Annotated in this window: 42 protein-coding genes and 2 pseudogenes (1 of these 44 running past the window's edge); 15 read left to right on the top strand and 29 right to left on the bottom strand. The window is 66.4% G+C overall.

Annotated elements, in window-relative coordinates; all coding sequences use genetic code 11:
* The 5 genes from ybeY to hrcA form a co-directional block, all read right to left on the bottom strand.
* Positions 1-325 carry the 5' portion of an rRNA maturation RNase YbeY gene (ybeY, locus tag ACLQI9_RS18155; protein ID WP_442383558.1) on the bottom strand. 209 nt of this gene lie to the left of the window's left edge, so only the first 325 of its 534 coding nucleotides appear in the window; its start codon is at positions 323-325; its stop codon lies beyond the left edge, outside the window.
* Positions 326-409: 84 nt separating this feature from the next.
* Positions 410-1453: a PhoH family protein gene (locus tag ACLQI9_RS18150; protein WP_442383556.1), complete on the bottom strand. Its 1044-nt coding sequence runs from the start codon at positions 1451-1453 to the stop codon at positions 410-412.
* A gap of 197 nt (positions 1454-1650) precedes the next feature.
* A complete protein-coding gene (locus ACLQI9_RS18145; RefSeq protein WP_442383554.1) occupies positions 1651-2415 on the bottom strand; it encodes a 16S rRNA (uracil(1498)-N(3))-methyltransferase in 765 nt (254 codons plus the stop codon).
* Positions 2416-3555 (bottom strand): molecular chaperone DnaJ, encoded by a 1140-nt coding sequence (dnaJ, locus tag ACLQI9_RS18140; protein ID WP_442383552.1) that lies wholly within the window; start codon positions 3553-3555, stop codon positions 2416-2418. It lies immediately after the preceding gene.
* 79 nt (positions 3556-3634) lie between these two features.
* A complete protein-coding gene (gene hrcA, locus ACLQI9_RS18135) occupies positions 3635-4678 on the bottom strand; it encodes a heat-inducible transcriptional repressor HrcA (protein WP_442383549.1) in 1044 nt (347 codons plus the stop codon).
* A gap of 321 nt (positions 4679-4999) precedes the next feature.
* Here hrcA and ACLQI9_RS18130 point away from each other — a divergent pair, with 321 nt between their 5' ends.
* The 3 genes from ACLQI9_RS18130 to ACLQI9_RS18120 all read left to right on the top strand — a co-directional run bounded on the left by ACLQI9_RS18130 (position 5000) and on the right by ACLQI9_RS18120 (position 6869).
* Positions 5000-5311: a type II toxin-antitoxin system VapB family antitoxin gene (locus ACLQI9_RS18130; RefSeq protein WP_442383547.1), complete on the top strand. Its 312-nt coding sequence runs from the start codon at positions 5000-5002 to the stop codon at positions 5309-5311.
* Positions 5312-5385: 74 nt separating this feature from the next.
* Positions 5386-5982 (top strand): carboxymuconolactone decarboxylase family protein, encoded by a 597-nt coding sequence (locus ACLQI9_RS18125; protein WP_442383545.1) that lies wholly within the window; start codon positions 5386-5388, stop codon positions 5980-5982.
* Positions 5979-6869: a sigma-70 family RNA polymerase sigma factor gene (locus ACLQI9_RS18120; protein WP_442383543.1), complete on the top strand. Its 891-nt coding sequence runs from the start codon at positions 5979-5981 to the stop codon at positions 6867-6869. The genes ACLQI9_RS18125 and ACLQI9_RS18120 overlap by 4 nt, the downstream gene beginning before the upstream one ends.
* 6 nt (positions 6870-6875) lie before the next feature.
* Here the strand turns inward: ACLQI9_RS18120 and ACLQI9_RS18115 are convergent, their stop codons facing one another.
* The 10 genes from ACLQI9_RS18115 to ACLQI9_RS18070 form a co-directional block, all read right to left on the bottom strand.
* The gene (locus ACLQI9_RS18115) at positions 6876-7403 is read right to left on the bottom strand and encodes a hypothetical protein (protein WP_442383541.1); all 528 of its coding nucleotides are present in this window, start codon (positions 7401-7403) and stop codon (positions 6876-6878) included.
* A 138-nt stretch (positions 7404-7541) separates the two neighbouring features.
* On the bottom strand, positions 7542-9281 hold the full coding sequence (locus ACLQI9_RS18110) for an ABC transporter ATP-binding protein (protein ID WP_442383539.1): 1740 nt from the start codon (positions 9279-9281) through the stop codon (positions 7542-7544).
* On the bottom strand, positions 9278-11899 hold the full coding sequence (locus ACLQI9_RS18105; RefSeq protein WP_442383537.1) for an ABC transporter ATP-binding protein/permease: 2622 nt from the start codon (positions 11897-11899) through the stop codon (positions 9278-9280). Before ACLQI9_RS18105 ends, ACLQI9_RS18110 begins: the two co-directional genes overlap by 4 nt.
* Positions 11899-12111, bottom strand: a complete 213-nt coding sequence (locus ACLQI9_RS18100; protein WP_442383535.1) for an MbtH family protein — start codon at positions 12109-12111, stop codon at positions 11899-11901. Before ACLQI9_RS18100 ends, ACLQI9_RS18105 begins: the two co-directional genes overlap by 1 nt.
* The gene (gene mbtG / locus ACLQI9_RS18095) at positions 12089-13381 is read right to left on the bottom strand and encodes an NADPH-dependent L-lysine N(6)-monooxygenase MbtG (protein WP_442383533.1); all 1293 of its coding nucleotides are present in this window, start codon (positions 13379-13381) and stop codon (positions 12089-12091) included. Before mbtG ends, ACLQI9_RS18100 begins: the two co-directional genes overlap by 23 nt.
* The gene (locus ACLQI9_RS18090) at positions 13378-17742 is read right to left on the bottom strand and encodes an amino acid adenylation domain-containing protein (RefSeq protein WP_442383531.1); all 4365 of its coding nucleotides are present in this window, start codon (positions 17740-17742) and stop codon (positions 13378-13380) included. Before ACLQI9_RS18090 ends, mbtG begins: the two co-directional genes overlap by 4 nt.
* A complete protein-coding gene (locus ACLQI9_RS18085; protein WP_442383529.1) occupies positions 17739-22940 on the bottom strand; it encodes an amino acid adenylation domain-containing protein in 5202 nt (1733 codons plus the stop codon). The genes ACLQI9_RS18090 and ACLQI9_RS18085 overlap by 4 nt, the downstream gene beginning before the upstream one ends.
* Entirely contained in the window at positions 22933-25986 is a 3054-nt protein-coding gene (gene mbtD, locus ACLQI9_RS18080; protein WP_442383527.1) for a mycobactin polyketide synthase MbtD, read from the bottom strand. The genes ACLQI9_RS18085 and mbtD overlap by 8 nt, the downstream gene beginning before the upstream one ends.
* Positions 25976-27307, bottom strand: a complete 1332-nt coding sequence (locus ACLQI9_RS18075) for a polyketide synthase (protein ID WP_442383525.1) — start codon at positions 27305-27307, stop codon at positions 25976-25978. The genes mbtD and ACLQI9_RS18075 overlap by 11 nt, the downstream gene beginning before the upstream one ends.
* The gene (locus ACLQI9_RS18070) at positions 27297-31568 is read right to left on the bottom strand and encodes a non-ribosomal peptide synthetase (RefSeq protein WP_442383523.1); all 4272 of its coding nucleotides are present in this window, start codon (positions 31566-31568) and stop codon (positions 27297-27299) included. The genes ACLQI9_RS18075 and ACLQI9_RS18070 overlap by 11 nt, the downstream gene beginning before the upstream one ends.
* A 78-nt stretch (positions 31569-31646) precedes the next feature.
* Between ACLQI9_RS18070 and ACLQI9_RS18065 the strand changes: the two genes are divergently transcribed.
* Positions 31647-33290 (top strand): (2,3-dihydroxybenzoyl)adenylate synthase, encoded by a 1644-nt coding sequence (locus ACLQI9_RS18065; RefSeq protein ID WP_442383521.1) that lies wholly within the window; start codon positions 31647-31649, stop codon positions 33288-33290.
* On the opposite strand, the gene ACLQI9_RS18060 is transcribed toward ACLQI9_RS18065, so the two are convergent.
* Positions 33287-33553, bottom strand: coding sequence for a hypothetical protein (locus ACLQI9_RS18060; protein WP_442383519.1), 267 nt, complete (start codon positions 33551-33553; stop codon positions 33287-33289). The two genes, ACLQI9_RS18065 and ACLQI9_RS18060, sit on opposite strands and share 4 nt — an antisense overlap.
* On the bottom strand, positions 33535-34227 hold the full coding sequence (locus tag ACLQI9_RS18055; protein WP_442383517.1) for an SDR family NAD(P)-dependent oxidoreductase: 693 nt from the start codon (positions 34225-34227) through the stop codon (positions 33535-33537). Before ACLQI9_RS18055 ends, ACLQI9_RS18060 begins: the two co-directional genes overlap by 19 nt.
* Positions 34228-34354: 127 nt before the next feature.
* On the opposite strand from ACLQI9_RS18055, the pseudogene ACLQI9_RS18050 reads away from it, so the two are divergent.
* A pseudogene (locus ACLQI9_RS18050) lies at positions 34355-34636 on the top strand (MmyB family transcriptional regulator); the annotation flags it as partial.
* 3 nt (positions 34637-34639) lie between these two features.
* On the opposite strand, the gene ACLQI9_RS18045 reads toward ACLQI9_RS18050, so the two are convergent.
* The 4 genes from ACLQI9_RS18045 to ACLQI9_RS18030 form a co-directional block, all read right to left on the bottom strand.
* Complete coding sequence (locus ACLQI9_RS18045; RefSeq protein ID WP_442383577.1) at positions 34640-34930, bottom strand: thiocyanate hydrolase; 291 nt, start codon at positions 34928-34930, stop codon at positions 34640-34642.
* 108 nt (positions 34931-35038) lie between these two features.
* Positions 35039-35749, bottom strand: coding sequence for a thiocyanate hydrolase subunit gamma (gene scnC, locus ACLQI9_RS18040; protein WP_442383515.1), 711 nt, complete (start codon positions 35747-35749; stop codon positions 35039-35041).
* Positions 35750-35761: 12 nt separating this feature from the next.
* Positions 35762-36601, bottom strand: a complete 840-nt coding sequence (locus tag ACLQI9_RS18035; RefSeq protein ID WP_442383513.1) for an SH3-like domain-containing protein — start codon at positions 36599-36601, stop codon at positions 35762-35764.
* A 133-nt stretch (positions 36602-36734) separates the two neighbouring features.
* The gene (locus tag ACLQI9_RS18030) at positions 36735-37574 is read right to left on the bottom strand and encodes an MBL fold metallo-hydrolase (RefSeq protein WP_442383511.1); all 840 of its coding nucleotides are present in this window, start codon (positions 37572-37574) and stop codon (positions 36735-36737) included.
* Between the two features lie 542 nt (positions 37575-38116).
* On the opposite strand from ACLQI9_RS18030, the gene ACLQI9_RS18025 reads away from it, so the two are divergent.
* Together ACLQI9_RS18025 and ACLQI9_RS18020 are read left to right on the top strand one after the other, a co-directional pair.
* A complete protein-coding gene (locus ACLQI9_RS18025) occupies positions 38117-38929 on the top strand; it encodes a cytochrome P450 (protein ID WP_442383509.1) in 813 nt (270 codons plus the stop codon).
* Positions 38930-39038: 109 nt separating this feature from the next.
* Positions 39039-39734, top strand: a pseudogene (locus ACLQI9_RS18020) (MerR family transcriptional regulator); the annotation flags it as partial.
* Here the strand turns inward: ACLQI9_RS18020 and ACLQI9_RS18015 are convergent.
* Positions 39731-41092: a salicylate synthase gene (locus ACLQI9_RS18015; protein WP_442383507.1), complete on the bottom strand. Its 1362-nt coding sequence runs from the start codon at positions 41090-41092 to the stop codon at positions 39731-39733. The pseudogene ACLQI9_RS18020 and the gene ACLQI9_RS18015 overlap by 4 nt on opposite strands.
* Before the next feature lie 338 nt (positions 41093-41430).
* On the opposite strand from ACLQI9_RS18015, the gene ACLQI9_RS18010 reads away from it, so the two are divergent.
* A complete protein-coding gene (locus ACLQI9_RS18010; protein ID WP_442383505.1) occupies positions 41431-41643 on the top strand; it encodes a hypothetical protein in 213 nt (70 codons plus the stop codon).
* Positions 41644-41839: 196 nt separating this feature from the next.
* Positions 41840-43021, top strand: coding sequence for a sodium-dependent bicarbonate transport family permease (locus ACLQI9_RS18005; RefSeq protein WP_442383503.1), 1182 nt, complete (start codon positions 41840-41842; stop codon positions 43019-43021).
* 12 nt (positions 43022-43033) lie between these two features.
* Here ACLQI9_RS18005 and ACLQI9_RS18000 read toward each other — a convergent pair whose 3' ends face one another.
* From ACLQI9_RS18000 to ACLQI9_RS17975, 6 genes are all read right to left on the bottom strand, one after another.
* Complete coding sequence (locus ACLQI9_RS18000; RefSeq protein ID WP_442383501.1) at positions 43034-44260, bottom strand: cytochrome P450; 1227 nt, start codon at positions 44258-44260, stop codon at positions 43034-43036.
* Complete coding sequence (locus tag ACLQI9_RS17995; RefSeq protein WP_442383499.1) at positions 44250-45986, bottom strand: N-acyl-D-amino-acid deacylase family protein; 1737 nt, start codon at positions 45984-45986, stop codon at positions 44250-44252. The genes ACLQI9_RS18000 and ACLQI9_RS17995 overlap by 11 nt, the downstream gene beginning before the upstream one ends.
* Positions 45987-45995: 9 nt before the next feature.
* Positions 45996-47186, bottom strand: a complete 1191-nt coding sequence (locus ACLQI9_RS17990; protein WP_442383497.1) for an amidohydrolase family protein — start codon at positions 47184-47186, stop codon at positions 45996-45998.
* A gap of 85 nt (positions 47187-47271) precedes the next feature.
* On the bottom strand, positions 47272-47466 hold the full coding sequence (locus ACLQI9_RS17985) for a ferredoxin (RefSeq protein ID WP_442383495.1): 195 nt from the start codon (positions 47464-47466) through the stop codon (positions 47272-47274).
* The gene (locus ACLQI9_RS17980) at positions 47463-48635 is read right to left on the bottom strand and encodes a cytochrome P450 (RefSeq protein ID WP_442383493.1); all 1173 of its coding nucleotides are present in this window, start codon (positions 48633-48635) and stop codon (positions 47463-47465) included. The genes ACLQI9_RS17985 and ACLQI9_RS17980 overlap by 4 nt, the downstream gene beginning before the upstream one ends.
* A 46-nt stretch (positions 48636-48681) precedes the next feature.
* Positions 48682-50157 (bottom strand): aldehyde dehydrogenase family protein, encoded by a 1476-nt coding sequence (locus tag ACLQI9_RS17975; RefSeq protein ID WP_442383491.1) that lies wholly within the window; start codon positions 50155-50157, stop codon positions 48682-48684.
* A gap of 74 nt (positions 50158-50231) precedes the next feature.
* Here ACLQI9_RS17975 and ACLQI9_RS17970 point away from each other — a divergent pair, with 74 nt between their 5' ends.
* Positions 50232-51308, top strand: coding sequence for a Zn-dependent alcohol dehydrogenase (locus tag ACLQI9_RS17970; RefSeq protein ID WP_442383489.1), 1077 nt, complete (start codon positions 50232-50234; stop codon positions 51306-51308).
* Positions 51309-51396: 88 nt separating this feature from the next.
* Complete coding sequence (locus tag ACLQI9_RS17965; RefSeq protein WP_442383487.1) at positions 51397-52671, top strand: HNH endonuclease; 1275 nt, start codon at positions 51397-51399, stop codon at positions 52669-52671.
* Here ACLQI9_RS17965 and hemW read toward each other — a convergent pair.
* Positions 52668-53840 carry a radical SAM family heme chaperone HemW gene (hemW, locus tag ACLQI9_RS17960; protein ID WP_442383485.1) on the bottom strand — a complete coding sequence of 391 codons (1173 nt, stop codon included), beginning with the start codon at positions 53838-53840 and terminating at the stop codon, positions 52668-52670. The genes ACLQI9_RS17965 and hemW overlap by 4 nt on opposite strands.
* Positions 53841-54043: 203 nt before the next feature.
* Between hemW and ACLQI9_RS17955 the strand changes: the two genes are divergently transcribed.
* The 4 genes from ACLQI9_RS17955 (at position 54044) to ACLQI9_RS17940 (ending at position 57464) form a co-directional block, all read left to right on the top strand.
* A complete protein-coding gene (locus ACLQI9_RS17955) occupies positions 54044-54139 on the top strand; it encodes an Ms4527A family Cys-rich leader peptide (RefSeq protein WP_414686797.1) in 96 nt (31 codons plus the stop codon).
* Between the two features lie 112 nt (positions 54140-54251).
* A complete protein-coding gene (locus ACLQI9_RS17950) occupies positions 54252-55919 on the top strand; it encodes a nitrite/sulfite reductase (protein WP_442383483.1) in 1668 nt (555 codons plus the stop codon).
* Positions 55916-56659, top strand: coding sequence for a phosphoadenylyl-sulfate reductase (locus ACLQI9_RS17945; RefSeq protein ID WP_442383481.1), 744 nt, complete (start codon positions 55916-55918; stop codon positions 56657-56659). Before ACLQI9_RS17950 ends, ACLQI9_RS17945 begins: the two co-directional genes overlap by 4 nt.
* Before the next feature lie 106 nt (positions 56660-56765).
* On the top strand, positions 56766-57464 hold the full coding sequence (locus tag ACLQI9_RS17940) for a sirohydrochlorin chelatase (RefSeq protein ID WP_442383479.1): 699 nt from the start codon (positions 56766-56768) through the stop codon (positions 57462-57464).
* Positions 57465-57671: the final 207 nt, after the last annotated feature.

Here is a 57671-nt window from a genome sequence, read left to right as displayed (position 1 = left end):
CCAGCGAATGACCGGCAGCCGCGGCCTGCTCGGCGGCGAATTCGGGGCACAGCACGATGTCGCCGAGCATCGCCGGTCCCGGCTCCGGAGCGTCGGGGCGGCCGCCCGGCTCGAGCTCGTCCATCGGAAAGCTCATCACGTCGGTCGGTCCGGGCAAATCCATCCAGCGCATGTGGAGATCAGCCATCGCCGCGGTGTCTAGCAGCACCATCGACAGCTCGGCGGCCGGGTTGACGTCCATTTGGGCAATGACGAACCTTGCGACGCTGATTAATTCGGATTCGGAGACGTCGACTCCCGATTCGTTGGCGACCTCGATACTCACGAGCGCCCCTCTCCCCCGCGAGCGGGAGGTGCCCCCACCTCATCACTCGGCGTTGATTCGTCGCCGGCGCGACTCACGGCGCTGTCACCGGCGGCTGCGGGCACTCGACGCCCGCCGCGCTGCCCGGTTCATGTTCAGACCGGGTTCCTCGTATCGTGCATAGGCATCCACGATTTCGGCGACCAACCGATGCCGGACGACGTCGGCGCTGGTCAATTCGGCGATGTGAATGTCGTCGATGCCATCGAGGATGTCGACCGCGGCCCGCAGTCCCGACCTGTTGCCGCCCGGCAGGTCGATCTGTGTAACATCGCCGGTTACAACGACTTTCGAGCCGAATCCCAGTCGGGTGAGGAACATCTTCATCTGCTCGCCGGTGGTGTTCTGCGCCTCGTCCAGGATGATGAACGCGTCATTAAGGCTGCGACCGCGCATATATGCCAGCGGCGCGACCTCGATGATCCCGGACGCCATCAGCTTGGGGATCAGCTCGGGATCCATCATGTCGTGCAGCGCGTCGTAAAGTGGACGCAGATACGGGTCGATCTTCTCGCTCAGTGTGCCGGGCAGAAAGCCAAGCCGCTCACCGGCTTCCACTGCCGGTCGGGTCAAGATGATGCGGGTGACCTGTTTGCGCTGCAGCGCGTTGACCGCCTTGGCCATCGCCAGGTAGGTCTTGCCCGTTCCTGCCGGGCCGATCCCGAAGACGATGGTGTGAGCATCGATCGCGTCGACGTAGCGCTTCTGATTCAGGGTCTTGGGCCGAATCGTCCTGCCGCGACGCGACAAGATGTCAAGGGTCAGCACCTCGGCCGGAGACTCGTTGCCGGTGCCGATCAACATGGCCACACTGTGGCGCACCACCTCGGGCGTCAACGGCTGGCCACCGGCGACGATCGCGACGAGTTCGGAGATCACCCGTTCGGCGAGCGCGACGTCGGCGGGCTCACCGGAAAGCGTCACCGCGTTGCCACGTACATGCAGATCAGCGGCCAGAATGCGTTCGAGCGCACGCAGGTTTTCGTCAGCGGAACCCAGCAGGCCCACCACGAGGTCGGGCGGAACGTCGATGCTGCTGCGAACCTGGGATGTCGGCGAACCAGCAGCGTTGGTTTCGCGGGGCGTCACGTGGTCTCTAATGCCTGCTTTCTGCGGTGTGTTCAGCGGGTTGCTCGGACGGTTAAGTCTACCGCCGGTAGGTTTGCGAACCCAATGGTTAGCCGCGCTGCGGCCACCAGTTCGGCGGCGTCGAGATCGACGCCAGCGCGGAAAAATCGCGAAAAAGACGCGCTGACGTCAATCTCGAAACGCATGCAGCGTGCCTTTCACGGGCTCGCGTCGCCTGGTTGCTCCCACCGCGGGGTCAGCACACCCAGCGCGCCCAATGCGACCGCGGCCGCGGTCGATGTGCGCAGCACGGTCGGGCCAAGCCGGACCGGCACGGCACCGGCGTCCGTCAATGCAGTGAGCTCGTCGGGAGCGATGCCGCCCTCGGGGCCCACCACCAACATCACCGACTTCGCTTGCGCCAGGCTGAGATCCGTCAGCTGACCGGTAGCCGACTCGTGCAGAGCCAACACCGTGCCCCCGGACGCCACCACGTCGCCGATCCGCTGGGTCAGCGCCGCGGTGGACAGCACACCGTCGACCGACGGGATGTGCGCCCGACGGGATTGCTGTGCCGCAGCGCGAGCGACCGCGTGCCAGCGCCGCAGGCCCTTATCGGCGCGGGCGCCCTCCCAACGGGCCACGCACCGCGCGGCCTGCCACGCCACCAGGGCATCAGCTCCGGCTTCGGTGGCCAACTCGATCGCCAGCTCGGAGCGCTCGGCCTTGGGCAACGCCTGGATGACGGTGACCGGCGGCTGGACGGGCGGTACCTGCCAGCGGTCCAGCACCCTGGCCTGCACCCCGTCGCGGCCGGCGTGTTCGACCACGCAACGGGCCAGGCCCCCGTCGCCGTCGCCGAGAATGAGCTCTTCGCCGCGCCGGATGCGCCGCACGGTAGCGGCGTGAAAGCCTTCGTCGCCCTCGACGACGGCCAGCTCACCGGTCGCGGGCAGCGCGTCGATGTAGAACAGGCCGGGCAATTAGCGCCCGGTAAAGGTCTCACGCAGCCGGCTGAACAATCCGCCGGTGCCGGCGGCGTGCGTCGAACGGACTTCGGCCACGTCACGACCTCGGCGGCTCTTGAGCTCGCCCAGCAGTTCGGTGTCGCGATGATCGAGCCGATCCGGCACGACCACCTCGACATGCACGTGCAGATCACCGCGCGCACCGGAACGCAGGTGGGGCATCCCGTGGCCCCGCCGGGTCGTCACCGAACCGGGCTGGGTCCCCGCGGGGATGGTGATCTCGGTCAGGCCGTCGAGGATCGCGTCCAGGGTCACCGTGGTCCCCAGGGCCGCGTCGACCATCGGCACCGAGATCGTGCAGTGCAAATCGTCGCCGTCGCGCACGAAGATGTCGTGAGGCTGTTCGTGGACCTCGACGTAGAGATCGCCCGCCGGTCCTCCCCCAGGCCCAACCTCGCCTTGCGCAGCCAGCCGGACCCGCATGCCGTTGCCGACGCCGGCGGGGATCTTCACGGTGATCTCGCGACGAGCCCGCACCCTTCCGTCGGCACCGCACTGGTAGCACGGGTCGAGAATGACTTCGCCCACGCCGCGGCAGGTCGGGCACGGTCGCGATGTCATCACCTGACCGAGCAGGGAGCGCTGCACCGTCTGCACCTCCCCGCGACCACCGCAGGTGTCGCAGGTCACGGGTGCCGAATTGCCGTTGGTGCCGCGGCCCTGGCACCGGTCGCACAGCACCGCAGTGTCAACAGTGACCTGTTTACTGACGCCGGTCGCGCATTCGGTGAGGTCGAGCCGCATCCGCAGCAACGAGTCCGAGCCCGGTCGGACCCGTCCGGTCGGTCCGCGCGAGGTTGAGCCCCCACCGAAGAACGCCTCGAACACATCGCCCAGACCACCGAAGCCACCGAATCCGTTCGCAGCCGAGGCCGCGTTCTCCAGCGGGTCGCCGCCCATGTCGACGATGCGTCGCTTCTCTGGGTCCGATAACACCTCGTAGGCGACGCTGATCTCCTTGAACTTCGCCTGGGCGACCTCGTCGGGGTTGATGTCGGGATGCAGCTCACGCGCCAGCTTGCGATAGGCGCGTTTGATCTCCGCATCGCTCGCCTTCTGGCTCACGCCGAGCAGACCGTAGTAGTCGCGTGCCACGCCTGACCTTTCTTAGGCCCTTAGGCCTTTTCAGACCGCACTACCACGGCCATCCATAAATTCTGCAATGAGTGGGCGCTCATCGCGCACCTAGCACTTCGCCGATATACAGAGCAACCGCTGCGACGCTGGCGATAGTTCCCGGATAGTCCATTCGGGTGGGCCCGAGCACACCCATGCCGCCGTAGACGGTGTCGGTGGTGCCGTAGGTGGTGGACACCACCGATGTGCCCACCATCTGCTCGGCCTCGGTTTCGTGCCCGATGCGCACCGTCACTTTACCGGCTTCTTGCTGGGCAGCCAGCAGCCGCAGCACCACGACCTGTTCCTCGAGTGCTTCCAGGATCGACCGCAGCGAACCGCCGAAGTCGGCGGTATTGCGGGTCAGGTTGGCGGTGCCGCCGAGCAGCAGCCGCTCCTCGGTGTGCTCGACCAGGGACTCCAGCAGCACCGTCGCCGAGCGTCCGACGGCGTCGCTGAGGCTGGTGCGCTGCCCGCCGCGGCCGTCGAGCTGCACGGCCAGATCCGCGACCGCGATCGATGCCGCCGAAAGCCTTTTACCTTCCAGCGCTTGGCCGAGCATCTCGCGCAGCTGGGACAGCTGGTGGTCGTCGATGACATCACCGAGTTCGACGATGCGCTGGTCGACCCGGCCGGAGTCGGTGATGACGACCATCAGCAACCGGGCGGGGGTCAGCGCAATCACTTCCAGATGCCGCACGGTCGACGTGGACAACGTCGGGTACTGCACGATAGCCACCTGGCGGGTCAGCTGCGCCAGCAGCCGCACTGCGCGTCGCAGCACGTCGTCGAGGTCGACACCCGATTCCAGAAAGCCTTGGATGGCTCGGCGCTCAGCCACCGACAGCGGCTTGACGTCGTCGAGCCGGTCGACGAATTCGCGGTAGCCCTTTTCGGTCGGCACGCGTCCGGAGCTGGTGTGCGGCTGGGTGATGTAACCCTCGGCCTCCAGCACGGCCATATCGTTGCGGACCGTGGCGGAAGAGACACCGAGGTTGTGGCGCTCAACCAGCGACTTCGACCCGATCGGCTCCTTGGTGGAGACGAAGTCGGCGACGATCGCACGCAGCACCTCAAAGCGACGGTCGTCGGCACTAGCCATCCGGATCCACCTTTCCAACCTGACCCATTTTACGGTGATCATCGGCCGCGACCGCTGCTCGCACCCACACCCGCCAGCCGTTCCGGCCCGTATCGTCGCTCGCGCTAGCCAACGGCGCGCTCCTCCTCGCGCCGTTCCGGCCCGCATCGTCGCCGCGCTAGCCAACGGCGCGCTCCTCCTCGCGCCGTTCCGGCCCGCATCGTCGCCGCGCTAGCCAACGGCGCGCTCCTCCTCGCGCCGTTCCGGCCCGCATCGTCGCCGCGCTAGCCTTTCCTGCATGGCCACGTCGAGCCGCGGCGACGCGCCGGAGACGGTCTGCGGATGATCTTCAAGGGCGTGCGAGAGGGCAAGCCGTACCCCGAGCATGGGCTGTCCTACCGGGACTGGTCGAAGATTCCTCCGCGGCAGATCCGACTCGATGAGATAGTCACCACCACGACAGTGCTGGCACTTGATCGCCTGCTGTCCGAAGACTCCACGTTCTACGGTGACCTTTTCCCGCACGCGGTGAAGTGGAAGGGCATCGTCTACCTCGAGGACGGCTTGCATCGCGCGGTGCGTGCGGCGCTGCGCAATCGCACAGTGCTGCATGCCCGGCTGCTCGATTTGGATGCGGTCACCCAGCAGGCGTAGCGCTCGGTCACATTCTTGCCCCGCCCGGTGTCGAGGTAGGTAGGAACGCCCGAAAGGCTTTGAGGAGGACCGCCATGCCACGACTCACCGGAGTTTCCGACCGCGACGCCGGACTCGGCGCCAAGATCGCTTATTTCTTCACCAAGCGGCGCTTCAAGCAGATGACCGGACTCGAAACCGCAACGATGCTCGAGCCGCTGCGGATGTATGCGTATATCCCCAAGCTGCTCAACGCCTATGGCCGCTTGGAACTGGCAGAGTCGAAAATGGATATCCTCAGCCCCCGGCATCGCGCGCTGGCCGAGCTCAAGTCGGCGGCGACGGTGCGCTGCGAGTACTGCATCGACCTCGGTTCGGCGATCGCGCGCGGCTGGGGGCTTACCGACGAGGAACTGCTGGCGTTATCGGACTACCAGAACGCCACCTGCTTCTCCGACCTCGACAAGCTCATCCTCGAATACGCCACGGCGATCAGCCGCACACCGGTCGAGGTGAGTGACCATCTGTTCGACGGCTTGCGCGCGCATTTCGACAACGCGCAACTCGTCGGTCTGACCCACATCATCACGCTCGGCAATCTGCGGGGGCGCTTCAATCTCGCGTTGGGTATCGGGGCATCGGGTTTCAGCGACGGCAGGGTGTGCGCACTGCCCGACGCCGGTGGACGGTGACCACCAACACGGACCTGGCAGCACGTTTCCAGGCGGCCCGGCCGCATCTGGGCGCGCTGGCCTACCGCATGCTGGGTTCGGTCGACGACGCAGAGGACGCCGTACAGGAGGCCTGGCTGCGGCTGACCGGCGGCGACCACCGGGATGCTCGGGAGATAGCCAACCTCGACGCCTGGCTGACCACGGTGGTGGCCCGGATCTGTCTGAACACGCTGCGCAATCGCCGGGCACGACCCCGCGAAGAACTCGTCGCCCGAGTGCCGGACCCCATCGTCGACGGGGTCGGCGACGTCGATCCAGAGCATCAGGCGATGCTGGCCGACGGGGTGGGGTTGGCGTTGTTCGTGGTGCTGGACACCTTGCCGCCGGCGGAGCGGCTGGCGTTCGTGCTACACGACGTCTTCGCCGTGCCGTTCGACCAGATTGCGCCGATCGTCGAGCGGTCACCCGAGGCCACCCGCAAGCTGGCCAGCCGGGCGCGGCGCCGCATCCAGGATGCCGCGCCCAATCCCGACACCGACCTGGCGGCCCAACACGCCGTCGTCGACGCCTTCTTTGCCGCGGGGCGTGCCGGTGACTTCGACCGGCTGGTCGCGGTACTGGACCCCGACGTGTCATTGCGCGGCGATTTCGGCCGCGGCCCGGCCGGACTGCGCTCGGTTGAGGGTGCCTCCGCCGTGGCCGGACTCGCCCGAGGCTACGCAGCGCCGGAACGCGAAGTCCGCCCCGCCATCGTCAACGGCGCCGCCGGCGCGGTGATCTTCGTCGGCGGCGAGCCGACCGCCATCATGGGCTTCGTCGTGCGCGGTGAGCGTGTCGCCGCGATCGACGTGCTGGCCGATCCAGAACGCATCGCCCGGATCGACTTGGGCGCAGTTACCGGCTAGCCGGTGTCACGCGGCGGTGGCCGCCTGCACCAGCGCGATCGCGGCGTCGTGCTGCATGACCCAGGTGCCACCTTGATCGATGAACGCGAGTTGCTTGGTGACCGGCCCGGCGAACTTCGGACCCGTGATGGCGACGTCGGCGCTGACCGCGTTCGGAGCGACCGGCTGGATGTTCGTGACGTTGAACTGCTCCGGGAAGTTCCCGTTCCGGAAGGCCTTCCTCAGGTCGTGGTCGGCCACATGGCCCTCGTCTCCACTGATGCCGTTTTCAACCAGACCAAACTTGTTCTCATATGACACGCCAGGGTCGGTGACCTGGTTGCACAGGCTGGACAACTGCTCCGGGCTGGGCAGAGCTGCCGGTGCACCCGGCGGCGGAGGCGGCGGGGGGTCCTGCGCAAACGGCACGCCCAAGGCGGCGGGCTGCACCTCGAAGCCCGGCGTGGCGCCAAAGGCAACCGACGTCAGGCCGGCCGCCGCGGCTCCAATCGCGGCAACGGCTGCCGCCCCGGTGGCGAGCAATTTTACGGTCATGGCTGTCCCTTCGACTCGGACTTCGATATCGGTGTCATTCTGCTGGTCACGGCGTCATCTGTGGCGGCGCCGATGCGGGCGTGTCGTATCAGTGGTTGTCTCAACATACCCGGTGGGTCCGCGACCGAACCGTCATGTCTAGCCAGCATGGATTCGCCACTCGGCGGCGTCCTGCTGCTGTCGCCAGAATTCGTCGAACCGTCCGCCCGCGCTGAGCAACCCGTCGACCGAACCGTCCTCGACCACCCGGCCATTGTCGAGAAATAGGACCCGGTCGGCATGACGAATGCTCGCCAGGCGATGGGCGACGATCACCCGGGTGCGCGATTGCGGATCCGCGGTCAGCGCGTCGACCACGGCGGCCTCGTTCTCGGTGTCTAGCGCGCTGGTCGCCTCGTCGACCAGCAGTATCGGCGCGGGTTTGAGCAGGGCGCGAGCGATGCTGACCCGTTGCCGTTCACCACCCGACAGCGCGGAACCGGCCTCGCCGACGGTCGTCTCGACACCCTCGGGCAACCTGCCGGTGAGCTCGTCGACCCGCGCCAGCGCGACAGCCCGGGTGAACTGATCGTCGGTGGCGGCGGGGTCCCCGGCGTACACGTTCTCGCGAATCGTCCCGTGGAACAGGTAGGGATGCTGAAACACCACGCTGCTTGTCGTGCGCCGAGTTTCGGCATCGAGTGTCGCGGCGTCGACGCCGTCGACCAGCACCCGGCCGCGGGTCGGTTGGTGCAGGCCGGCGATCAGCGCCAAGATGGTGCTCTTGCCCGACCCGGACGGCCCGACTATCGCTGTCGTGGTTCCCGGCTGCAGGGTGAAACTCACTCCGTCGAACACTGGCGCGCTTGCGCCGTCGTAGCTGAACGCGACGTCTTCGAACTCGATTCGTGGTGACGCGGCATGGGCCCGCAGCGTGTCGGTTCCGGCCTCCATGACCGGTGCGGTGAGCACGGCACGAATGCGGTCGAGCGTTGCGCGAGTGCTCTCCAAAGCCGGCGCCAGCTCGCTGATGGTGGTGAAAGGCTCCAGATAGCGGGCGATCACGACGATCAGGGCGATCGCCGCGGGCACGCTCAGCGCGTGCGTTACCGTCAGCGCGGTGGTCGCACCGGCCAGCAGGATGAGAGCCAGCTGGCTGGCGATACTGAACAGCAGCTGGCCCGGGATCTGCATGCCCAGCAACCGCATCGTCGCGCCGTGCTGCGCGGCCAGCGCGTCGCCGACCAGACTTCGAGCCGGCTCGACGCGCCGCGCGGCCCTCAACGCCTGCTGAGTTCGGGCGAACTCGATAATCCGTTCGGTGAGCGCGCTGTTGGCTTCACCGGCCGCAGCATCGGCGCGGCGCGCAAGCCGTACCGAGGCCCACAACGCTCCCAACAGCAGTGGCACGCCACCCATCGCGGCCAGGCCGAGCTGCCAGGAGACCGGCACCAGGGCCAGCGCGATGGCTGCCGGCAGCAGGACCGCGGTGACCAGCGGCGTCAACAGGTTGACCACGAGTCCGACGAGTTCGGGCCCCGTCGCAGCGATCGCCTGCCGTGCCGTCGCGGTCTGGTCGGCGCTGAACCAATCCAGTCGCACATCCGGGAGTCGGTCCGCCACGTCGTGCTGGGTGCGGTCGAGCACGGCGAAGCCCAGATTGAAACCGATCCGCGCGGTCGCGGTGTCGATCACCCATCCGGTCACCGTCGCCGCGGTGAGCCAGCCCAGCCACACCAGCGCGCGTTGCGGTGTGTCGCTGAATAACGCACCCACCAGGGGAACCAACAGCACGGTGGCTACCGCCCGCGCCACCACGGAGACCAACGCGAGCACGGTGTATGCGATCACGTTGCCGCGGCGATCGGCCGGGACGAGGCTCAACCAGGTGCGGATCATCGCGCCGCCTCCTGAGCTGTGGTAACCGTCACCGGGGCGCAATGGCCGCTCTCCCATAACCGTCGATAGCGTCCATCCGCGGCCAGCAACTCCTCGTGGGTGCCGCGCTCGGCGATCCGACCATGGTCGAGCACGACGATCTGGTCGGCTCCGGTGATGGTGTGCAGTCGATGAGCGATCACCAACACGGTGCGCTCCCGGGTCAACCGGTTGAGCGCCTGCTGCACAAGGTATTCCGATTCTGGATCGGCAAACGCCGTGGCCTCGTCGAGGATGAGGACGCCGGTGTCGGCGAGGATGGCACGGGCGATGGTGAGCCGTTGCCGCTCTCCGCCCGAGAGCCCGGTGGCCGCACCCAGCACGGTGTCGTAGCCCTGCGGCAATCGCATGATGCGATCGTGGATTTGCGCTTCGCGGGCGGCGGCCTGGACTTGGGCGGCGGTGGCATCCGGGACGGCCAGCGCGATGTTCTCGCTGACAGTGCCGTGCACGAGCTGGGTTTCCTGCAAGACGAAACCGACTCGCGTATAGAGCTCGTCGGCCGTCATTGACCGGATATCCTGTCCGCCAACGCGTATCGCGCAGTGCGGAATATCCTCGACATCATGGAATCGAGCCAGCAGCGCGGCCAGCGTGGACTTTCCGGATCCTGAAGGGCCGACGAGGGCGGTAACCGTGCCCGGCCGCAGCGTCAGTGAGACGTCCTTGATCACCGGTACGTCGGGGCGGTAGCCGAAGCTGACCTGGTCGAACACGACGGTGGCAGCTGCGTCGTCGTCGGACGCGTCACGCGGCTGTTCACGCACGGAGAGTTCCGGCTCGTCGAGGGTGATCTGCAGGCGCCGGGCGGCCAACATCCCGGCGCGGATGCCGCCGATCCCGTAGGCGATGTTGAGCAGTCGCGCACCGAATGTGGTGCCCAACAACAAGAACGGCAACAGGTTCACCGGATTCATCCGGCCCGTGACGACCAGCAGGGTGCCGGTGACAGCGATGAGCCACAGGAAAGTCGCGGGACGGGTGGCCAGATCCATCAAGGTTTTCTTGCCGGCCAGCGGACGCTGCCAGTCGACCAGGAATCGGATGTAGGAGTCCAGGCGGCGCCGGAAGCTCGACGCGGCGGCACCGCCGAAGACACGGATCACCGGCTGGCCCTCGAGGTAGGCGCCCGCCTCGCCGTTCATCTTCTCGGCCCAGCGCTGCGATTGAGGGATGCGCGGCCCGGACTGAATCGTGATCGACGACGTCAAGAGCAGATAGACCAACACGGGCACGAACAACACCAGCGCTACCCGCCAGTCCACGACGAACAGGTAGACCAGCACCGCCACCGGGGCAACGACCGCGGCAACCGCGTCCGGAATGGCGTGGGTGACCAGGTAATGCAACGACAGTGTGTCGTCCTGCACCAGCTGCTTGATCGACCCCGACCCGCGGGCGGTGAACCAGCCCAACGGCAATCGCGACAGCTTGCTCAACAGCCGCGAGCGCAGGTCGCTGGCGAACCGGGCGTCGATGACGTGCAGCCACAGTGTCAGCGCGGCACCGAGCATGGTGCCGAACCCGAGCAGCGCGACGGCGGCGATTCCGATCTCCCGCAACCGTGCCGCCTCGGCACCACCCGCCAGTAGCCGCGCCAATTCGACCAGCAGCACGAACGGCGCCAGCTGCAGCAGCGTTATCACCGCCTGCAGCACACCCGAGGCGATCAGCGCCGAACGCAACGGCGCGAGCAACCGGCCGGCGGCCTGGGCGCGCCAACTGCCACGAGCAGGCGTCGCAGCTCGTTCAGCGACTGACTCTAGCTGTGCTGCAACGACTTCCGGTTGACCGACGGGCTGCACCACGATGTCGGCGGTATCAGTCTCGTCGCCGCGGCGGGTGCCCATCGCACGCCCGGCGCTCCAGTAGGCCTGGGCGTGTATCTCGGACTTAGGAAAACCGAATTCGTCGCGCAGCCGCGTTCGGATGTGCTTGAGTGTCGTGGCCTCCGGTGTCGCCCACGCGTACCAGTTCGACCAGTCCCGGTTTTCGATCGCCGCTGCGAGTGATTTCTCGTCGCGACGGCTAACCCAGTGCACCTGCAGTCGGGGATGCGCCGCGAGCGGGATCAGTGTGTCGTTGTCGTCGTGTTGCTCCAGATACATCTCGATCGGGACGTCATCGGGGACGACCCCGATGATTCCGTTCATCCCGGGTATCGACGCCGAGTCACCGATCAACAGATATCCGGCGGGCTGCTCGTCGGAAATGTCGAAGCGCGATGAGCCCATCAGCGACATCACGGCGATCGCCGCGCCAGGCGGGACGGTGCGCGCCCACAACGACGCCGGACCGGCCGCGTCGTGCAGCACGACGTCGATCGCGAAGCGGCCGGCGGAAACGTCGGCTTCGGAGATCGTGTATGCGCGCTGGAACTCAGCACTCGACCCTTCCGGGTCGGGAAACCAGAACCGCAGCCACGCCGCGGGTTCGGCCTGCGCGTCGTCGAACAAGGTCGGTGACTGCATCCGTATCCGGATGAAATGCGGTGCGATCCGGACGGTTTCGATGACGCTTGCGGTGTGGTCGCGAGCGCCGAAGCCCCGCAGCATCGCGCCCTGGAATCCGCGTGCCATTAGCGGTCCATCGCCTCGCGGAGGCTTTTGGGCCGTATGTCGGTCCAGTGCTCCTCGACATACGCCAGGCACTCCGCACGACTGGCTTCACCGAAGACTTTCCGCCAGCCCGCCGGAACGTCAGCGAACGCCGGCCACAGGCTGTGTTGGTCTTCGTCATTGACCACCACCGAAAAGGTGCCGGCCTCGTCATCGAAGGGATTGGTGCTCATCGTCTCTCCTGGTCGAGGGGTCGGTACGGGGGCCCAGTTCGGCGCCTAGCACCCGGTCGGACAGCAGTCCCAGACAGCTGAGGTTGGGGAATCCGGGACCCTGGTTGAGTCCGGCGAGGTTGGGCAAGAACAGCTTGGGGGCAACATCGATCACGGCGAGGTCGTGCCCGATGGCCTCCTGCAGGCGATCCCCGGTCAGCGGGCCACCCAACCCCAGCTCGAGCAGGTCGAGTGCGTCCTGGCTGAACAGCGTGGTGAGCCATAGCGGGTCGGCACCCGATCCGTCTATGACCAAGTCGAATCCGTGCACCGTTTCGAGGTTTTCGCTGCCCCTGTTGGTCGACAGCGTCAACCGGATCTGCTCGTCGCGGCCCACCGCATGAGCAACCCGTCCGCGCAGATGACGGATGCGGTCGTCGGCCAGTAAGGCGTCCTGCACGTTGGCAGAGAACACCCCACGGTCGGTGCGGGCGATCGCATCCCGACGTTCGTCCAGCGTCAGCGCGGTCCAGTCGGTGGGGTCGGAGAACAGCGTGTTCTCAAAGAAGCTCTCGCCGCGGGTGAACAGCGTCACCTGCGGCGAGATCACGGTGATGGTCGAAACCCGGTGTCGGAAAAGCTCGTTGAGCATCGCCGCGGCGGTCTCGCCGCCGCCGATGACCGCCACGCGTTCAGCGCTGATCCGCTCGTGCTGGCCGGCGCGATGCCAGAACTGCGCGATCGAGAGCACCCGCGGATTGCCTGGCAGCAACGACCGTTCGGCTTGGCCGGGGCCGGTGATCATCAAACCGTCTGCGTGCACGGTGGTTTCGTTGGTGCGTAGCGCCCAACGGTCACCGTCGACCGCGAGCTGCTCGACGTCGCCGTAAACCACTGTCATCTCGATCTGCTCGGCGACCCAGCGCAGGTACTGGCTCCACCGCCGGTGGGTGGGCGCCGGTCGACCGCGGTCGATCCATTGGGCGAACTGACCGGTGGCGATCAAATAAGACTGCCAGCTGTAGCGAGTCATCAGCTCGTCGAGTTCGGCGTTGCGGCGAGGCACCAGCGACGAGCGGTACGGGAAGCCGACATCCTTTTCCGGGCTCGTCCCCAGCCGCTGCGCACCGTCGGTCCAGCCCCCGCTGGCCTGCCAGTTGGCGCCCACCCCGATCCGCTCGACGGCTACCACCTCGGGTGCGTCAACACCCATCTCGCGCAGTACAGATGCTTTGGCCGCGACGGCCACCGCCTTGGCTCCGGCGCCCAGGACAGCAAGTGTCGGTGTCATCGTGCGATCTCCAATAGCGCTTCTTGGAACAGCGATTGCAGTTCGGCGATGTCGTCAGGAGGGAGGATGTCGGGCAGCGCGCGCCACTGCGTGGCCAGCATGCGGGCATCGCCGGCCCCGAGAATCCCTGCCACCACGGTCAGTTCGTGGCGTGCCGCCTGCTCGGGTTCGGGCAGTCGCCCCACCTCGGCCATGAGTTGGCGGTCGAGCTGCAGGTCGCCGACGCGGGCATGCAGGCTCCCGAAGTAGTTCAGCAGCAGTTGGGGTTCGGGGTGTTCGTGCAGCCGGGTATCGGACCGCAAGTACCGCAGCAGGGCGTAATCGATGGAACTGCCGTGAATCCGGGCCAAGTCGGTGCGGCCGTCGGAGTGAATTCGCAATGGGTAGATCGCGCTGAGGAGTCCGACCGTGTCGCTGGTATCGGTGTTTGCGTCGATGTCGACGTCCGCGCGACCATGCGTCTCCAGCGCCAACAAAGGTGCCGGTGTGTCCTGGCCGCGTCGCCGCCGCCACGCGGTCAGTGTCCGCGCGGCAGCGGTAGCCAGCAGTTCGCCCATCGGCTGCGCCATCGAAAGCAGCCGGGCGGTCAGGTCGGCCCCGCAGGTCGAGATGCTGATCGCCAAATCACCGACCCGGTCGGTCTCCGGCCGCAGCCTGCGGGTGCCCAATGGCGGATCGGTGCCCTGCAGTTCGGCGGCCCAAAATTCTTCGGTATCCAGTGCCCGGGCCCGCTCGGCCAGCAGCCGCGACCACTGCCGGTAGCTGGTGTGCTCACGGGCCGGCATGGGTGTGCGTCCGGCGGCCAGAGCGTGCAGGCCGGCATCAAGTTCACTCAGCACGATTCGCCACGAGGCCGGGTCCATCGCCAGCACGTGGGCCGTCAAAACAAGAACACCGGGCCCGTCGTGCTCGCGCAGCCACACCGCCGACAACAGTCGACCGGCCTGTGGGTCGAGGCTATCCATCGCGCCAAGGGTCTGCTTGGCGACATCGTTGACCAGTTCGCCGCTGACCCATACTTCGCTGAGGATGTCTCCTTTCGGTTGTGCTACAAGCGTCATCGCATCGCGGTCCAGCCGGCATCGCAATACCTCGTGTCCGTCAATGACGGCGTCCAGCAGCGCATCCAGACCTTCGCGGGTGATCGTGTCGGGCAGCCTGATGACTTCGGTCTGCGCGAGCCGCCGCGGTTCGCCGTACTCGTAGAGCCAATGAACGTTGGGCAACACCGGGGTTGGTTCGCCGGCCTCAACTTCGCCGTTCAAGGGCGTGGCATGCGCGGCATCGGAGTCGATCGCCGCGGCGAGTTCACGGACAGTGTCGCACTCCACCATCAACCTCGCCCGCAGCGCGATGCCACGACGGCGGGCGGCCTGCACGATCGACAGGGCCACGATGCTGTCCAGGCCCATTTGCAGAAAGCTGGCCGTGACGTCGACGTCCGCAGTTCCCAAAACGTCGGTGAACGCCTCGGCCAGCGCCATCTCGGTCGGCGTCTCAGGCGGGGTTGCTGGGCCCTCGGCGACATCGTTTGCCGCCAAGGCGTTTTCGTCGACCTTGCCGTGTGGAGTCAGCGGCAGCTCGTCAAGGACGACGATGTAATGTGGAACCAGGTAGCGAGGCAGCCGATCGATCAGCATCGAACGCAGTTCTGCTACGGCCGGCGGGTTCGCTCCACCCGCCACATACGCCGCGAGTCGGGGACCATTGGCATGGCTGCGCGTCGTCACGTAGGCGCCGCGCACTCCGTCGTGACCGTTGAGCACCGCGGCGATCTCACCCGGCTCGACACGGAAACCGCGTATCTTCAGCTGGTCGTCACTGCGGCCGAGGAACTCCAAACCGCCGTCGGGCATCCGGCGCACCACATCTCCGGTGCGGTACATCCGGGCGCCGCGGCCATTCGGGTCGGCGACGAACCTTTCGGCGGTTTCGGCCGCGCGCCCGAGGTAGCCGCGGGTCAGCTGATCGCCCGCCAGGTACAACTCGCCGGCGGCACCCTCAGCCACCGGCCGGAGCCAGGAATCCATGACGTAGGCGCGGGTAGTCCGGGTCGGACGCCCGATGGCCGGCCGCGCGTGCTCGTTGACCGCGGCGACAACCGCCTCGACCGTGGTCTCGGTGGGCCCGTAGCAGTTGAAGGCAGCCATACCCGTTCGGGCGCATTCCTTTTGGATCGCTTGCCACGCGGTGATGCCCAGGGCTTCGCCACCGAGCGCGAGGACTGCCAGTGGCACCCGGTGCAGCAGTCCTACGTTGTGCAGCTGGGCGAACATCGACGGCGTCGTGTCGATCATGTCCAGACCGAACCGGTCGATCGCTTCGACTAGCGCCTCGGCGTCACGCTGGCGGTCATCGTCGACAATGTGCACCGAGTGGCCGTCGAGCAACGCCGCCAACGGCTGCCACGCCGCGTCGAAGGTGAAAGACCAGGCATGCGCAACGCGCAGCGGTCGCCCGATCCGCCCGGCTGCCGGCCGAAGAACGCGCTCGATGTGGTCGTCGAAGTAGGCCGAAAGCGCTCGGTGGGTGCCGATGACGCCCTTTGGCGCGCCGGTGGTGCCCGAGGTGAAGACCGCGTAGGCCGCATGCCCCGGTGGCACCGTCGCCGCCCTATAGTCGGCAGGCGCGGCCAAGGTCTTAGTGGAAGCCGTGAACAATTCCTCGTCGACAACGATCTGAGCCGACGTCTGGCGGAGGATCTCGGCGACTCGCTCGTCCGGTATCGCCGGATCCAGCGGCACGATCATGCCGCCGGCTTTGAGGATTGCCAGCATCGCGACCACATAGCTCGGGCCCCGGGACAGCATGATCGCCACGGGAGTCTCGCTACCCACGCCCGCCCGACTCAGGGCAGCGGCCAGCCGGCCGGCGAGTGCGTCGAGCTCGCGATAGGTCAGCCGACCGCCGGCCCAGCTGATCGCCAGCGAATCGGGCTGCGCCGCAGCGACTTCAGCGACCCGGGTGTGCACCCCGACCGCGGCTGCGCTCACATCCGGCAGGTCGTGGACGGTCGGGTCGTGCTCGCCACCGAGCAGGATGTCCACCTCGCGCAGCGGCCGGTCCCACTTGTCCACCAAACGCTGCACCACCGCCAGCAGCCGCCCGCCGAGGTCCGCGGGCGCCATCGTGCCGAGCGCACCGTCGAGCACCTCCACCAACACCGTGAGCTCCCCCGCACTCAGGTGCGAAGCGATGGTCACGGGGAAATGCGACACACTCTCTAGCGCCACCGGACGGAAGGTCGCCCCGTTTGCGACGAACTCAGTGGCTCCCACCACCTCGCCGGGAGGGAAATTCTCGTACACCAGCAGGGTGTCGAACATCTCACCGACACCGGCGATGGAACGCAATTCGGCGTGCCCCAGGTAGCTGTGGTCCCGCAATGCGGCGGATTCACGTTGCAGGGCAAGGCATTGCGTCCCAACCGTCTTGCGGGGATCCAGCCGTACGCGCGACGGCACGGTATTGATGAACATGCCGACCATCGTCTCCACGCCCGCCAATTCGCCGGGCCTGCCGGACACCGTCACCCCGAACGCCACATCGCCGCGACCAGTTAAAGCCGAAAGCATTGTTGCCCAGGCCATTTGGACAAGCGTGTTGAGTGTGACCCCTCGTGTACGGGCCGCCTCGGCCAACGCAGTGGTGGCATCGCGGTCCAGCCGCAGCGTGGTCTGACGCGGAATGCCCGCCTGTGGCGGGGTGGCGGTCAGCGCCGGCGACAACAGGGTCGGGCCGTCCAGGGCCTTCAGGTGCTCGGCCCACAGTGCCCGGCTGGCCATCTGGTCCCGGCCGGCCAGCCAGCCAATGTAGTCGCGATACGGCCGCGGCGGTGACGGCAGCGCGGCGGTGTCGCCAGCGGCCCGGTACAGGGCAAGCATTTCGGAGACGAAAAGTGGCAACGACCACCCGTCGATGACGATGTGGTGCGCAACGACGGCCAGATGCCAATGTTGGTCCGGCAATTCGATGAGCAGGAATCGAATCAGCGGCCCGCGACCCACGTCGAAACGGCGCCGGCGCTCTTCGGCTTCCAGCACCCCTACCTCATCGGGTACGGCGCGCACACAACGCCAGGGCAATTCGACGCTGCTGGGAATCACCTGCACGGGGCGGCTCAGATTGCCGTGTACAAAGCTTGCCCGCAGGTTCGGGTGCCGGCTCAACATCGTCCCGGCGCACTCGCGCAGCAGGGAGACGTCGAGCGGGCCCACCACGTCGGCGGTCATCGCGATGACGTACGGGTCGGCGTCATCGGATCCGGCATCGGTCAGCGCCGCCATCGAGAACAGCCCCTGCTGCAAGGGGCTGAGCGCCATCACATCCTCGACGGCCGGTCGCTCGTCGGCTCGCGTCACGGCTGATGACCCCATGACGAGGTCAGGGCCGCCAGTTCTTCGGGAGAAAGCCCTGATGTGCTCATCGGCGCGTGATGCGTGTCTGGCCAGTCCTGGGGGTCGGTTTCGGCTTCCGACTTGGCGTCGAGCGCGGCGGCGAGCTCGTGAAGCACAGGCTGTTCAAAAACCATCCGCGGGGTCAGCGGCAATCCGGCGTCGCGCGCCCGTGCGGCTACCCGCACCGCGAGAATGCTATCCCCGCCGAGATTGAAGAATTCGTCGTAACGCCCGACCTCCCCCGCATCGAGCACGTCGGTGAGGACGGCCGCCAGCGCGCGCTCGGTTGCAGTGTTGGGCGGTTCGGCCGGGCTGGTGACCGGTGTTGCCTGCGCCTGCCCGGGTGGTTGCAAGCCGACCAGCAGTTCCAGTTGGCCATCCTCACTCCACACGCCGCGCTCGCCATTGCGGTAGAGCCGCGAACCAGGTTGCGCGGCAAACGGATCGGCAACGAAGCGGGTGGCGGTCAGCGATGGCCGCGCCAACCGGGCGCTGAGGGCCGGACCGCCACCGTAGTAGACGTCGCCCACCACACCGACCGGGACGGGGTTCAGCGACGCTTCCAGCAGGTATACCCGCGCCAGACCGTCGCCCGCGTTGGACCGGTCCAGAATGCGTTGTCTCTCTTGCACACTGCCAATCTCAACCTCGTGCAGCCGTTGATCGGGACGGTCCGCGAACGCCTCAATGACACGGACCAGCCACTCGGCGAACCGTTGCGCGCTGCTGCGCTTATAGAGTTCGGGGCGGTAAATGACGTGACCGCGGTAGCCGTCGCCGGATGCGAAGAAGTTGACCGACATGTCCGCGTGTGCGACGTCGAATGTCGGCTCCAGCGCGGTGAACGTGGTGTCACCGTCAGGCCCGCTGTCGATGACGCGGTCTTGCGGCAACTGCTCGCGAACGTGCACCACCACGTCGAACAGCGGATTGCGCGACAGCGACCGCGCGGGGCGGACCGCGTCCACCACCTGGTCGAACGGCAGGTCCTGATGCGCGTAGGCCCCCAGCGCCATCTCCCTGGTCCGCTGCAGCACCTCACGCAGCGTCGGATTTCCGCGCAAGTCGTTACGCAGCACCAGGATGTTGATGAAGAACCCGATCAGCTGATCCAGGTCGGATTCACTGCGACCGGCCACCGGGGTGCCAATGGGGATGTCCGGGCTGCCGCCGGCCTTGTGCAGTAGCACTGCGACGGCGGCCTGCAGGAGCATGAACTCGGTGATGCCGAGATCACGGCTCAGGGCGGTCAGCTTCTCGCGGGTCACCAACCCGCAACTGAACTCGACCGCATCACCGGCACCGCTGAGCAAGGCCGGGCGCGGGAAGTCCAGGCGCAGACCGCTTTCGCCTGCCAACCCCTCGAGTTGGCGGATCCAATAATTGCGCTGCGGACCGACGATGCCCGCACTGTCGTCCAGCAGGGCCGCCTGCCACACGCCGTAATCCGCGTACTGCACCGGCAGCGGTTCCCACGACGGCTGTTGCCCGTTGCTGCGGGCCCGGTAGGCGGTCAGGAGATCGGTGAACAGCACCCCGGCGGACCAATGGTCGCCGGCGATGTGGTGCACCACCACCGACAACACGTTCTGATCCGGCATGCTCAGCAACGCTGCCCGGATCGGCCAGTCGGTCTCCAGATCGAAGACGTAACGTCGCTCGTTAACCAGTTCGGCTTGCAGCCAGTCCTCGTCGGGCCCGTCGGCACGACGCACCGGCACCTCGGCGGGCGGGTGGATGATCTGGTTTGGCACACTGTCGATTTCGCGGTAGGTGGTGCGCAGGATCTCGTGCCGCGCCACGACGTCGGTGATGGCCGCCGCCAGTGCATCGGTGTTGCAGGGGCCACGCAGTGCCGCGGCGAACGGAATGTTGTTGACAGTGTTGGGTCCGTCGAAACGATAGGTGACCCAGCTACGCAGCTGCGACGACGACAGTCGCGCCGGCCCGTCATGCTTTACCGGCGTCAACCGCGGCCTTGCCGAGCCCGGATCCAACGTGTCGACGTGTCCGGCGATCCGCACTACCGTTGCCAGTTCGAAGATCTCCCGCACACCGATATCGACTCCGAACGTATTACGCACCGCTGCAACGAATTTAGTCGCAAGTAGCGAGTGCCCGCCGAGGTCGAAGAACGAGTCGTCGGCGCCGACCTGGTCCCGGCCGAGCAGCTCAGCGAACAGTTTGGCAACGCGGCGCTCGGTAGCCGTTTCCGGTTCGCGGAACTCGGCGCCGGAACCGACCTCGGGATCCGGCAGTGCAGCGCGGTCGATCTTGCCGTGCGCGGTGATCGGAATCTCGTCGAGCACAACGTACGCCGCCGGCACCATGTATTCGGGTAGTGCTGCCGCCACCCGGGCGCGGATGCGGTCGAGGTCGACCACGGAGACATCAGCCGATCCGTCGTCGCCCACCGCGGGCGTCACGTAGCCAACCAGGCTCTTGCCCAGCCGTGGCAGCTCGCTAACCACCACAACGGCCTGTCCGACCGTGGGATCGACCGAGATGGCCGCCGCGACGTCACCCAGTTCGATTCGGAAACCGCGGATCTTGACCTGTTCGTCGGCACGACCCACAAACTCGACATCGCCGTCCGCATTGCGGCGCGCGAGATCTCCGGATCGGTACATCCGGGCACCCGGATTAAACGGGTCGGCCACAAATCGCTCGGCGGTCAGTTGGGTACGGCGATGGTATCCATGCGCCAGATGCGTTCCACCAAGATAGATCTCGCCGATCACCCCAACCGGTACGGGGTGCAGCGAACCGTCGAGCAGGTACATCGTGGTGTTGATCTTGGGCCGGCCGATGGGCACGATACGAGTGCCTTGTGGGCCCTCCACCTTGTACCGGCTGGCATTGATCACGGTTTCCGTCGGACCGTAGAAGTTGTGTAGCAGCGCGTCGAATGTGGCGTGGAACTTGTCGGCCACCTCGCCGGGTAGCGGCTCGCCGCCGATGGGCACCCGCTGCAACGTCCGCCACTGGTTGACGCCCGGTAGCGATAGGAACAAGCCGAGTAGGGACGGCACAAAATGCATTGCCGTGATTCCCTCGTCGCGCAACAGGGCAGTGAGATAACCGATGTCGTTGAGTCCCCCGGGACGCGGGATCACCATCCGCGCGCCACACGCCAGCATGCCGAAGATCTCGGCTATCGACACATCGAAACTTGGTGAGGCGACCTGCAGCAGTCGGTCGGTGTGGTCGGCACCGTACTCGCCCTTGAACCAGACGAAGTACTCCGCGACGGGGCGGTGCGGCACCGCAACGCCTTTGGGCAGCCCGGTGGTCCCCGACGTGTAAATCAAATACGCGGTGTTCTCCGGCCGCAGTGGCCGGACCCGATCAGCGTCCGTGGGGTCGTCGCCGCGGTATGCGGCCAGATCAGCTACCGGCTCGCGCAGCACCAGCTTCGCTTCGCAGTCGTCGAGGATGAATTCCAGCCGGTCCTGCGGGTAGGTGGGGTCCACGGGCACATACACCGCACCGGACTTGGCAATAGCCAGTGCGGTAACGACCAGATCCGGTGACTTGTCGAGCAGCACAGCGACCCGGTCCTCGCTGCCTATTCCCTGATCAATCAGCCAGTGCGCCAACCGGTTTGCAGCCTCGTTGATGTTGCGGTAGCTGAACCGGCGGCCCTCATAGATGACGGCGATTGCATCCGGAGTCCGGGCGGCCTGTTCGGACACCAGGTCGGCGAGGGTCCGCGGGGCGGTATCGAACGACTCGCCCCGCGACACCTCACGCAGCCACCCGGCGTTGGCCTCGTCCATCAGCGCCAGCCCGGCCAACGGCTTGTCCGGTCCGGCGAGGGCGTCGTCGAGCAGCACGGCGAAGTGATCCAGCATCTGGCGCACCAGGGCAGGTTCAAGAATCTCCACCAGGTGTTCTGCCTCAACCAGCGCGCCGGTGTCGTCGAATTCGACCATGAAACCCAGTGGTAGCTGGGTGAGGTTGCTGCGCAGCTCGTAGCGCTCGCACTCGACGCCGGGCGGGCGGAATCCGCCACCGTCGGGCTCGCGGAATCCGAAGCTGACCCGGGTCATCCGTTCGGAACCGTGTCGGCGATCCGGATTCAATTCGCGCACTGCGCGGTCGAGACTGACCCGTTGGTGTGCGAATGTCCCGGTGGCGATGTCGCGCGTTGCTTTCAGCAACTCACGAAAGCTCATCGCCCGCTGCGGCCGCAGCCGCATCACCACCGTGTTGCCGAAATAGCCGATGGTGTCCTCGGTTCCGGCGCCGCGATTGAGCACCGGTGCGGCCACGAGAAAGTCGTCGGTGTGAGTATAGCGATGCACCAGGACGCCGAAAGCGGCCAGTAGCACCATGTAAGGGGTGCAGCCGGTGTCTCGCGCCACCGCCATCACTCGTTGGGCGGTGTCGCCGGACAGCCGCAGCGTGCTGCGAGCGGCGCGCCAGTTGGTCGGCATACTCGTCCCGGCTGGGCCGGGGAGCTCCAGTGGCTCCGGCGGATCGGCCATGACGGCCCGCCAGTAGTCGAGATCGGCCTCGGTGGTGTCCGGTCCGGACGGGGCCGACAAGTAGCATTCGGGCCCCAGATCGGCGCCCCCGTAGGCCTTGGTGAGATCGGCGAAGAACACCCGCCACGAGCCGTCATCCCAGGCGATGTGGTGGGCCACCAACAGCAGCACGTGTTCTTTGGCGGCCGTGCGCACGATGGTGATCCGCAACGGTGCATCGGTGGAAAGGTCGAAGGGCGCGAAGAATTCGCGCTGAGCCAGCACTTCGAGGCGAAGCCGGCGTGCTTGTTCTGACAAGTCGGTCAAGTCGTGTTGTGCCCACCTAGGGCGGAGATCGTCGTGCACCGTCGGCCGGGGGTCGCCTTCGTCGCTGACGGTGTAGGTGGTGCGCAGTACCCGATGGCGGCGCGAGACGTCGTTGACGGCATCGTGCAGCCGGGCGAGATCGATATCGCCGGTGATCCGATAGGAGACACAGACGTTGAGCAGCGCGCCACTGGGATCGGCCATCTGCACGAACCACATCCGGGCCTGGCCGTCGGAGAGCTGGTCGTCGGCGCGGGGACCAGGTTCCTCGGTGTCAGACGAGAGACCGCGTTCGGCGAGCCTGCGACGAAGTAGCTCCAGTCGAGCCGCATCGAGCCGGGCGCCGGTGTCGGCGATATCAGTCACGCGAAATGTCCACTTTCTGTGCACTGTCGGAGCGCTCGTCGGCGCCCTGAAGTTTTTCGACAAGTTCGTCGCCGGTGATTTCGCCCATCAGCGTCGCCAGGTACACCGTCCGGCCGGTCATTCGTTTGAGGCGTTTGCGCAGGTCCACTGCCAGCATGGAGTCGACGCCCAGATCGAAGAGCGATTCGGTGAGGTTCAGTTCGCCCGCCTGCGCAATTCCGAGCACGGCCGCCAATTGGCTGCGCACCGCGTCGACGACCGACACGGTGGTGTCGGCAGGACTGTGCGCGGCGACTTCCGCTTCCCGGTAACGCGTGCCGGGCGGCTCAGACCGCCTGCTGTTCAGGAAGACCCGCAGCCGGGCCTCGTCGGCCGAGAACACCAGCGGGTCGTCGTGCCACTCGTGCAGGCTCGCCTCGATCGCGTCTCGCGGCGCCATTTGGCGTAGCCCGGAACGCTCGATGTTTGCCATTTCGGCCGCATCCACGATGCCCCGCCCCGATTCGCCGTCGGTCGACGTCTGCCACAGACCCCATTTCACCGCAACGCAGTGCCTGCCCCCGGCGCGGAGCTCGGCGGCCATCACGTCCAGAAGGCGGTTAGCCGCCGAATATGCGACGTGTCCCCGCCCGCCCCACACCCCGGATACCGACGAACACAACAGCATTCGCGCATCAGAGCGGACGGGCCACAGCTCGGCAAGGTGAGCAAGACCCCTGACCTTGGCGGCAAAAGTGTCGGTGATGGCGGCCTTTGTAAACCCCGTCAACCCGGCGACGGTACCGAAGGTGGCGCTGCCCGCCGCGTGCACGATCAACGAGGCACCGGCAGCGCCGTATTCTGCTGCAACGAGCGATAATTGGGCCGGGTCGGTGATGTCGCACGATGCTGACACCAGCTCGGTGCCGTATTCGGCCGCCAAGGCCTTCAGCACTTCGGGATCCGCGCAGCGGCGGCTCAGCAGGATGATGCGCCGCGCGCCATGCTCGGCGAGATAGCGAGCGTAGTGCAGGCCGATGGCGCCGGCACCGCCGGTGATGACGACGTCGTCGAGCACTCCGGAGTCCAGTGGCCAGTGCAAAGCCGCGGGCGCGTCGCGGAATGAGCGCTCGAACAACGCGTACCCGCCCGCGGAGCCACGCAGTGCGGTTTCAGCGACACCGGCTAGCACGGCGTCGACGACGGCGTAGCCGGCGGCGGGCGTCAACTCCCACGACGACAGGTCAAGGTGGGTGAAAGTCTGTTCGGGATAATCGAATCCGATGCTGCGGTGCATCGCGGCCAGCGCTGCGTGGCCGGCTGACGGCAGCGCGTCTTGATGGCCGACCCGCTCAGCGCCCACGGTGACCAGACAGACCGTTTGGCACCGGGGATCGAGCGCATTTGCATAGTCGAGCAGACCGGCCCCGATCGGTCCGGTGAGGGTCTCGGCGGCCCGGCCGGCGTCGGCGCCGTCGAGGGCGGGGGCGATCGCCACGACGATCTCCGCATCCCGCGGTGCACTGAGCTTGGCCGCGGGGTGGGACTCGATCGCCGCGCGCAGCGGTCGAGCCAGCGCGCCGTCGCCGCCGAGATCGACCAACGCGAAATGCACGGGCGGTCCCACGACCGGTGCGGACGGCGCCGTCTGCTCCCAGTGCTCAAGGGCAATCTTGAGTCCTGAGGTTGTTCCGGACACCGGACGCAGCGGCTCTGGGTGCGCCCACATCGGGATTGCGCGCATCGGCGCGTTCGGGAATCCATGCAAACCAACATCGCCGTCGGCCACACCGTCCAGGTGGCCACCCCAGGCGTAGCCAGGGTCAGCCACCGCCGCGGTGACGATATTCGCCGACAGCGCGTCGACGAACGGCTCGTCGCGGCGAGCCGAGCCGACCAGTACCGCCGGGCCTTCCGGCTGGTCCCCCTCGAAGATCTGACCAATCGAGAACAACAGCGCGGGATGGGCCGACAGCTCGATGAACGACCCCGCACCACAACGGATTGCCGACTCAAATGCGCGGTCCAATCGCACCGTGTTACGCAGGTTCGCATACCAGTAGTCGCCGAAGGGCGTGTCCGCCGCCACCACGTCGCCGGTGGCGCCGCCGATGAATTGCACCGGGGCCTCGGCGAATTCCGAGGCGGGCAGCTGCGCCCGCAATTCATCGCGCAGCTGCTCAAGCAAGCTGGTGTGTCCCGGGAAGCCCGCGGTGATCTCGCGGGCGAACTGACCGCTGGAGCGAACCACGTCCACGATGGCCAGCACCGCGTCGCGATCACCCGACACTGCGACGGTCGAGGCGGAGTGGACCACAGACAGCTCCACCCAGCCGTCGGTGGCCGCGATCAGCGCCCCGGCCGCGTGGGCGCTGATGCCCAGCGTTGCCATCGCGTAGCGACCCGGAAGGCGGTCGACCAAACTGGCGCGGGCCGCGACCACGGCGACAGCATCCGACAACGTGATGCCGCCGGCGATGAAGGCCGCGGCGACCTCACCGAGACTCTGACCGATGGTGAGGTCGGGAAGCACACCGCAAGAGCGCCAAACCTCCGCCAGCGCAACGGCATGGACGAATTGTGCGCCTTGGATCTCGATTTCAGAAGAGGTCTGCAAATCGTCCGCAGCTGTCAGGTAGCGCAGCGGCGACTCGATACCAGCGGCCTCGAATGCTGCGACGTAGCTATCGGTCGCAGTCCGATAGCTCGGGAGCGTCTGGTACGCAACAGTGCCCATGCCCGGCCAATGACCGCCCTGACCGGGAAACACGAACGCCTGTCGGGGGGCTGAACTCAGCGCCGACCTGGCGACCAGCGGATGCTCGCGCCCGGCGGTCAGCGCACACAACCCGTCGATGAGCTCGAGCCGGTCCGCGGCGCGGAGCACCGCACGGTACCTGCGGACCCGTCGTTTCCTGCTCAGCTGCCGGGCCACCTGGGCCACAGTCGTTTCCGGAAGGCGGTCGAGGTAGTCGGCGATCGCCCGGGCATCCACGGAAACGAGTTCGTCGGCGTGGGCGCTGAGCAGTACCGGGATCCGCCCGTCGGGCAGACGTTTAAGGGCCATCAGGCGACCTTGCGCCGGATGCGTTCGCGGTGTCAGGCATCGAGATGATCAGATGGGTATTGGTGCCACTCATCCCGAACGCGGATACCGCCGCGGTTCGCCACCCATCGACGGCCTGCCACGGCGTCAGCTTGTCCGCTAACCGCAAACCTTGCCTCTCCCAGTCTATTTCGCGGCTGGGTTCGTCGACGTGCAGAGTCGGAGGTACCGCGGCGTGTTCAGCGGACAGGATGACCTTAGCGAGACCCAGCGCGCCCGCCGCGGCCTGCGCATGCCCGATGTTGGACTTGACCGATCCCAAAAGCGGTCCGTGTCGGGCCGGTGCAGTGCCGTAACTGGCCACCAGTGACAGCAGTTCGGTCCGGTCACCGAGCCGGGTCCCGGTGCCGTGCCCTTCGACCATCCCGACATCGACGGGCTCAACCTTGGCCTGCGCGATGGCGCGCCGGAACAGTCGCAGCTGCGCGTCGCCGCTGGGCGCCGTCAGCCCGTTGCTGCGTCCGTCGGAGTTCAGGCAGCTGGCACGCACCTCGGCGAGGATGCGACGCCCGTCGGCCTTTGCTCTGGACTGGCGCTGAAGTACGAACATACCCGCGCCCTCCGCCCAGACGGTTCCGCTGGCATGCGCGCTGTACGGTCGGCAGTGGCCGTCATCGGACAGCGCATGCTGCTTGGAGAACTCGACGAAATAGCCTGGGGTACCCATCACGCAAACGCCGCCGGCAAGCGCGAGGTCGCAGTCGCCGGCCCCAATCGCCTGGACCGCGGTGTGAAACGCCGCCAGCGCCGACGAGCACGAGGTGTCGACCGTCAGCGCCGGCCCCGCCAGGTCCAGCGTGTAGGCAATCCGCCCCGAGATGACACCCAGCGACGTCCCGCTGATCAGATGCCCACTGTGGTGCGAGAACTCGGAAAGACCGGGACCATATTCGAGCGCAGATGCCCCGACATAACAGCCCACATCGTGGCCGGCCAGATCATCAGGGTTGATCCCGCTGTTCTCCAAGCTGCGCCATGCCAGTCGCAACGCGACTCGCTGCTGCGGGTCCATGGCCGTCGCTTCGCGCGGTGAGATGCGAAAGAACTCTGGATCGAATGTTGTCGCGCTGGAAAGGAATCCACCAAGGTCGTGGATGGGCTTGAATCCGTCCCGCCGCGACCCGTCAAACAGCTCGCGAAGTGCCCAGCCTCGATCGGTGGGGAACGGGCCAAGTCCCTCCCGCTGTTCGGACAGCAACGTCCAGAAATCATCGGCGGTTTCGACCCCACCAGGTGCTTCGACCGCCAACCCGACAATGACGACCGGGTCGTTATCGGACATCGGCGCTCACCATCCGGGCCACCGCGTCGAGGTGATCATTGAGGTAGAAGTGACCGCCCTCGAAATCCGACAGCGTGAATCGGCCCGATGTGTGAGTTTCCCAGCTGGCCAACATCTCCCGGCCGATCCGGTGGTCGCGGTTGCCACCGACCGCATGGATGTCGGCGCTGATGCGTACGTCCGGCCGACATGAATAGGCGTTCAGGGCGCGGTAGTCGGCCTGCACAGCCTTCACCAGGAGTTCGACGAATTCCTCGTCCTCCAGCAGCACGGGATCGGTGCCACCGAGATCTACCATGTCTGCCAGCACGCCACTATCGCTGGTCGGCAGCGGTCCGGACGCGGCGACGGTCGACGGAGCTTGCCCGGCAGAAGCCCACAGTACACGCACCGGCACTCCATTGTGTTCGGCGATGCGAGCGAACTCGAAGGCCACCACCGCCCCCATGCAATGGCCGAACAGACTCAGTGGGGCCGCTGAACCCCAGTCGCCTGCCTCGAACAACTCGAGCGCCAGCGCACCGATGCTGTCTGCTGCAGGGTGATGCCGCCGGTCGGCCCGCTGCGGGTACTGCACCACGAAGGTGTCAACGTCGTTGGCCGACAACGCTTTAGCCAGCGACCGGTACGCTGCGGCGGCACCGCCGGCGTGTGGGAACACGACCACTGAGCCGCGCGCAGTAATACCGGTAAACCGCTTCACCCAGGGCGTGAACTCCCGCTGCGCCGGTTCGGTCGTTGTTTCTTCGCCGGCCGTTGGATCGAGCGCCGACATCACATCGACACTCGGCATTTCCGCGATTTCCAGGTACACGTCGGCCACCTGCTCGAGTCGGTCGCCGTTTGCTTCCCGGCTGATGAGCAATCGGGCCAGCGCGGCGACGGTCCTGGCGGCAAAGACGTCGGGGACCATGAGACTCGGCGAATCGAGCCACTGCCTGATAGCTGCGACGGCCTGCGTTGCATGCACGGAATCGCCACCGAGGGAGAAGAAGTCGTCGTGCACGCCCACGGCGTCGACGTCACTGCCCAGCAGGTCCGCGACAATGTGGCACAGCGCCCGTTCCAGCTGCGTTCGCGGCGCCTCGTAGCTCACTGACGTGTCGCCGGACTGCTCGGCCGACGCCTCGACAAGTAGAGTGGTGACCGCCTTACGGTCGATCTTGCCGTTGTCTGTGAACGGGATGCGCTCTACCAGCGATATGTGGCGCGGAATCATGTGCGCGGGAACGAGATCGACAAGAACCTCGCGAATCCGCTTGGCGGTCAGCCCAGCATCGATGGAGGTCTCCGCGCAGACCGCTGCGGCCAGCACCTCGGAGCCACCAGACGCCGGAAGCAAGGAGGCCACCGCCGCCCGCACACCCGGCACCTGCCGCAGAGCGGCCTCAACCTCGCCGAGCTCGACGCGGTAGCCGCTGAGTTTGACGCGGTGGTCGGCGCGTCCGACGAACTCCAGCGTGCCGTTCGGCGAATACCTGGCCAGATCGCCGGTGCGATACCACGTCCTGCCGTCGTGCACGACGAAACGCTCAGTGGTGAGATCGGGACGTCCCCGGTAGCCCTGCGCGATGCCGCGTCCCGATACCCACAGCTCGCCGACGACCCAGTCGGGGCAGTCGCCGCCCATGTCGTTCACCACCCGGCAGGCGTTATTGGGAAGCGGTGTGCCATAGGGCAACGCGGTCCAGTCCGCCGGCAGCTCGGCCGACTCGCAGATCGTCGCGTGCACAGCGGTCTCGGTGGCACCGCCAAGCCCGGCGAACCGTAGTTGCGGCGCCTGGGATCTCAGCAGGCGGGCCAGCTCCGGCCTTACCCAGTCGCCGCCGGTGGGCACCACTCGCAGCGACGACAGGTACCCCGCTGAGTTTTTCGTGACCTCGACCAGCATCTCCAACCAGCCTGGCAGAAAATTCAGCACCGTCACGCTGTGGGTATTGATCAGCCGTGCCCACGCGTCGGGATCGCGACGCTGAGCCTCGTCCACCACCACGATTGCGCCACCCGCCCGCAACGTGGCGAAGATATCCAGCACCGACATGTCGCATTCCAGGGTCGACAACGCCAGGCAGCGGTCGGTCGGGCCGATTTCGAAATGCCGGGTGATGAATTCGACGGTGTTCATCGCGGCGTCATGTGCGACCTCGACGCCTTTCGGCTCCCCGGTTGAGCCCGAAGTGAATAACACATAGGCGAGCTCGTCGGGATCGGTTGTCGCGGGCTGGATTTCAACGTCGACAGACGCGTCGTGGACCACGTCAGCAATCGTCAGCGCGGGCATCGGTAGCGAGAGCTGCTGCCCGCCACAGACCAGGGCCAGACTCACCTGACCGGTCTGCAGGATGCGTTTCGCGCGGTCGCGGGGCTGGTCGACACCGATCGGTAGATAAGCACCACCCGCGGCCAGGATCCCCAGTAGGGCCGGGACCTGTTCGGCAGTTTTGGGGCCCACTACCGCGACGGTGTCGCCCGGGCCAATCCCTCTCGCGCGCAACGCCGCAGCCAACGTCAACGCCTGGTCGCGCAGCTGCGCGTAGGTGAGATCACCGCAACTCGCGAACACCGCCGGCGCGTCTGGCTGCTGTTGAGCGCGGCGGAAGAACCCGTCGTGCAACGCCTCTCCGCTAGGCGCGGCGCTGCGGCCGTTGACCTTATCTCGCACCGCGCGCTGGGCCGCCGGCAGTGCCGGCGGACCCGGCGCGTCCCAGTCGTCAGCAGAGGCCAGCCGCCGCAGTTCGTCGATGTGGTGAGCGAACATGGCGTCGATGACACCGGCCGGGAAGACGTCCTCCCGCACGTCCCAGTTCACCAGGACGCCGCCGTCGAATTCGGTGACCTGTGCGTCGAGCGAAACCTGCGGGCCCTGGGAGATGATCCAGCCGGGTGTGCCGAACGCTTTGATGACATCGGACCGGAACAGTTCACCCAGGCCCAGCGCGCTAGTGAACACCACCGGTGCCAGCACCTGGGCGCATCGGTGCCGGGCCAGGTCCCGCAGCACCGATAATCCCGAATAATCGGCGTGGGCGGCCGCGGCGCGCATGGCTTCCTGCACCGCGTGCGCCCGCGCAACGGGGCTTGTGGTGTGTGTCAGGTCGATGTCGAGCAGCAGCGACGAGGTGAAGTCGCCGACCAGTAGATCGACGTCGGGATGCAGCGGCTGGCGACCGAATAGCGGGACGTTGAGCAGGAAACGCGGGCTGGACGACCAAACCGCCAGGGTGTTGGCGAACGAGCCGGCCAACGCCATCGCCGGGGTGATGCCACGGGCGCGGGCCGCGGCAAACAGCGCGTCGCGAGTCGTCGGGTGCAACCAATGCCACCGCCGGCTGCTTTTCGGCGCACTGTGTTGTCCGGGCGCTTCGGGTAATGCCGGCGGATCCGGCAGCTGCGGGATTCGTTGCGCCCACCAATCGCGGCTGGCCTCGCCCAAAGGCTCTTGCCGAGATTCTCCCCCCGCGATGGCCCGACGGTACTCGGGATAGCTGTAGTCCAACTCGGGAAGTTGCCGACCCCGGTAAAAGCTGGCGAGGTCAGCCATCAGGGTGCGATAGCTCATCGCGTCGGCGGCTTGCATGTCCAGGTCGACGTGTAGCCGTGACCGCTGCCCTGCCAGCAACGACACTGCCAGCTCGAACACCGCATCGTCGAGCTGCTGGCACGACTTGGCGGCTCGGATGTCAGCGAGCCGCTGGTCGACGACGTCAGGCTCTAGGTCGCGAAGGTCGTGGACGGTGACCGGGAAATTCGGACGTTCCGCTAACGGACGGATCCGCTGGGTGCCGTCGGGCAAAAACTGCACCCGCAGCATCGGGTGGCGCAGCGCCAGCCTGGTGGCCGCGGCTTGCAACCGCTCGGGGTCAATCGCATTGCCGTCGAACTCGACATACAGATGCCCGGCCACCCCGCCGAGCCACTGGTTGTCGTGGCGACCGACCCACAGCGCGTGTTGCATCGGGGCCAGCGGAAACGGCTCGTGCGGTGCGTCGGCAGAGAGGGGTTCCAGGGTTTCCGGCTGAACGACGTCCGCAACGTCCGACATCAGCTCCGACCAGGCGCCGATCGTAGGGGCGGCGGCCAGCTTAGCGAAGTCAACCGCGAAACCCAGCCGCCGCCAGCGGCCTGCCAGGGCCATCATCCGTATCGAATCAAGGCCCTGACCGATGAGGTCGCCTTCCGGATCGATGGCCTTGATACCGACGCCGAGCAATTCGGCGACCTCGCCACGAATGGCGTCCGCGCTCACGGCCGGAGAAACCACTACCCCTCCCACTAATTAGCGAAGGCTGCCCTAATTTGTGGTTACCTTACCCTGGGGCCACCCGAGCGAGGAGGGCTTGTGTCACTGAGGGCGAAAAGCGGATTAAACGGCTTTGTGCCGTTTCCGCCAGACCGCGCGGCGCACTACCGTGCGGCCGGTTACTGGACCGGCCGGACCGTGGACTCGATTCTGTCCGAGGCCGCGCGGCGGTGGCCGGATCGTGCCGCGGTGCTCGACGCCGGCGGAACGCCCCACCAACCACAGCGCCTGAGCTACGCGGAGCTCGACGAACGCGCCGATCATGCGGCGGCCGGGCTGGCGGCGCTGGGGATCGCCCGCGGGGATCGGGTGCTGTTGCAGCAGCCGAACGGCTGCGAGTTCGCGGTGGCGTTGTTCGCGTTGCTGCGCGCCGGCGCGATCCCAGTGATGTGCGTGCCCGGCCACCGCGCCGCCGAGTTGGCGCACTTCGCCGCCGTCAGCCAGGCAAAGGCTCTTGTAATCCCTGATACCGCAAGCGGATTCGACTACCGCCCGATGGCGCAGCGCTTACTGCAGGACCATCCAGCGCTGCGCCATGTCATTGTCGACGGCGAACCCGGACCGTTCGTGTCGTGGTCGCAGGTGTACGCGCACCGTGGCCAGCGGCCCTCACCGAGCAACGCCGATCCCGCGTCACCGGCGCTGCTGCTGGTCTCCGGCGGTACCACCGGTACACCCAAGCTCATCCCCCGCACCCATGACGACTATGTCTACAACGCCACCGCCAGCGCCGAGGTCTGCGGCCTGACCGGTGACGACGTCTACCTGGTGGCGTTGCCGGCCGCACATAACTTCCCGTTGGCCTGCCCCGGTCTGCTCGGCGCCATGACGGTCGGCGCTAGCACGGTGTTCACCACCGACCCCAGCCCGGAGTCGGCGTTCGATGCCATCGCGCGCCACGGTGTCACCGTCACCGCGCTGGTTCCGGCGCTGGCTAACCTGTGGGCGCAGGCCACCGACTGGGAGCCGGTGACGCCAACATCGTTGCGGCTGTTACAAGTTGGCGGCGCAAAGCTCGAGACCGCTGACGCCCGGCGGATCCGCGAGACACTGACGCCGGGCCTGCAGCAGGTGTTCGGCATGGCCGAAGGGCTGTTGTGCTACACCCGACCCGGCGATCCGCCGGAAGTGGTCGACCGGACTCAGGGCCGGCCGCTGTCTGCCCACGACGAACTGCGCATCGTTGACGACGCCGGCCGGCCGGTGACGCCCGGCGCCGAGGGGGAACTGCTGGTGCGGGGTCCGTACACGTTCAACGGGTACTTCCGCGCCGAGAGCGACAACGCGCGCTGCTTTGACCCGGACGGCTTCTACCGCAGCGGCGACCTGGTCCGCCAACACGCCGACGGCTACCTGGAGGTCACCGGCCGGGTGAAAGACGTCATCCACCGCGGCGGCGAGACCATCGCCACGGGCGACCTCGAAGAACACCTGCGTGCGCACCCGGCGATCTCGTCAGCAGCGGCGGTAGCGCTGCCGGATCCTTATCTAGGCGAAAAGGTCTGCGCAGCAGTTGTTTTTGCGGGCAGCCCGGTGACTCTGACGGAGTTGAACGACTATCTCGATCAACGTGGAGTGGCCAAGCATGCTCGGCCGGATGTGCTGACCGGGATGACCTCGTTGCCGACAACCGCTGTCGGCAAGGTCGACAAGAAGGCGATCGTCCGGCAGCTGCAGTCTTAGCTGGCGGAGTTGAGCAGTTCGGCCGTCGCATCCCACAGCCTTGACTCACGCGTCGGGTCCTTCGCGAACGGCTTCACTTCGCGCTCTTCGTCTTTGACGACGAAGGCGCCGTCTCGCAGGTGCGCCCACCGGTCGTCGAGGACGATCGACGCGAGCATTGGGCCGGAGTGCGTCGGCGACGAGACGCCGGGAATCCGCTCGATGAGGCGCCCGATTCGTTGTAGGCCCGGGCCGTGGCCCCTGCTCAGTCCGGTGCCCGGCATGAATCCCGGCTCGAACACCGTGACGTTGATCCCCTTCGGGGCGCGACGTTGCAATTCGTGCGCGTAATAGAGGATCGCGAGTTTGGAGTTGGAATAGGCGATCCCGGAGAGCTCGGCTGTCGCCGGCAGGTCGGGTGGGGTGGGGTGGGCTGAGCAAGTTCGATCGGGTCGCGCCAATCCGCCGGCGCGACTCGTAGCATGCGGCGGAAGATGTTCTGGTGGTAGGTGTTTGAACCCAGCAGCGCGACACGCGCGGGCGCGACAAGTGAGTCCAGCAGATCGCCGATGAGCTGTGCGTGCGCGAGGTAGTTGACCGCGAAGGTGAGTTCGTATCCGTCCGCGGAGGCGTTGTGAGTGTCGACGACCGATACGCCGGCGTTGGCCACCAATCCCCGCAGCGGACGCACCGCGCCGGCCTCGAGCAGATGCTTGACCTGCTGCCCCGCGTTCCGCACGTCCGCGAGTCTGGCCAGATCGCAGCCGATCTCCTGCACGGTCGCTCCTGCCGCGCGGGCAGTGGCGGTCACCTCGCTCAGCGCCTTGCCGGCTCTCCCGACCAGCAGCAGGTCGGGGCGCCGCGGCGCAGGGCGGTTGGCGATCGCCAGCGTCGCAGCCTTTCCGAGGCCGCCGGTCGGCCCGGTGATCAGCACGGTGCCGGACGCGATCGAGTTCATGGTTCTCCGTTCGTCGTGGTACAGCGATGATTGTTCGCCGGACTCCGGCCGTCAGGCAGTCGTCGCGTTTTCGTAGGACTGCCAGTACCAGGACAAGACCTTTCCCAAGCCGCCCGCCTCGCGCTATCCCGCCGATCAGCGGTTGAAGCAGCTGATCCGCGACCTCGCCTCGCAGAGCCCGCGCTTCGTCAAGCTCTGGGAATCGGGCGCTCTCGAGCCTCATCAGGACGTCGGGCGCCACAAGATCATCGACCACCCCGATGTCGGGCATATCACCGTGGACTGCGACACGCTCATCGTCGCCGCCGACGATCTCCGCATCATGATCTACACCGCCGAACCCGACACCGAAGATGCCGACCGCCTCTCCCTCGCAATCGTTCTCGGCACGCAGTCGCTAATCGACTGAGCTTCATCTCGTTAGGGATTCCAGCCTGGCCCGGATGCTGGTTAGCCGCTGCAGCAATTCTGTCTCGTTGATGACGCCACGGACCACCAAGGAGTGCGCCAACGAAACCAGCTGGCTCTCGGGATACGGCAGGCAGGAATAGACGGTTGCCGACAGGGCATCTTCTTCGTCGCGTCGTTGCTTGAAGCCTGGGATGTTAGCACTGCACATGGTGTGGTCGAGAGCATCGCAAATGCCGTCCAGACTCGTCTTCCACGGCGGCACGGGATTTTCCACCCCGTACTTGGCGGTCATGCGGCTCCAGACCTGGTTGCGTTCAACGATCTTTTCCAAGGCCGCTATCTTGACAGGCTCAATCGACTGCGACCTCGCTGCCGCACTCACCTGTTGGCCTCCGCTCGGTCAGCTGAGTAATGGGTGGACGGCCGGGCGGGTGTCGGTGATCACGTTGGTCGTGACGCCAACCTTCGGCAGTGCGACACCGATCAAACAATCGCGCGTAACGATTTCGGCCAGCTGGTCTTCCTCCCAGCCGTCGGTTCCCTTGGGGCGCAAGGGCATCACCATGAAGCGGTGTTTCTGGTTCGAGTCCTCCACACGGATGGCGACGTCGTCGGGCAGATACAGCCCGAATTCGGCCAGTACCTGCCGGGGCCAGCGCACCATGCGACGACGATAGTTGGGTGTGCGGTACCACTCCGGGGAGTTGCCGAGGATCGGTCGGGGATAACACGAGCACAGCGCGCACACGATGACGTGGTGCAGGGTCGGGGTGTCTTCGAGGATGTGAAACGCGCAGAAGTCGCTGGGCGTGCCGAAGCCGGTGGGATCTAGCCAGTCGACACCGACTTCTTTGCTGGCGGTCATCGGATCAGTAAGAGCGAGCGTTTTGAATTCGGGATCAAGCCACGCCTTAGCCACCAGGCGGGCGGCCGGAGTGGGGCCGATCTGTTCGGCGAACTCGGTGAAGCGGCGATGATCCTCTGCGGTGAAAATTCCCTTTTCGATGCACAGTTCCCGCACGGCGATCTCGAGAACCTCGAAGTCGGTGATCTCGTCCACCATCGGCGCGACCGTGAGCTCGTGGTCGTGGTCGTGGTCGTGTTCAGTCATCTCATCCCTCCCCTAGTGAGCTGCTTGGAGCCAGCGTTCGGGGATCTCGGTTTGCAGGGTGTCACTGCTGGTCCCGGTGTAGCCGAGCCACAGCTGAGAAAGGTTGAACCGAACGATGTAGAACCATTCCGGTTGTGCGTCGGGGCGATCCCAGCTCTCGTCCTCGGCCGCTGGGCTCTCGTAACTAACCTTGGCGATCTCGCCGGTAGCGCCGCGTACGTACTCTGGGGTGCGAGTGTAGAACAGCGCGGGTAGTTCTCGTACCACCACTTGGTCGCCGACCGTAAACTTTGGCTGGCCAGCCCGGCCAGCGTAGATATGTGGATCGCCCTTTCCAACCGCGTCGACGTGATGGCGGTTTCGTTGGATCTGCAAACCGTCACCGTGGCACTTTGGTTTGGCCTCCAAGGGTTTTCCGTTAAGGCCGCCGTCGTAACGTCCCTGGACCTCAGCCATCCGTCCGCTCAACTCGCCCGACGTGATGTGATGCTTTTCGACGAGGATGCGGGCGGCGGCCCAGAGCCAGCGCGCGTAGTACGGAAGGCCTAAATAGATCGCGCGTCCGACGTCGACGTTGCCGATACGGCGACGCTCCTCGGAAAGCCAAATTCCGCGCCACGCGAGCACCTCGCACGTCACGTAGGTGTTTTCTTCCCACGCTTCGTATTGCTTGTTCTCGTACTTGATGGGCGCATCCGGCTCGCCCCCGACATCGTGAACGGTCTTCATATATGCGGCGTATCGCTGGTGGTCGATCAGCTCAGGCGTTGGCGCGTCGGGAAGCTCGGGGTATGCGGACTTTAGCCGCGCAACCAGATCCAGGCGAGACGCACGCTCAGCAGGCGTAGTCATCGAAGCTCCCTTCAGACTGAGGACGCGGCGATGTCGTGGGAGGTCCTGTGAAGAAAATACCGAACTTCCTTCGCCGAAAGAAGACGCATCAGGCCACCTACCACGGTGAGGGATGGCAGCTAGGCCCGAGTGGTCATGCGTTGGGTTTGAATACGTAGGTCTCGCCGTGGGCGAGGTAGACGAACTTCGTCGTCGTGGTCGAGGCCTCGGCGGCTTTCTTGAAGTCGTCGAGGCCCGACAGGAACACCGAGAAGTCGTTGTAGTGGATCGGAATTGCGGTGTGCGGCTTGGTGATCTCGACGGCCTTGACTCCTTGTTCGCCGGTCATCGTGACGACCGTGACCAGGAACGTGGTGCCGCCGGTGTGGATCAGTCCGAGGTCGATGTTGGGATAGCGCCGCGGAATGTCCTCGAGGCTGTCGATGAGCATGGTGTCGCCGGTGATGTAGAGCCGATAGAGATGGTCGCCGTCGCGGCTGAAGTCGAGCAGGTGCCCGTTGACCGGCATCAGCAGTTCGTTCACGGCCTCCTCGATGGCGTGCTTGCCCGGCATCGCGGTCACGGTCAGGGTCGCGTCCCCTTTGTGCACCTCGAGGGACTCCCAGGTGTCGAGGGCGAAGCCCTTGTTGAAGCCCAGGGCGCTGAGCTTGCCCACCGCGTCAGCCGTGGACACGATGGGCAGGTTCTTGTCGAGTTCTCGCGCGGCGACGTCGTCAAAATGGTCACCGTGGTAGTGCGATAAGACGATCAGATCGATGGGGGGAAGGTCAGCGATCTGGCAGGCCGGCTCGACTTCGCGGCGGGCCCAAATGCCGTGGCCCAGATAGACGTGCTCGCCCTTGTGCAGGAAGGCGGGATCGGTCAGGATCGTCAGCCCGCCAAACCGGATCAACGTGGTAGCGTTACCGATGAAATAGACCTCGCCTTCGTCAAAATCGGCTGGTCCGCTACTGGTGAGCTCCAAGGAAGTCATCGGGTCGTCTCCTTTGTGGTCTAGTTACTGGCCAGCGCGATCGAAGCGTTGGGCAAAGGGCCCGGTGGCCTGTTCGTCCGGCGTTGGCGGTGGATCTCATCAGCGACGCGGGTGGCGGAGGTGGCGATACGTCCACCGGGGCCGAGCAACCAGGTCAGTACAGCGGCGATGAAGTAGAGGTTGTCACCGACAACGACGCACCGCAAGGGTTCGGCGCGCCTCCCTTAACTCACCGCCGACCGATGACGTCCGACATCGAAACTGAATCTTAACGTTGGGGGTGAACGCCGCGACTCGCGCCAACGATGGAGTTAAACACGATGTCCCCCAGGGTATCTTGAGTTCGTGCCGGCTGCTGCAGAGTACGCCTCTGCGGTGGAGCACCTCGCCGATGCGTCGTCCCGAAGTGCGAGGCGTTATCTCGAGTCGACAGCCGCGGTCGGCCCGTCGTCGCGACCACCAATCTCCTCCGTCACGACGGCATCCAGGAGATTGCCAGCGCCCTGCTTGACGATCTCAGGGACAAGACTTCCTGTGATTTGGTGTCCAACTACGCTTCTCGAATCCCCATCGAAGTCATCGCCGAGATGCTGGGCATTCCTCATGACGAGATACCCCGCCTCTACGCATACGCCGAACCCGGCGCCAAACTGCTCACCACCACGGCCCCGTCCTGGCGGGACTTCCAGACCGCCATGGCGGCGTTGCGCGAGTTCGAAGACTATATCGCCGCGCATATTGAGCGGCTCCGTCGTGGCCGCGCCGACGACAGCATCTTGTCGGCCGTCCTCAACGACAGCGATCTCACCGACGTCGAGGTCAGAATGTTTGCGGGGCCGCTCCTGGGTGCCGGGTTCATCACCACCGCCCATGCATTCGGTAACGCAGTCGTGGCACTTGTCGGTCACCCCGATCAACTGGCCCACCTCCTGGCACATCCCAAAGGCTGGCCCGACGCGGTCGAGGAGACGCTGCGCTACGACTCCGTCGCTCAAATCGGCCTCAGGGTGGCCACCGAAACACTTCAAATCGAAGGGCACACCGTGCGGGAAGGCTCGGCTGTCTTCCTTCTCGTCGCCGGAGCCAACCACGATCCGGCCATCTTCGAACGTCCCGACGAATTCGACGCCACCCGTGCCAATGCCCGTGATCACATTGGCTTCGGTACCGGTATCCACGTCTGCCTCGGCGCGCCGCTTGCCCACATGGAACTGCACATCGGCTTGCAAGCACTCTTCGAACGCTTCCCCCATCTAGCCCTCGCCGGCGAACCGACCCCCAACAACAGCACCCTGCTGCACGGGATAAAACACCTGCCCGTCAACCTCGGACCCGCACCGGTCAACACTGGCTAACCATCGGACTTCGGCTAGCAGCGTAAGGCGCTGACAGCACGGTCACCCGCTGTTTTCCGCGACGATTTGAGCAGTGAGCCAGCGTCAACGGGTACTCTGTAATGCCTTTTCCCGCAACATCCGTGTCTACCGCGACCGCGGGCTGTTACCGCCACCGTTGCGGGTCGGCCGGATTGCGCTGTTCAACGACACTCATCTGACCCGGCTGCGGCTGATCACCTCGATGCTCGACCGCGGATACAACATCGCGCATGTCCGGGAGATGCTCAGCGCCTGGGAAGAGGGCAAGAATCTCGGCGACGTTCTCGGCCTGGAATCCGCGATCGTGGGCACCTGGACTACCGAGAAGGCTGCGACCATGCCGCTGGCCGAGGCGCAACGACTCATCAATGACGCCAAGGCATTCGATCGACTGGTCGGTTTGCAGGTGATCCGCATCGATGGCGCCCAGGCCACCATCACACGCCCGAAACTCATCGACGCGTTCAACGAGATCCGCGGCTACGGCTTCAGCATGGAAAAACTCATCGACTTGCACGAGCGCATCGTCCCGCTGGTCGACCAGATCAGCGAGATGCTGGTGCGGGCGGGGGCCGAACACGTCGCCGACCGGATCAAGCCGCGTGAAGCACTGCCCGCCGACACCGAAATCGCCGAGCTGATAACCATGCTGGTCCGGTTTCGTACTCAGGCGGTCGCATCCGTCACCGACACTCTGGCGTCGATCGAATCGACGATCGAGTCTCTGGTCAGCCGCATTCTGGCCGAATATCTGGAACGGTCGCCGGACGCTGAAGTCGGCTAACGCGCTCGCCGACGGGCCACCAGATGCGGCGCCAGCGTGGCGAGTTTCTCGCAGGTCTCCTCGAATTCCCGGTCGGGGTCCGACGCGGCGATGATTCCGGCCCCGGCCCGCAGCCAGGTTCGCCCGTCACGTTCGTAGGCGGTCCGCAGCGTCAACGCCGCGTCGAGCCCACCATCAGCCGAAAACGTCACTACCGCGCCGGAATACAACTCACGCGGGCTTTCATCGAGCCGCAGGATGGCGTCCACACTGGCCGCCTTGGGGATACCTGAGGCGGTGACCGCGGGAAACAGCGCCTCCAGCGCGTCCATCCGGTCCTTGGATGGGTCCAGTCGGCCGGTGACCGTCGAGCCGAGGTGCTGGACGCTGCCGCGCTCGCGCACGGTCATGAAATCGATGACCGCAGCACTACCGGGCTTGGCGACCTCGGTGATCTCAAGCAGCGAGCTGCGCACCGACATGGCATGCTCGACAATCTCTTTGCTGTCGGATTCCAATTCGTCGCGGGCTTGGCGGTCACGCGCCGCGCCGCGACCCAGCGCCCGGGTGCCGGCCAGCGGTTCGGTCACCACCGCGCCGTCGTCGTGCACCGCCGCCACTACTTCCGGGCTATAACCAAGGGCTCGAAAACCACCGAGCCGCAACAGGAACGAGCGCGCGGGGGTGTTGTGTCGCCGACCCAGCCGATACGTGGCCGGGAAGTCCAGCACGAAGGGCACGTCGACAGACCGGGACAGGATCACTTTGTGGTAGCGGCCAGCAGCGATCTCGGCGATCGCTGCGGCTACCCGCGCCCGGTAATCGGTGCTGTCGGCGCCGACATCGATCGCGGATGGGGGCGGCGCAGCCGGCAGACCCTCGCTGAGCAACCGGTCCACCGTGTCGCGGTGGCGTTCCTCGGCGTCGAACAGTCGAACCGCGTCGTCGGCGACCACGATGCGGGTGCGGGGCCAAAACACCCGAGCCAACGGGGTCTGCGGCGCCAAGCGATCTTGTAGACCGAAGCGATACGCGCCGAATTCGAAGGCGATCCAACCGAAGGCCTGGTCGCATTCCAGCAGCAGCCGGTCGACGGCCTCACCGAGCACCGGTCCCGGCTGGCCGGACCAGGTTTGTCGCTGAGTGACACCGTCGCGGGTGATGCGCAACTCGTCGCGGTCCAACTCGACCATGGCCAGCACGCCGAGGGCCAGCACCCACTGGCCGTCGTGCTCGTAGAGCAGGTATTCATCGCCGTCGCGCTCGGGCAACGCGGCGGCCAACTCGGCCGCCAGGTCCGCCGGGGCGATCTCGGTCGGCAATGGGAATGACAGTGACGGGGCGCCGACAGAACTTGTTTCGACACCGACTTCGGTCACGTTTAGTAAATGTAGCCTAACCTATGAACCTGCGGGGCTGTCCGTTCGCGAATGACCTACTTTTGCCTCCGTATGCCTGGTCACCAGCACTTTTGGTAAGCCTGACTTTAACCCCGGGTTCCCGCGGTCCATGCGGCTTGAGCACGGGCCGAGCACTGAACTCGATAACCGACGGCGGCCCGACCTCGCAGCCTCCGTGCGCCGACGGCCGCAGCGTGTGATTAGTTGTCATTGCAGGTTTTCGAGCCGTTCACGTCTCAGTCCCACGATGGAACTGGTCCAGCCGCGGTTCGACCGTACGATCGTGCGAGGCCGCACTCTGACGAGAGGACAGCATCGTGTTCATCATCCGGCTCCTTGACGGAGAAGAGGTCCACGCACTGGACGGCGACCAGCTCACCATCAATCAAGAGACTGGCGTGCTCACCGTCTCCCGGATCGACGGGTTCGAGGAAGTCACGACGCACTATTCACCATCGGCGTGGGCGTCCGTGACGCATCGCATCAAGGAGCCCGTGGTGCGGCCGTCGCTGGTGGGCTACAAGAAATAATAAGCCGTTCACTTTTGGCAACAAGAAGTAATAAGCCGTTCACTTTCCCAGCGTTTTCCCAGTACTTTCCCAGCGTCCATGTGCGATCGGTCACATACCTAGCGCCGCCCCATGACTAGGCTCTGAAGGAATTCAAAACCCGCACGGCGGCGGTCACGAATCGTGAGCAAGCTGCGCCCATCGAGGGAGATGAGCAATGCTCCTAGAGTTCTGGGAAAACTTCCGGCACAACCTCTTCAAGCCGCTGTTGTTGTTTTTCTACCTTGGCTTCCTTATCCCGATTCTCAAGGTGCAGTTCGAGTTTCCCTATGTGCTCTATCAGGGCGTGACGATGTACCTGCTGCTGGCCATCGGGTGGCACGGCGGTGAAGAGCTCGCCACAATCCACGTATCGAGCATCGGCAACATCGTGGGATTCATCGTCCTGGGGTTCCTGCTCAACTTCCTGATCGGTTTTCTCGCCTACTTGCTACTGACCCGCACGACGAAGATGCGGCGGATCGATCGGGCCACGGTCGCCGGCTATTACGGGTCGGACTCGGCAGGCACATTCGCAACCTGTGTGGGTGTCCTTGCGACTGTGGGGATGGCTTTTAACGGTTTCATGTCGGTGATGTTGGCCGTAATGGAGATGCCCGGTTGTCTGGTGGCGCTGTATTTGGCAGCGCGGCTGCGGCAGAAGGGGATGGACGCGCTGGGGAACATGCCCGACGAGGCCGGCTACACCCAGCCGGCGAGGGTGGGACCGGGTGCGGCAAGCCGGCTAGGGCTCGCGCAGGAGACCAAGCTCGCCCTGAAACGGCAGGACCAACCCGACGACGACGCCGATGAGGATGACACAAAGACGCGCGTGGGCACGGTCAAGCTGCTCAGAGAGGTCTTGCTTAACCCGGGCCTCTATCTGCTCTTTGGTGGGATCGTCATCGGCCTGATCAGTCGGTTGCAGGGGCCAAAGGTCGTGCACGACAACGACCATGTCTTTGTGGCCGCCTTCCAGGGCGTGCTGTGCCTGTTCCTGCTCGAGATGGGGATGACTGCCTCGCGCCGATTGAAAGACTTGAAGAGCGCGGGCCCCGGTTTCATCGCTTTCGGTCTGCTCGCGCCAAACCTATTCGCGACTATCGGGATCATCGTCGCCCATGCCTACGCTCATCTCATCCATGCTCAGTTCAAGCCGGGGACGTATATCCTGTTCGCCATACTCTGCGGCGCTGCGTCATACATTGCTGTGCCCGCGGTCCAGCGGCTGGCGATCCCCGAGGCGAGCCCGACGCTGCCATTGGCCGCATCACTGGGCTTGACGTTTTCCTACAACGTCACGATCGGCATCCCCGTCTATATCGAGATCTCGCGGGCCGTCACGCCATGGTTCACCTGACGCGAGAAAGACTCAGCAGCAGCTGAATTCGACGGGCAGCGCCACCGGGGATCGAAACGCCATGCCGGTGATATGCGGGGTTGGGACGCTCGGGTCCAACCGCAGATCCGGTAGCCGGTCCAGCAGTGCGTTGATCGCGACCGTCGCCTCCATCCGCGCCAGATGCATACCCAGGCACAGATGCGGGCCGCCGCCGAACGTCAGGTGAGCGATGTTCTTGCGGGTCGGATCGAAGCGATCCGGGTCCGGGTAGCGCTTCGGGTCCCGGTTGGCGGCCGCGACGCTGACGCTGACGTTTGCTCCGGCCGGAATCGCGACCCCGCCGAGCTCGCAGTCGCGAGCGGCCACCCGCATCACCGTGGTGATCGGCGGCTCCCATCGCAATGCCTCCTCGAAGGCGCCGCGGACCATACCGAGGTCGGCCCGCAGCGCATCGAGCTGCTCCGGCTCGGTGAGCAGTGCGACCAGCAGGTTGCCCGACGCGCGGTAGGTCGTCTCCACTCCGGCGGGCAGGATCAGCAGCAGGAACGCAAAGATCTCGTCGTCGGTGAGCTTCATCCCGTCGATCTCGGACTGCGACAGCATGGTGATCAGGTCGTCCTGCGGATTTCGCCGACGCTCGGCCAGGATGTCGTTGAAGTACGCCTTCAACGTCGCGGACGCGGCAATCCCACAGTCCCAGTTGTAGACCACGTTGAGCAACTCGATCGAAAGCCGTTGGAAGCGCGGGTAATCCTGCCGCGGCAGACCCATGATCCGCGCGATGACCTGTACCGGGAACGCGAACGTGAAATCGCGGGCCAGCTCGGCCCGCCCGCGCGGCGCGAAGCTGTCGATGAGTTCGTGGACTACCAGCTCGACTAACTCACTACGCCAGCGGTCCAGCAACGCGGCGCGGAACGACGGAGACACCAGGGCCCGGCTGGCCCGGTGGTCGGCGCCCTCGAGTTCGAGCATCGTGCGGCCCATCACCGGGCCCATGATCTTGTCGTAGATCGATGAAGAGAACATGTCGGGGTGGGTGAGCACGGTCTGGCATTCGTCGTATCCGAGCACGGTCACCCCAGCGCCGCCCACGGTTTGGCTGGAGACTTCGGTGAACGGGCTGCCGACCATCACCCGGCTCCGCGACCGCGCCTCACGCAGCCGCTCGTGCACGTTTTCGACCTGAATGAGCAGCCCGCCCTGCAGTTCGGTCGGGTCGAATTCGCCGGCGGCCGGAGTCGGTTCAGGAAGCATCAGCCGACACCGTGTGTGTGTCTCGGCCGGACCGCAGCACGGTGCCGGGCAGCGCGCCGGTGGCGACGCCGTCGCGACACACCTCGACACCGCCGACCAGCACCGAGCTGATGCCGTAGGCGTCGGCGACCAATCGCGGTGCACCCGCAGGCAAGTCGTAACGGGTGCGCTCCGGCCCGTGGTCGACGGTGGCCGGATCGAACAGCACCAAGTCGGCGTGCCAGCCCGGCGTGATTCGGCCTCGTTCGGCCAGCCCGTAGAGCCGGGCCGGCACATCGGTGAGCAGCCGGACCGCTTCCTCGAGCGTCACCACCTGGTGCTCGCGGACACCGTGGCCGAGCAGCGACGTAGTGTAGATCGCCCCGCACATCATGTCGAGGTGCGCGCCGGCGTCCGAGCCACCGATGACGGCGTGCGGCGAGCGCCACACCTCGGCGCGCAGCCGCCAGTCGGCGGCGTCATCGCCGAACGGTGTCGGCGTCAGTCCGGTGCGCAGCTCGTCGGCGATCACGATGTCCAAGAGGGTGTCGAACGGCTCCCCACCGCGAGCGGCGGCGACCTCCCCGACACTGCGGCCGGTCGCGTCGGCGTTCTGCGAGGCGAAGGTCTCGACGACGATCAACCGCTCCCAGTTCGCCAGACCGCGCAGCATGCCGGCGTCCTTCGATTGGGCGCCATCGTTCAGCCGGCGGCGTACTTCCGGATCGGCAAGCGCGGCCAACCGCTCGGGCACCGGCAGGTGCATGGTGTCGCGCCAGCCGGGCAGGCCGTCGAGCACGAAGCCGGTGAGGAACGAGAGCCGGATCTTCATGGTGTGCGGCAGGGTGAGCGCGACGACCCGGCCGCCGCGTTCGGCGGCGACCTCGGAAGCACGCAGCTGTCCGCGGTGCCCGGCCGGGTTGGCCGCCGAGACGCCGAGCAGGTTCCAGTTGAGCGGGCGGTCGGCCGCCACCGACATGTCAGTGAGTAGGGCAATCTCGTCGTCGGAAAAGCCTTGCAGGCAGCCGGGGATGATCGCCTCGAGCGTGGTGCCCGGATGGTCGCGGACGCCCTTGGCCAGCGCCAGGAGCTCGTCGCGTGATGCGCTACGGGACGGCACCGGCTGGCCCGAGCCGTCGTTGTGGGTCTGCGACTGCGACGTGGAAAACCCAAGTGCGCCGGAGGCTAACGCCTCATGCAGCAGCGCGACCATCCGATCGACCTGCGCGGGGGTCGCCTGGCCGCCGACCGCGTCCTCCCCCATCGCCGCCAGCCGAAGCGCCGAATGGCCAACCAGGAAACCGGCATTGACGGCGATGCTGCCATCGAACCGGTTAAGCCAGTCGCCGAATGACGCCCACTTCCAGTCCAGCCCGGCCCGCAACGCGTCGAGCGGCATGCCCTCGACCCGCGCGAGCATTCGGGTGAGGTAGTCCTGTTGGTCGGCCGCCACGGGCGCCAGCGTGAACCCGCAGTTGCCACCCAAGACGGTGGTGACGCCGTGTTGCACCGACGGGCTCGCGGTCGGGTCCCAGAACAGTTGCGCGTCGTAGTGGGTGTGCAAGTCGACGAAACCCGGCGCCAGCGTCTGCCCTTGGGCATCAACGGTTTTCGCGGCAAGGTCGTCGACCTCACCGGGTGGGCCGACCGCGGCGATCCGCCCGTCGCGGATACCGACATCGCCGTGGCGGGCCGGTGCGCCTGTGCCGTCAACGATTTCGGCATCGCGGATGAGCAGGTCGAGCATGAGGGCCTCCTACGCGGTGGTTAGCCACCCCTCGTCCGGCAGCGGGTGGCGGAACAGCTGCGCCGCGTTGCGATGGGTGATCCGCGCGGCGTCATCCGCCGAGAGACCGGCGACGTTGCGCGCCACGACCTCTTGCGTGTCCGGCCAAGTCGAGTCCGCGTGCGGGTAGTCGCTCTCGACCAGAATGCGCTGGGCTCCAATCGCATCCAGCGCGCCGAACGCCGACGGGTCGTCGATCGAGCAGAACCAGAAGTTGCGCTGCAGCACGTCGCTGGGCAGCAGATCGCCCTTCCAGGATCCGCCCTCCCGGCCCGAAGCAGAATGCGCCAAAACATAATCCGCCCGATCAGCCAGCATTGCCGCCCAGCCCAGCCCACCCTCGGCGAGCGTGATGTTCAGTCGCGGGAAGCGGACTGGGATGCCCGACCACAGCATGTCGGCGCAGGCGACCAGGCCGTTGACCGGAAACAGCGTGGTGATGGTTTCGAACGGGGTGTCCGGTGCGGGAATCGGCGCCCATTGGGCCGATCCGGTGTGCAGGCACACGACGGTGTCCGTCTCCTCGCAGGCGGCGAAAAACGGGTCCCACGCGCCGCTGTGCAGACTGGGAATCCCACACTGGGCAGGCAGCTCCGGGAAGCTCACCGCCTTGAAACCGCGTGCGGCGTTATGACGCAGCTCTTCGGCCGCCAGCTGCGGATCCGCCAGCCACGGCAGCTGCAGCGGGATGATCCGCTCCGGGAAGCTGCCGGCCCACGCCTCCAGATGCCAATCGTTCCAGGCCCGCAGCACGGCGAGTCCCAGCTCCGGGTCGTCGCTCTTCCAGAACACCGTGCCGGCGAACCCGGCGATCAGCGACGGGAAATTCAACGACGCCCAGATCCCGGCCAAGTCCATATCAGCGATCCGGGCCTTGATATCCCAGCAGCCGCGGCGCATCTCGTCGAAGCGGGCCGCCTCCATACTCCAGTCCTCGCGCGGGCGCCCCACCACCGCGTTGAGCCCGATGTTGGGGTAGTCGCGGTCCTCATAGCGCCACACCTGCCGGCCGTCGTCGGTCTCCACGATCCGCGGTGCCCGGCCGGCCAGCGCGGCAGGAAGCCGGCCGTCGAACATGTCGGGCGGCTCGATGACGTGGTCGTCAACGGAGATCAGCACGTGCTGCCGCTCGCGGGGAGCAGGATCCGGCAGCAGCGCCATACCTCACGACTATCGTCGGTTTTCGGCGGCTGTCAATGCTATCTATGCAATGAATGCAAGGATCGGGGCGCCTGCGGCGGAGCCGTCACGGCGACAACGTGATCGCGCCTTCGGGGCAGTTCTTCTCCGCGTCCGCGGCCCGCGTCTCGAGCTCACCGGAGACGTTCTCGACGAGAACGACGGCATGCCCAACCTCGTCGGCGTCAAAGACGTCCGGTGCCAACGTGTAGCAGCGCCCGTGCCCTTCGCAGCGGTCTGCGTCGACACAGACACGGCTCACGTGGCCACCGGGAAGGTCAACGGCAGCGACTCCACCGACCTCAGCGCGGCGGTGTAGCTCAGCTCGGTGCCGGGCTTGATCTCGTAATCGGGTATGCGCCGGTGGAATTCGCGCAACGCAACCCGCAGCTCCATGCGGGCCAGGTGCGAACCCAAGCAGCGGTGCGGGCCTCCGCCGAAGGCGCGGTGCCGGTTCGGGTTGCGGCGGAAGTCTACAAGCTCCGGGTCGGGGAACTCGGCGGGGTCGGTGTTCGCCGCGCCCAGCAGGGGGCTGATCCGCTCCCCCTTGCTAATCGGGCACCCGCCCACCTCGACGTCTTGCATCGCGACTCGCGCGACGCCGGGTACCGGTGTCTCCCAGCGCAACAACTCCTCGATTGCACTCGGCAGGATGTCGGGTTGCTCGATGAGCTGATGACGATGGTCGGGGTGCCGGGCCAGGTACACAAAGAAACAGTCGAGTGAGTCGGTCACCGTGTCGAGCCCGGCGATCAGGAAGAGGAAGCAGATGTCGAGGATCTCGTGGCGCGTCAGCGGTTCTCCGTCGACCCTGGCCGCGATCAGCGAGGACAGCACGTCGTCGCGGGGGCTGGCGATGTGGTCGTCGATGGCGCGCTCGAAGTAGTCGTAGATCTGTTGTGCCGCGGGCGCCGTGGCCTCGTGGCGGCGATCGTATCCGGATTCGCCCTCCGGGCGGATCACCCCGTCCTTCCACTCCAAGAATTGGTCCAGATCTTCCAGCGGCAGGCCGAGCAGCTGCAGAAACACCGTGCACGGCAGCGGTACGGCGAACTCTTCATGGAAGTCGCATTCGCCGCGATCGGCGAAGCGATCGATCATCTCATTCACCAGCTCGGCGACGCGCGGTTCACGCCGGGCCATCTCCCGTGGAGTGAACAATGGATCGAGGATGCGGCGGTACTTCGCATGCTCGGGCGGGTCGATTTGCAGTGGAATCAGCGGCCGCACGTTACCCAGATCGACGGCATCCATGTTCGACGAGAACAACTCGGTGTGCTTGAGCGCCATCTCGATATCGGCCAGCCGGCTGAGCACGACCGCCTGTGGCGACCGGAATACCGGGGTCGACTCACGCAACGCCTTGTACATCGGCTGCGGCTCCGCGAGACCCGCCGCCGCCTGGTCGACGTACCCTTCGGTGTCTGTCATGCGGTTAGCCTGACACCAAACCTCAGCGTTGGGTATAGATCCGCGCCTATTGCGGGGCCGGATGCCGCACGAACGCCCGCGGCTGGGTGAACGCCCGGATGCCGTCGGCCCCGAGTTCGCGCCCGAAACCCGATTGGCCGACCCCGCCGAACGGTAGCCGCGGGTCCTGCGCGGCCATGCCATGACAGTTGACGCTGACCGTGCCGGCGACCAGCTGCGCGGCGGTCCGGTCGGCCAGCGCGTCGTCGCCGGTCCAGATCGACGCGGTGAGACCGAAGTCGCCCGCGTTGGCCGCGGTGACCGCCTCGTCGAGATCCCGGTAGCCGAAGATCGGCAGCACCGGCCCGAACTGCTCCTCGGTCGCCAGCGGTGCGTCGCCGTCCAGATCGGTGACGACGGTCGGCAGCACAAAGTGGCCGCCGGCGTCGGCGTCGGCCTCGCGCAGGACGCCGGCGGTACGCACCGTCGCGCCGCGGGCTGCGGCGTCGGCCAGCAGCGCCGCCACCCGGTCGCGTCCGGCGGCGGTGTGCATCGGCCCGAGCGTGACCTCGTCGACGAGCCCGTCTCCGATTACTTCGCGCCGGCAGCGCGCCAGCACCGCATCGGCCAACTCGTCGGCCTGGTCGGCCGGCGCGTACAGCCGCTTGATCGCCATGCACACCTGACCGCAGGTGGTGTAGGTCGCAGTGAATAGCCGCTCGACGAGCTCGTCGGTGACGGAGATGTCGGGCGCGATGATCGCCGGATCGTTACCACCGAGTTCCAGCAGCACCGGGGTCAGCCGCGGGGCCGCCGCCGCCATCACGGCGCGTCCGGTGGCCACCCCGCCGGTCAGCGAGATGACGTCGACGCCGGGGTGGGTGATCAGCGCCTGCGCCAGATCGTTGCCCGGGCCGGCGAGCATGTTCACCACACCGGGTGGCAGCCCGGCGGCGAACGCCGCGCCCAACTGCAGGGCCGCCAGCGGACAGGTCGGCGGCACCTTGACCACCGCGGTGTTGCCGGCGGTCAGCGCCGACGTCAGCTTGGTCATGGTTAGCGCCAGCGGCCAATTGAACGGCAACACCAGCGCCGCCACTCCGTACGGCTCGCGCTGCAGCCGTGGGTAGGCCGACTGGGGGTCGATCCGTTCGGGCGCCAGCGCCGCCTCGGCGATCGCCCCGAGGATTGCGGGCAGCGCCGGCGCGGTGTCGATTTCGAAGCGCGCTTCGGCGAGCACTTTGCCGTGCTCGCGCGTGTACAGCCGCGCAACGTCGCTGCCGGCGAGTTGGCCGGCGGCCTCGGTCGCGGCCGCGGTGATGGCGGCGACCCGCTCGGCGACGTCGAGTGCACGCCACCCGGCCGCGGCGAGCCTCGCCGCCTGCACCGCGGCGTCGAGCTGGTGGAGGTCGGCGGCCGGCGCATACCCGACGATCTCGGCCGGACGGGCCGGGTTGTGCACCGGATAGCTCGCGCCGGCACCGGGCTGCGACTCGCCGCCGATCGTGAGGGTCGCGAACGTATCGGAGGATGTTGCGGTCATCGGGCTGCCTCCTTGACCTGGTGCGGTCGCCCCGCCATGGTAAGTCGTATGACGCCGATCACAGGAGCGTTGACGTGAAGGGTGTTGTGCTGCGCCAGGTCGGTCGACCGACAGCGGTCGAGGAGCTGGCGCTGCGACCGATTGGCCGCCACGAAGTCCAAGTGGAGTTGGCCGCCAGCGGCGTGTGCCACAGCGACCTGTCGTTGCGCGACGGATCAATACCGACGCTGCTGCCGTGCACACTCGGCCACGAGGGCGCCGGGATCGTCACCGAGGTGGGCGCCGACGTCACCACCGTTGGTCCGGGTCAGCACGTCGTCTTGACGTGGCTGGTGGCGTGCCGGTCCTGCCCGCATTGCCTGCGTGGCGAGTCCCAGCTGTGTGTGCATGCCTACGACCATGTTTACGGCGGTCCGTACGCCGACGGCGCCGGCCCGGTGTGGCCGGGAATGGGAGTCGGGTCGCTGGCCGAACAGACGTTGCTGCCGGCCGCGGCGGTAGTGCCGGTCGACGAGTCGCTGCCGCTCGACCAGGCAGCGCTGCTGGGCTGCGGCGTCACCACCGGGGTCGGTGCGGTGATGCACACGGCAGCCGTCCGTCCGGGCCAGAGCGTGCTTGTTATCGGTTGCGGCGGTGTGGGTTTGGCGGCGATCCAAGGGGCTCGGCTGGCCGGCGCGGCGCCGATCATCGCTGCCGACCGGGTGGCCGCCCAGCTTCCGGGGGCGACAGCTAACGGCGCGACCGAGACGATCGATGCCAGCGAGGTCGACCTGGCCAGCGCCGTGCGCGACCTCACCGGCGGCGCCGGGGTTGATCACGGAATCGAAGTGGTGGGCAAGCCCGCGACGATTCGCGCGGCTTACGACGCCACCCGCCGCGGCGGCAAGGTCACCCTGGTCGGCGCCGCGGGGATCGAGGAGTCGGTGACGTTTCCGGCGCTTTCGCTGATGGTCGAGGGCAAGACAATCCAGGGCAGCGTGTACGGCGCCAGCGACCCGGCACGCGACATCCCGGTGTTGGCCGAGCTCGCCCGCCGCGGCAGGCTCGACCTCGAGGCGTTGGTGACGCGGCGCATCGGTCTCGACGACGTCGAGCAGGCATTCACCGACATGGCCGCCGGGCGGGGAGCACGTAGCGTCGTCTGCTTCTAAAGGCTCGTCCGCCCCGGGGCGGACCGAGATGCGGATTGCGCGACCGTGCAAAAACTTTGAGTCAGTGGAGCGCGCTATACTCGAATGTATGTTCGATGGCCTCGTGATGGTTGATGCGTCTGCCGACGAATCGGCGCTGATCGAGCGCATTTCCGAGCTGGAGCGGCTCAAATCCGCCGCAGCGGCGGGCCAGGCGCGAGCGGCGGCCGCGCTGGATATAGCACGCCGAGCCGCCGAGGCGGCCGCGGGTGTGCCGGCCGCGCGGCGCGGGCGCGGGGTGGCCAGCGAGGTTGCCCTGGCCCGAAGGGACTCACCAGCCCGTGGCGGCCGGCATCTCGGCTTCGCCAAGGCCCTGGTAAACGAGATGCCGCATACGTTGACCGCTTTGGAGCAAGGGCTGTTGACGGAGTGGCGGGCCACGCTGATCGTGCGCGAAAGCGCCTGTCTGGACGTCGAAGATCGGCGAGTGCTGGACGCTGAGCTGTGCGGCGATCCGGCCGCCTTGGACGGGATGGGCGATGCCCGGATGGCGGCGGCGGCCAAAACGATCGCCTACCAGCTTGACCCGCACGCTGTCGTCGACCGGGCCGCGAAAGCCGAGACCGAACGAACGGTCACCATTCGCCCCGCCCCCGACACCATGACGTACCTAACCGCGCTGCTTCCGGTGGCCCAGGGCGTGTCGGTGTATGCGGCCCTGCGGCGAGAAGCCGACATCTGCGGTGACGGACGGTCGCGCGGCCAGGTGATGGCGGACACGCTGGTCGAGCGGACTAACGGCCGCAGCGCGGCGACGCCGACACCGATCGCGGTCAACCTAGTTCTCTCAGATGAAACCCTGCTGGGTGGCGACAACACCCCGGCAGATATCTGTGGGTATGGCCCCATCCCCGCGGTAGTGGCTCGCGGATTGGTCTCGGCGGCCGTCGCTGACTCGCGGTCGCGTGCGACACTGCGCCGACTTTATGCTCACCCGAACTCCGGCGCGCTGGTGGCGATGGAGTCGCGGGCCCGGCTTTTTCCGCGCGGGCTGGCCGCATTTATCGGGCTGCGCGATCAACGATGTCGCACACCGTACTGCGACGCGCCAATCCGACACCGCGACCATGCGCGACCATGGGCCCGCGACGGCGCGACCAGCGCGGCCAACGGGCTGGGGTCCTGCGAACGCTGTAACTACGTCAAAGAGGCCGCCGGCTGGCGGGTCAGCGCGGATGTTGACGAAACCGGCAGACACACAGCTGAATTCACTACCCCAACCGGCGGGCACTACCGTTCGGCGGCACCGCCGCGCGCGCCGACAGTGACGATCAGTGAACTCGAAGTCAGGGTTGGCATCGCGTTGACGCAACACGCGGCTTAGCCCAGCAGCATGCGCACGACGCCGTCAGCCAACAGGCGTCCCCGGTCGGTGAGCACCAGGCGCTCGCCGTCGGGCGTCAGCAAGCCGTCGTCGACCGCGACGGACGCGCGCTCGCGCTCGGCGTCGTCCAGCAGGTCCAGCGGCAGACCTTGGCGCAGTCGGATTCTCAGCAGCACGTCCTCGGTGTGGCGGTGCCCAGCATCCAGCTGCTCGAAACCCGCGACCGGCAACGTCGCACCGTCGAGGATCTGTGCATAAGTGTTGGGGTGCTTGACATTCCACCAGCGGGTTGCACCGACATAGCTATGCGCGCCCGGGCCGGCACCCCACCACTGACCACCGTCCCAGTAGCCCAGGTTGTGTCGGCACTGCCCGCCCGCGCGGCTCCAATTGGAAACCTCGTACCAGTCGAAGCCGGCCGCTGACAGCTGCTCGTCGACCAGCTCGTAGCGATGCGCGAGCACGTCGTCGTCGGGAGCGGCGAGCTCGCCGTTGCGGACCCGGCGCGCCAGCGCGGTGCCGTCCTCGACCACCAGCGCGTAGGCGGAGACGTGATCGACGCCCGTGTCGACCGCCGCTTCCACCGAGCGCAGCAGGTCGTCGTCGGATTCCCCCGGGGTGCCGTAGATCAGGTCGACGCTGACGTGTTCAAAACCTTCGGCGAGCGCCTCGCGGGCCGCCGCCGCCGACCGGTTCGGCGTGTGGATCCGGTCTAGAACACCCAGCACCCGTGGCGAGACGGACTGCATGCCCAGCGACACCCTCGTGTAGCCGGCCGCGCGGGCGGCCGCGAAGAAGTCGGGCCAAGCCGACTCCGGGTTGGCCTCGGTGGTGATCTCGGCGTCGGCGGCCAGCTCGAAATTGTCACGCACCGACTGCAGCAGCGCGGTGATGCGCTCGCCACCCAACAACGACGGCGTCCCGCCCCCGACGAAGACGGTCTGCACCGTCGGTGCGCCCAGCCGGGCTGCGGCCATCTCGAGCTCCGACCGCAGCACCTGCAGCCACGCGTCGGGGTTGACGCCACCTAACTCGGCCGGGGTGTAGGTATTGAAGTCGCAGTAGCCGCAGCGGGTGAAGCAGAACGGCACGTGCACGTAGACGCCGAACGGCCCGCCCGGGCTCAGGTGCACATCGGGCAGGCCGACCGGCTCAGAACTTGCCGTCATGGCTGCCAATATTCCTGACTCCCGGCCCAGCTTCCAGCGCTGGCCGCAGTGGCAGCGGGGCGAGAGAGAAACCGGCCGCCGTTGGCAGCTGACTCTCGGACACATTTGTGCCGCATCACAGGGTTGCCGCGTAGTTTCGCTCACTGTGAGGAAAATTCCACCCTGGTAGCGACCGTCCGCGACATCCGTGGCACAATGGCCGAGTGACCGCCGCCCACCGCAGCCCGTTCGACATCGCACTGGTGGCGCGTCGGCACATCGATCTCAAGCGTGTCTGCAGCTGTCGCTGTCTGCCTTAATGTCGTAGACCCGCCCACCTGTACTCCAGCTGGCCCCCGGATCTGCGCCGCCGGGACAGCAACCGGTGATCTGCGCGGTCCAAGCCGGCTACTCCACAAAGGAGAACGCCGCATGACGTCCCCCCGCCCCACCAAAGGCCGCAGCGAAGGCCAGTGGGCGCTTGGCTACCGCGAGCCGTTGAACCCCAACGAGCAATTCAAGAAGGATGACGACGCACTCAATGTGCGCGACCGCATCATCAACCACTACTCCAAAGCCGGCTTCGACAGCATCGACAAGAACGACCTGCGTGGCCGCATGCGCTGGATGGGCCTCTATACCCAGCGTGAACAGGGTTACGACGGCAGCTGGACCGGCGACGAAAACCTCGATCTGCTCGAAGCCAAGTACTTCATGATGCGGGTGCGTTGCGACGGTGGGGCATTGTCCACCGCGGCGCTGCGCACGCTCGGCCAGATATCCACCGAGTTCGCTCGGGACACCGCCGACATTTCCGACCGAGAAAATGTCCAGTACCACTGGATCGAGATCGAGAAGGTGCCCGAGATCTGGGAGCGACTGGCCGCGGTCGGACTGCAAACCACCGAGGCGTGCGGCGACTGCCCACGGGTCGTGCTGGGCTCCCCACTGGCGAGTGAATCACTCGACGAGGTCCTCGACCCGAGCTGGGCCGTGCAGGAGATCGTGCGCCGCTACATCGGCAATCCGGAATTCTCCAACCTGCCGCGCAAGTACAAGACCGCGATCTCGGGTCTGCAGGACGTCGCGCATGAGATCAACGACATCGCGTTCATCGGGGTCAACCACCCCGAGCACGGAGCCGGGCTGGATCTGTGGGTCGGCGGCGGCCTGTCCACCAACCCGATGCTGGCCCAGCGAGTTGGTGCGTGGGTGCCGCTAGAGGAGGTCCCCGACGTCTGGGAGGCCATCACATCGCTGTTCCGGGACTACGGCTACCGACGACTACGGGCCAAGGCCCGGCTGAAGTTCCTCATCAAGGACTGGGGCATCGAGAAATTCCGCGAGGTGCTGGAAACCGAATACCTCAAACGCAAACTCATCGATGGTCCGGCCCCCGAACCCGTCAAGCACCCGATCGACCATGTCGGCGTGCAGCGGCTGAAGAACGGGCTCAACGCCGTTGGGGTTGCACCGATCGCCGGGCGGGTGTCGGGAACCATCCTCTCCGCGGTGGCCGACCTGGCCGAGCGGGCCGGGTCGCAGCGGATCCGGTTCACCCCCTACCAGAAGCTGGTCATCCTCGACGTTCCCGACGACCAGCTCGACGAGCTGACCGCCGGTCTGGACGCGCTGGGGTTGCCGTCGCGGCCATCACACTGGCGTCGAAACCTGATGGCCTGCACCGGTATCGAGTACTGCAAGCTGTCGTTTGCCGATACTCGGGTACGTTCCCAGTCACTGGTGCCCGAGCTGGAGCGCCGGCTCGATGACATCAACGCCCAACTGGACGTACCGGTCACCGTCAACATCAACGGCTGCCCCAACTCGTGTGCGCGCATCCAGATTGCCGACATCGGTTTCAAGGGCCAGATGGTCGACGACGGCCACGGGGGCTCGGTCGAGGGATTCCAAGTCCATCTGGGCGGAAGCCTGGGCCTCGACAGCGGGTTCGGCCGAAAACTGCGCCAGCACAAGGTCACCAGCGCCGAGCTCGGCGATTACATCGACCGAGTGGTGCGCAACTTCATCAAGCAGCGTGATACGGGCGAACGCTTCGCGACGTGGGCGCTGCGCGCCGAGGAGGCGGATCTGCGATGAGCGGGGAGGCGAAAGAGTTGACGGAAGCGGATTTACGGGAATTGGCCGAGCGGGGCGCCGCTGAGCTGGAAGGCGCCAGCGCCACCGACCTGTTGCGCTGGACCGACGAGCACTTCGGCGGCGTCAGAGGGCCTCGGCCGTCGGCGACGTGCAACTACGTGGTGGCCTCGAACATGCAGGACGCGGTGCTCGTCGACCTGGCGGCGAAGGTACGCCCGGGCGTGCCAGTGATGTTCTTGGACACCGGGTATCACTTCGTGGAGACCATCGGTACCCGTGATGCGATCGAGGCGGTTTACGACGTACGGGTGCTCAACGTCACGCCCGAGCATTCGGTCGCAGAGCAGGACCAGTTGCTGGGCAAGGACCTGTTCGCCCGCCAACCCAACGAGTGCTGCCGGCTACGCAAGGTCGCCCCGTTGTCCAAGGCGCTGCGGGGTTATTCCGCGTGGGTGACCGGCCTGCGTCGCGTCGAGGCGCCAACTCGCGCCAACGCCCCGCTTGTCAGTTTCGACGAGGCGTTTCACCTGGTGAAGATCAACCCGCTGGCCGCTTGGACCGATGAGGACATGCAGGCCTACATCGACGAAAACGATGTACTGGTCAATCCGCTTGTCTACGAAGGTTATCCGTCGATCGGCTGCGCTCCTTGCACCGCGAAGGTAGCTGAGGGTGCGGATCCGCGCAGCGGACGCTGGGAGGGGCTGTCGAAGACCGAATGCGGGTTGCACGCGTCGTGACTGCGCCGGCGACAATCTCGGAGGCAGCGATGAGGTGGGGGCACGCCCCCTCGCCGCTGTGCGGCTGGGGGTACCCCCACCCGCTTGCGGGGGCGAGCGGCGCCAAATGACTGCGCTGGTGCTCGCCGCACATGGCAGCGAAGATCCGCGGTCGGCGGCCAATGCCCGCGCCGTCGCCGATCAGATTAGCTGCACGCGGCCGCGCCTCGATGTGCGTGTCGCGTTCTGCGAGTTGAACACTCCACGCCTGGTTGACGTGCTCACGCCGGATGCGGTGGTCACTCCGTTCCTGCTGGCCGACGCCTACCACGCCCGTATCGACATCCCCGGACAGATCGCCAGCCGGGGCGTCGCCGTGCGGCAGGCCGACGTGCTCGGTGAAGACGATCGGCTGGTGTCCGTGCTGCACGAGCGCCTCGCCGAGCTGGGAGTCAGCACGCTCGATCCGCAGCTCGGTGTGCTGGTGGTGGCGATTGGCTCGACGCATCCCGCGGCTAACGCCCGCACCGCTCAGGTCGCACGCAAGCTGATCGCAGGAACCCGGTGGGCCGGCACGACGACGGCGTTTGCCACCGGGTCCGGGCCGTCACCGGCCCCGGCCGCCAACCGGCTACGGCGCCGCGGCGCCCGCCGCGTGGTGATCGCACCGTGGTTCCTGGCACCCGGCCGGCTGACTGATCGAGTAGCCAAATATGCCGCAGCGGAACAGATTCCGATGGCAGCGCCGCTGGGCGCACACCGGCTGGTGGCCGCGACGGTACTGGATCGCTTCGATGCGGCGCGAGCCGACCGCATCGCCGCCTAAGGTTCTGGCCGGACGTGCGGGCGGGTCTGACTTAACCGACCGAGTGTGGTGAGACTACTCCGTGCACGAGTAGCTAGCATTCTGCACAAGCAGAAGAAAGCGCTCGTAACTGCTGACTTTCTCTTGGATCGACCGCAGTATCGGAAACCAGTACTCATCGGCGGACCTTCCGAAACGCAGTCCCGAGCCAACCAGGGTGCTCCCGAA

The sequence above is a fragment of the Mycobacterium sp. genome, from assembly GCF_052143115.1.
GTDB lineage: Bacteria > Actinomycetota > Actinomycetes > Mycobacteriales > Mycobacteriaceae > Mycobacterium.
This window is presented reverse-complemented; position numbering and strand designations above follow the sequence as displayed.

What these genes read in the sequence shown, in the direction of transcription:
- ACLQI9_RS18030 (WP_442383511.1), bottom strand. Translation starts at nt 37,574, where the DNA reads ATGACTTCCTTGGAGCTCACCAGTAGCGGACCAGCCGATTTTGACGAA.
- hemW (WP_442383485.1), bottom strand. Translation starts at nt 53,840, where the DNA reads ATGACGGCAAGTTCTGAGCCGGTCGGCCTGCCCGATGTGCACCTGAGC.
- ACLQI9_RS17995 (WP_442383499.1), bottom strand. Translation starts at nt 45,986, where the DNA reads ATGCTCGACCTGCTCATCCGCGATGCCGAAATCGTTGACGGCACAGGC.
- ACLQI9_RS18005 (WP_442383503.1), top strand. Translation starts at nt 41,840, where the DNA reads ATGCTCCTAGAGTTCTGGGAAAACTTCCGGCACAACCTCTTCAAGCCG.
- ACLQI9_RS18075 (WP_442383525.1), bottom strand. Translation starts at nt 27,307, where the DNA reads ATGTCCGATAACGACCCGGTCGTCATTGTCGGGTTGGCGGTCGAAGCA.
- hrcA (WP_442383549.1), bottom strand. Translation starts at nt 4,678, where the DNA reads ATGGCTAGTGCCGACGACCGTCGCTTTGAGGTGCTGCGTGCGATCGTC.
- ACLQI9_RS17950 (WP_442383483.1), top strand. Translation starts at nt 54,252, where the DNA reads ATGACGTCCCCCCGCCCCACCAAAGGCCGCAGCGAAGGCCAGTGGGCG.
- ACLQI9_RS18055 (WP_442383517.1), bottom strand. Translation starts at nt 34,227, where the DNA reads ATGAACTCGATCGCGTCCGGCACCGTGCTGATCACCGGGCCGACCGGC.
- ACLQI9_RS18000 (WP_442383501.1), bottom strand. Translation starts at nt 44,260, where the DNA reads ATGCTTCCTGAACCGACTCCGGCCGCCGGCGAATTCGACCCGACCGAA.
- ACLQI9_RS18110 (WP_442383539.1), bottom strand. Translation starts at nt 9,281, where the DNA reads ATGATCCGCACCTGGTTGAGCCTCGTCCCGGCCGATCGCCGCGGCAAC.
- ACLQI9_RS17945 (WP_442383481.1), top strand. Translation starts at nt 55,916, where the DNA reads ATGAGCGGGGAGGCGAAAGAGTTGACGGAAGCGGATTTACGGGAATTG.
- ACLQI9_RS17940 (WP_442383479.1), top strand. Translation starts at nt 56,766, where the DNA reads ATGACTGCGCTGGTGCTCGCCGCACATGGCAGCGAAGATCCGCGGTCG.
- ACLQI9_RS17980 (WP_442383493.1), bottom strand. Translation starts at nt 48,635, where the DNA reads ATGACAGACACCGAAGGGTACGTCGACCAGGCGGCGGCGGGTCTCGCG.
- mbtG (WP_442383533.1), bottom strand. Translation starts at nt 13,381, where the DNA reads ATGACACCGACACTTGCTGTCCTGGGCGCCGGAGCCAAGGCGGTGGCC.
- ACLQI9_RS17965 (WP_442383487.1), top strand. Translation starts at nt 51,397, where the DNA reads ATGTTCGATGGCCTCGTGATGGTTGATGCGTCTGCCGACGAATCGGCG.
- ACLQI9_RS18035 (WP_442383513.1), bottom strand. Translation starts at nt 36,601, where the DNA reads ATGACTACGCCTGCTGAGCGTGCGTCTCGCCTGGATCTGGTTGCGCGG.
- ACLQI9_RS18060 (WP_442383519.1), bottom strand. Translation starts at nt 33,553, where the DNA reads ATGCCGGGCACCGGACTGAGCAGGGGCCACGGCCCGGGCCTACAACGA.
- ACLQI9_RS18125 (WP_442383545.1), top strand. Translation starts at nt 5,386, where the DNA reads ATGCCACGACTCACCGGAGTTTCCGACCGCGACGCCGGACTCGGCGCC.
- ACLQI9_RS18105 (WP_442383537.1), bottom strand. Translation starts at nt 11,899, where the DNA reads ATGGCACGCGGATTCCAGGGCGCGATGCTGCGGGGCTTCGGCGCTCGC.
- ACLQI9_RS18100 (WP_442383535.1), bottom strand. Translation starts at nt 12,111, where the DNA reads ATGAGCACCAATCCCTTCGATGACGAGGCCGGCACCTTTTCGGTGGTG.
- mbtD (WP_442383527.1), bottom strand. Translation starts at nt 25,986, where the DNA reads ATGGCCCTTAAACGTCTGCCCGACGGGCGGATCCCGGTACTGCTCAGC.
- ACLQI9_RS18045 (WP_442383577.1), bottom strand. Translation starts at nt 34,930, where the DNA reads ATGACCGCCAAGTACGGGGTGGAAAATCCCGTGCCGCCGTGGAAGACG.
- ACLQI9_RS17990 (WP_442383497.1), bottom strand. Translation starts at nt 47,186, where the DNA reads ATGGCGCTGCTGCCGGATCCTGCTCCCCGCGAGCGGCAGCACGTGCTG.
- ACLQI9_RS18115 (WP_442383541.1), bottom strand. Translation starts at nt 7,403, where the DNA reads ATGACCGTAAAATTGCTCGCCACCGGGGCGGCAGCCGTTGCCGCGATT.
- ACLQI9_RS17975 (WP_442383491.1), bottom strand. Translation starts at nt 50,157, where the DNA reads ATGACCGCAACATCCTCCGATACGTTCGCGACCCTCACGATCGGCGGC.
- ACLQI9_RS18130 (WP_442383547.1), top strand. Translation starts at nt 5,000, where the DNA reads ATGATCTTCAAGGGCGTGCGAGAGGGCAAGCCGTACCCCGAGCATGGG.
- scnC (WP_442383515.1), bottom strand. Translation starts at nt 35,749, where the DNA reads ATGACTGAACACGACCACGACCACGACCACGAGCTCACGGTCGCGCCG.